The organism is Arcobacter defluvii (genome assembly GCF_013201725.1).
Taxonomy (GTDB): Bacteria; Campylobacterota; Campylobacteria; order Campylobacterales; family Arcobacteraceae; genus Aliarcobacter; species Aliarcobacter defluvii.
Window position 1 is genome coordinate 2,478,336 of sequence record NZ_CP053835.1, and the last position, 57,671, is coordinate 2,536,006.

52 protein-coding genes, 2 tRNA genes and 2 rRNA genes (2 of these 56 cut by a window edge) are annotated in these 57,671 nt (G+C 27.7%); 10 read left to right on the top strand and 46 right to left on the bottom strand.

What is annotated here, in order from left to right; all coding sequences use genetic code 11:
* The 7 genes from ADFLV_RS12365 to ADFLV_RS12395 all read right to left on the bottom strand — a co-directional run.
* Positions 1–1,049: ribosomal RNA gene (locus tag ADFLV_RS12365) — 23S ribosomal RNA — on the bottom strand; it reaches 1,864 nt to the left of the window's first position.
* A 312-nt stretch (positions 1,050–1,361) separates the two neighbouring features.
* Positions 1,362–1,437: transfer RNA gene (locus tag ADFLV_RS12370), tRNA-Ala, on the bottom strand.
* A gap of 30 nt (positions 1,438–1,467) precedes the next feature.
* Positions 1,468–1,544, bottom strand: a tRNA-Ile gene (locus tag ADFLV_RS12375).
* Between the two features lie 96 nt (positions 1,545–1,640).
* Positions 1,641–3,158: ribosomal RNA gene (locus ADFLV_RS12380) — 16S ribosomal RNA — on the bottom strand.
* The 16S and 23S rRNA genes sit together here with 2 tRNA genes alongside, the layout of an rRNA operon.
* Positions 3,159–3,662: 504 nt before the next feature.
* A complete protein-coding gene (locus ADFLV_RS12385; RefSeq protein WP_129011684.1) occupies positions 3,663–4,364 on the bottom strand; it encodes a c-type cytochrome in 702 nt (233 codons plus the stop codon).
* 84 nt (positions 4,365–4,448) lie between these two features.
* Positions 4,449–6,677, bottom strand: coding sequence for an ATP-dependent Clp protease ATP-binding subunit ClpA (clpA, locus tag ADFLV_RS12390; protein WP_129011683.1), 2,229 nt, complete (start codon positions 6,675–6,677; stop codon positions 4,449–4,451).
* A gap of 3 nt (positions 6,678–6,680) precedes the next feature.
* Entirely contained in the window at positions 6,681–6,980 is a 300-nt protein-coding gene (locus ADFLV_RS12395) for an ATP-dependent Clp protease adaptor ClpS (RefSeq protein ID WP_014475060.1), read from the bottom strand.
* A 72-nt stretch (positions 6,981–7,052) separates the two neighbouring features.
* On the opposite strand from ADFLV_RS12395, the gene bioD reads away from it, so the two are divergent.
* From bioD to ADFLV_RS12430, 7 genes are all read left to right on the top strand, one after another.
* Positions 7,053–7,688 (top strand): dethiobiotin synthase, encoded by a 636-nt coding sequence (gene bioD, locus ADFLV_RS12400; protein ID WP_129011682.1) that lies wholly within the window; start codon positions 7,053–7,055, stop codon positions 7,686–7,688.
* A gap of 307 nt (positions 7,689–7,995) precedes the next feature.
* Positions 7,996–9,126, top strand: coding sequence for an HpcH/HpaI aldolase/citrate lyase family protein (locus ADFLV_RS12405; RefSeq protein ID WP_014475062.1), 1,131 nt, complete (start codon positions 7,996–7,998; stop codon positions 9,124–9,126).
* Between the two features lie 21 nt (positions 9,127–9,147).
* On the top strand, positions 9,148–11,667 hold the full coding sequence (locus tag ADFLV_RS12410; RefSeq protein ID WP_129011681.1) for an aldolase/citrate lyase family protein: 2,520 nt from the start codon (positions 9,148–9,150) through the stop codon (positions 11,665–11,667).
* A 10-nt stretch (positions 11,668–11,677) separates the two neighbouring features.
* On the top strand, positions 11,678–12,736 hold the full coding sequence (locus ADFLV_RS12415; protein ID WP_129011680.1) for a MaoC family dehydratase: 1,059 nt from the start codon (positions 11,678–11,680) through the stop codon (positions 12,734–12,736).
* A 29-nt stretch (positions 12,737–12,765) separates the two neighbouring features.
* Positions 12,766–13,749, top strand: coding sequence for an HpcH/HpaI aldolase/citrate lyase family protein (locus ADFLV_RS12420; RefSeq protein ID WP_014475065.1), 984 nt, complete (start codon positions 12,766–12,768; stop codon positions 13,747–13,749).
* 184 nt (positions 13,750–13,933) lie between these two features.
* On the top strand, positions 13,934–15,427 hold the full coding sequence (locus ADFLV_RS12425; protein ID WP_014475066.1) for a fumarate hydratase: 1,494 nt from the start codon (positions 13,934–13,936) through the stop codon (positions 15,425–15,427).
* 135 nt (positions 15,428–15,562) lie between these two features.
* Positions 15,563–16,399, top strand: coding sequence for a DUF5718 family protein (locus tag ADFLV_RS12430; RefSeq protein WP_129011679.1), 837 nt, complete (start codon positions 15,563–15,565; stop codon positions 16,397–16,399).
* Between the two features lie 12 nt (positions 16,400–16,411).
* On the opposite strand, the gene ADFLV_RS12435 is transcribed toward ADFLV_RS12430, so the two are convergent.
* On the bottom strand, positions 16,412–19,327 hold the full coding sequence (locus ADFLV_RS12435) for a methyl-accepting chemotaxis protein (protein ID WP_129011678.1): 2,916 nt from the start codon (positions 19,325–19,327) through the stop codon (positions 16,412–16,414).
* A 195-nt stretch (positions 19,328–19,522) separates the two neighbouring features.
* Between ADFLV_RS12435 and mscL the strand changes: the two genes are divergently transcribed.
* Positions 19,523–19,954 (top strand): large conductance mechanosensitive channel protein MscL, encoded by a 432-nt coding sequence (gene mscL, locus ADFLV_RS12440; protein WP_129011677.1) that lies wholly within the window; start codon positions 19,523–19,525, stop codon positions 19,952–19,954.
* A 33-nt stretch (positions 19,955–19,987) separates the two neighbouring features.
* On the opposite strand, the gene ADFLV_RS12445 is transcribed toward mscL, so the two are convergent.
* The 38 genes from ADFLV_RS12445 to ADFLV_RS12630 all read right to left on the bottom strand — a co-directional run bounded on the left by ADFLV_RS12445 (position 19,988) and on the right by ADFLV_RS12630 (position 56,375).
* Positions 19,988–20,551: a flavin reductase family protein gene (locus tag ADFLV_RS12445; protein ID WP_129011676.1), complete on the bottom strand. Its 564-nt coding sequence runs from the start codon at positions 20,549–20,551 to the stop codon at positions 19,988–19,990.
* A 10-nt stretch (positions 20,552–20,561) separates the two neighbouring features.
* Complete coding sequence (locus tag ADFLV_RS12450; protein ID WP_041654893.1) at positions 20,562–20,786, bottom strand: hypothetical protein; 225 nt, start codon at positions 20,784–20,786, stop codon at positions 20,562–20,564.
* The gene (locus ADFLV_RS12455; RefSeq protein ID WP_041654896.1) at positions 20,777–21,958 is read right to left on the bottom strand and encodes an MFS transporter; all 1,182 of its coding nucleotides are present in this window, start codon (positions 21,956–21,958) and stop codon (positions 20,777–20,779) included. The genes ADFLV_RS12450 and ADFLV_RS12455 overlap by 10 nt, the downstream gene beginning before the upstream one ends.
* Positions 21,945–23,651, bottom strand: coding sequence for a molybdopterin-dependent oxidoreductase (locus ADFLV_RS12460; RefSeq protein ID WP_129011675.1), 1,707 nt, complete (start codon positions 23,649–23,651; stop codon positions 21,945–21,947). The genes ADFLV_RS12455 and ADFLV_RS12460 overlap by 14 nt, the downstream gene beginning before the upstream one ends.
* The gene (locus ADFLV_RS12465) at positions 23,638–24,345 is read right to left on the bottom strand and encodes an efflux RND transporter periplasmic adaptor subunit (RefSeq protein WP_129011674.1); all 708 of its coding nucleotides are present in this window, start codon (positions 24,343–24,345) and stop codon (positions 23,638–23,640) included. The genes ADFLV_RS12460 and ADFLV_RS12465 overlap by 14 nt, the downstream gene beginning before the upstream one ends.
* Before the next feature lie 8 nt (positions 24,346–24,353).
* The gene (locus ADFLV_RS12470; RefSeq protein WP_129011673.1) at positions 24,354–25,808 is read right to left on the bottom strand and encodes a BatD family protein; all 1,455 of its coding nucleotides are present in this window, start codon (positions 25,806–25,808) and stop codon (positions 24,354–24,356) included.
* A gap of 2 nt (positions 25,809–25,810) precedes the next feature.
* Positions 25,811–27,922 carry a flagellar biosynthesis protein FlhA gene (flhA, locus tag ADFLV_RS12475; RefSeq protein ID WP_014475075.1) on the bottom strand — a complete coding sequence of 704 codons (2,112 nt, stop codon included), beginning with the start codon at positions 27,920–27,922 and terminating at the stop codon, positions 25,811–25,813.
* Between the two features lie 19 nt (positions 27,923–27,941).
* On the bottom strand, positions 27,942–29,087 hold the full coding sequence (gene flgL, locus ADFLV_RS12480; RefSeq protein WP_129011672.1) for a flagellar hook-associated protein FlgL: 1,146 nt from the start codon (positions 29,085–29,087) through the stop codon (positions 27,942–27,944).
* A complete protein-coding gene (fliI, locus tag ADFLV_RS12485) occupies positions 29,084–30,388 on the bottom strand; it encodes a flagellar protein export ATPase FliI (RefSeq protein WP_129011671.1) in 1,305 nt (434 codons plus the stop codon). The genes flgL and fliI overlap by 4 nt, the downstream gene beginning before the upstream one ends.
* Positions 30,388–32,382: a tetratricopeptide repeat protein gene (locus ADFLV_RS12490; RefSeq protein ID WP_014475078.1), complete on the bottom strand. Its 1,995-nt coding sequence runs from the start codon at positions 32,380–32,382 to the stop codon at positions 30,388–30,390. The genes fliI and ADFLV_RS12490 overlap by 1 nt, the downstream gene beginning before the upstream one ends.
* Before the next feature lie 3 nt (positions 32,383–32,385).
* A complete protein-coding gene (flhB, locus tag ADFLV_RS12495; protein WP_014475079.1) occupies positions 32,386–33,435 on the bottom strand; it encodes a flagellar biosynthesis protein FlhB in 1,050 nt (349 codons plus the stop codon).
* Positions 33,436–33,453: 18 nt separating this feature from the next.
* Positions 33,454–34,203, bottom strand: coding sequence for a flagellar biosynthetic protein FliR (locus tag ADFLV_RS12500; RefSeq protein WP_014475080.1), 750 nt, complete (start codon positions 34,201–34,203; stop codon positions 33,454–33,456).
* Positions 34,204–36,342: a flagellar hook-length control protein FliK gene (gene fliK, locus ADFLV_RS12505; protein WP_129011670.1), complete on the bottom strand. Its 2,139-nt coding sequence runs from the start codon at positions 36,340–36,342 to the stop codon at positions 34,204–34,206.
* A gap of 8 nt (positions 36,343–36,350) precedes the next feature.
* Complete coding sequence (flgC, locus tag ADFLV_RS12510; protein ID WP_129011669.1) at positions 36,351–36,815, bottom strand: flagellar basal body rod protein FlgC; 465 nt, start codon at positions 36,813–36,815, stop codon at positions 36,351–36,353.
* A 14-nt stretch (positions 36,816–36,829) separates the two neighbouring features.
* Entirely contained in the window at positions 36,830–37,126 is a 297-nt protein-coding gene (fliE, locus tag ADFLV_RS12515) for a flagellar hook-basal body complex protein FliE (protein ID WP_129011668.1), read from the bottom strand.
* A 10-nt stretch (positions 37,127–37,136) separates the two neighbouring features.
* The gene (locus ADFLV_RS12520) at positions 37,137–37,469 is read right to left on the bottom strand and encodes a hypothetical protein (protein WP_014475084.1); all 333 of its coding nucleotides are present in this window, start codon (positions 37,467–37,469) and stop codon (positions 37,137–37,139) included.
* A gap of 64 nt (positions 37,470–37,533) precedes the next feature.
* Entirely contained in the window at positions 37,534–38,352 is an 819-nt protein-coding gene (locus tag ADFLV_RS12525; protein ID WP_014475085.1) for a P-loop NTPase, read from the bottom strand.
* A gap of 2 nt (positions 38,353–38,354) precedes the next feature.
* Complete coding sequence (gene flhF / locus ADFLV_RS12530) at positions 38,355–39,506, bottom strand: flagellar biosynthesis GTPase FlhF (RefSeq protein ID WP_129011667.1); 1,152 nt, start codon at positions 39,504–39,506, stop codon at positions 38,355–38,357.
* Positions 39,503–39,898, bottom strand: a complete 396-nt coding sequence (locus tag ADFLV_RS12535) for a hypothetical protein (RefSeq protein WP_014475087.1) — start codon at positions 39,896–39,898, stop codon at positions 39,503–39,505. The genes flhF and ADFLV_RS12535 overlap by 4 nt, the downstream gene beginning before the upstream one ends.
* Entirely contained in the window at positions 39,882–40,259 is a 378-nt protein-coding gene (locus ADFLV_RS12540) for a hypothetical protein (RefSeq protein WP_014475088.1), read from the bottom strand. Before ADFLV_RS12540 ends, ADFLV_RS12535 begins: the two co-directional genes overlap by 17 nt.
* Positions 40,260–40,269: 10 nt before the next feature.
* Entirely contained in the window at positions 40,270–40,569 is a 300-nt protein-coding gene (locus ADFLV_RS12545) for a rod-binding protein (protein WP_129011666.1), read from the bottom strand.
* Entirely contained in the window at positions 40,569–41,348 is a 780-nt protein-coding gene (locus tag ADFLV_RS12550; protein ID WP_014475090.1) for an OmpA/MotB family protein, read from the bottom strand. The genes ADFLV_RS12545 and ADFLV_RS12550 overlap by 1 nt, the downstream gene beginning before the upstream one ends.
* 9 nt (positions 41,349–41,357) lie before the next feature.
* Entirely contained in the window at positions 41,358–42,113 is a 756-nt protein-coding gene (locus ADFLV_RS12555) for a motility protein A (protein WP_014475091.1), read from the bottom strand.
* Between the two features lie 3 nt (positions 42,114–42,116).
* Positions 42,117–42,998: a FliM/FliN family flagellar motor switch protein gene (locus ADFLV_RS12560; RefSeq protein ID WP_014475092.1), complete on the bottom strand. Its 882-nt coding sequence runs from the start codon at positions 42,996–42,998 to the stop codon at positions 42,117–42,119.
* Between the two features lie 10 nt (positions 42,999–43,008).
* On the bottom strand, positions 43,009–43,323 hold the full coding sequence (locus ADFLV_RS12565) for a hypothetical protein (protein WP_014475093.1): 315 nt from the start codon (positions 43,321–43,323) through the stop codon (positions 43,009–43,011).
* A gap of 77 nt (positions 43,324–43,400) precedes the next feature.
* The gene (locus ADFLV_RS12570) at positions 43,401–45,392 is read right to left on the bottom strand and encodes a tetratricopeptide repeat protein (RefSeq protein WP_129011665.1); all 1,992 of its coding nucleotides are present in this window, start codon (positions 45,390–45,392) and stop codon (positions 43,401–43,403) included.
* A gap of 12 nt (positions 45,393–45,404) precedes the next feature.
* Positions 45,405–45,734 (bottom strand): hypothetical protein, encoded by a 330-nt coding sequence (locus ADFLV_RS12575; protein WP_014475095.1) that lies wholly within the window; start codon positions 45,732–45,734, stop codon positions 45,405–45,407.
* Positions 45,735–45,784: 50 nt separating this feature from the next.
* The gene (locus ADFLV_RS12580; RefSeq protein ID WP_129011664.1) at positions 45,785–47,887 is read right to left on the bottom strand and encodes a flagellar hook-basal body complex protein; all 2,103 of its coding nucleotides are present in this window, start codon (positions 47,885–47,887) and stop codon (positions 45,785–45,787) included.
* Between the two features lie 74 nt (positions 47,888–47,961).
* On the bottom strand, positions 47,962–49,425 hold the full coding sequence (locus ADFLV_RS12585; RefSeq protein WP_129011663.1) for a flagellar hook-basal body complex protein: 1,464 nt from the start codon (positions 49,423–49,425) through the stop codon (positions 47,962–47,964).
* A gap of 9 nt (positions 49,426–49,434) precedes the next feature.
* On the bottom strand, positions 49,435–50,115 hold the full coding sequence (locus tag ADFLV_RS12590) for a flagellar hook assembly protein FlgD (protein WP_129011662.1): 681 nt from the start codon (positions 50,113–50,115) through the stop codon (positions 49,435–49,437).
* Positions 50,116–50,124: 9 nt separating this feature from the next.
* Entirely contained in the window at positions 50,125–50,412 is a 288-nt protein-coding gene (locus ADFLV_RS12595) for a FliM/FliN family flagellar motor switch protein (protein WP_014475099.1), read from the bottom strand.
* A gap of 75 nt (positions 50,413–50,487) precedes the next feature.
* Complete coding sequence (locus tag ADFLV_RS12600; protein WP_014475100.1) at positions 50,488–51,147, bottom strand: FliH/SctL family protein; 660 nt, start codon at positions 51,145–51,147, stop codon at positions 50,488–50,490.
* Complete coding sequence (gene fliG / locus ADFLV_RS12605) at positions 51,147–52,151, bottom strand: flagellar motor switch protein FliG (RefSeq protein WP_014475101.1); 1,005 nt, start codon at positions 52,149–52,151, stop codon at positions 51,147–51,149. The genes ADFLV_RS12600 and fliG overlap by 1 nt, the downstream gene beginning before the upstream one ends.
* 10 nt (positions 52,152–52,161) lie before the next feature.
* Entirely contained in the window at positions 52,162–53,880 is a 1,719-nt protein-coding gene (gene fliF, locus ADFLV_RS12610) for a flagellar basal-body MS-ring/collar protein FliF (protein WP_129011661.1), read from the bottom strand.
* Between the two features lie 16 nt (positions 53,881–53,896).
* Positions 53,897–54,304: a flagellar basal body rod protein FlgB gene (gene flgB / locus ADFLV_RS12615; RefSeq protein ID WP_014475103.1), complete on the bottom strand. Its 408-nt coding sequence runs from the start codon at positions 54,302–54,304 to the stop codon at positions 53,897–53,899.
* A complete protein-coding gene (locus ADFLV_RS12620) occupies positions 54,304–55,023 on the bottom strand; it encodes a flagellar hook-basal body protein (protein WP_014475104.1) in 720 nt (239 codons plus the stop codon). Before ADFLV_RS12620 ends, flgB begins: the two co-directional genes overlap by 1 nt.
* Before the next feature lie 18 nt (positions 55,024–55,041).
* Positions 55,042–55,989, bottom strand: a complete 948-nt coding sequence (locus ADFLV_RS12625; protein ID WP_129011660.1) for a hypothetical protein — start codon at positions 55,987–55,989, stop codon at positions 55,042–55,044.
* A 14-nt stretch (positions 55,990–56,003) separates the two neighbouring features.
* Positions 56,004–56,375, bottom strand: a complete 372-nt coding sequence (locus tag ADFLV_RS12630; RefSeq protein WP_014475106.1) for a response regulator — start codon at positions 56,373–56,375, stop codon at positions 56,004–56,006.
* Between the two features lie 162 nt (positions 56,376–56,537).
* On the opposite strand from ADFLV_RS12630, the gene flgG reads away from it, so the two are divergent.
* Both flgG and ADFLV_RS12640 read left to right on the top strand, forming a co-directional pair.
* A complete protein-coding gene (gene flgG / locus ADFLV_RS12635) occupies positions 56,538–57,326 on the top strand; it encodes a flagellar basal-body rod protein FlgG (RefSeq protein WP_014475107.1) in 789 nt (262 codons plus the stop codon).
* Positions 57,327–57,348: 22 nt separating this feature from the next.
* Positions 57,349–57,671 carry the 5' portion of a hypothetical protein gene (locus ADFLV_RS12640; protein ID WP_129011659.1) on the top strand. Its footprint extends 58 nt past the window's final position, so the window shows 323 of its 381 coding nt (coding positions 1–323); its start codon is at positions 57,349–57,351; its stop codon lies off the right edge, out of view.

Below are 57,671 nucleotides of genomic sequence, written 5' to 3' on the forward strand. Positions count from 1 at the left end.
TTCCACTTAGATGTAACTTAGGGACCTTAGCTGTTAGTCTGGGTTGTTCCCCTCTCGACGATTGATTTTATCACCCACCGCCTGACTCCTGTGATTCCACATATGGTATTCATAGTTTGATAGGGTTTGGTACCGCGGTAAGCAGCCCTAGCCCATTCAGTGCTCTACCCCCATATGCTACAACACAAGGCTATACCTAAATATATTTCGGAGAGAACCAGCTATCACGAAGTTTGATTGGCCTTTCACCCCTATCCACAAGTCATCCGGAGACTTTTCAACGCCTATCGGTTCGGTCCTCCACTGGCTCTTACACCAGCTTCAACCTGCTCATGGATAGATCACTTCGTTTCGGGTCTGCAGCATCTGACTAATTCGCCCTATTAAGACTCGCTTTCGCTACGGCTTCGTACTTGACTTAACCTTGCCAGATACCACAACTCGCAGGCTCATTATGCAAAAGGCAGTCCATCACCCTGATAAATCATAGGGCTCTGAATGATTGTAAGCTAATGGTTTCAGGTTCTATTTCACTCTCCTCGCTGGAGTACTTTTCACCTTTCCCTCACGGTACTTGTTCACTATCGATCTGTAAGTAGTATTTAGGATTGGAGGGTGGTCCCCCCAGTTTCAGTCAAAATATCACGTGTTCCGACCTACTCAGGATACCATTAGAGCTATTGAGAATTTAAATTACAGGAGTTTCACCTTCTATGCTACACTTTTCCAAGTATTTCATCTATCCTCTTTAGTCTCACATTATGGTCCTACAACCCCCAATGCAAGCATTGGGTTTGTCCTAATCCGCTTTCGCTCGCCGCTACTGACGGAATCTCGTTTGATTTCTCTTCCTCTGGCTACTGAGATGTTTCACTTCACCAGGTTAGCTCCCCGTAGGGTAATATATATCTCTATATACTGGGTTGCCCCATTCAGAAATCCCCGGATCAAAGCTCTTTGGCAGCTCCCCGAGGCTTATCGCAGCCTAATACGTCTTTCATCGCCTCTTACAGTCTAGGCATCCACCATTAGCCCTTAATAGCTTATTAATAAATAGAGTTAAACTCTATCGCTTTTTGATAATATTCTTTGGCTACTATCTTATTAAACATATTATTTAAAATATATCCAATAAAATAATGTTGTGTTCTATCTAATTTCTTAGATATGAAATTTTTTTTGTTTTAAATTATTTAACATTTCTGTTATCTAATTCTTACGAAAAAATTAAAGACTTTAACATTATATTTTTAAATATCATTTTGATTCGAAAATCAAATATAAATTCAATATCCTTTGAACTTATATTTAACTTCTTTATCACTCTATAAATTAATTATTACGCATTTACTCTTAATAGGTGGTGGAGAATAGCGGGATCGAACCGCTGACCTCCTGCGTGCAAAGCAGGCGCTCTCCCAGCTGAGCTAATTCCCCAACCTAAATTAATCTTTCTAGATTATTTAATGGTGGGCCTATCAGGACTTGAACCTGAGACCTCACGATTATCAGTCGAGCGCTCTAGCCAGCTGAGCTATAGGCCCCTTTTACTACCTATTTAAATAATCTTTATAAACCGAATATAAAAACTCTTTCTTTTTAGTTTTAAGTTAAGAATCGAATCTTAACTTAATTCTCTGAAAGGAGGTGATCCAACCGCAGGTTCTCCTACGGTTACCTTGTTACGACTTCACCCCAGTCGCTGAATCCACTGTGGAAGGTAGCTACTTTAGCATCCCCGCTTCGAATGAGTTCAACTCCCATGGTGTGACGGGCGGTGAGTACAAGACCCGGGAACGTATTCACCGTAGCATAGCTGATCTACGATTACTAGCGATTCCAACTTCATGTAGTCGAGTTGCAGACTACAATCCGAACTGGGAGATATTTTTGAGATTTGCTCCACATCACTGTATTGCTGCTCTTTGTATACCCCATTGTAGCACGTGTGTAGCCCTGGACGTAAGGGCCATGATGACTTGACGTCGTCCTCACCTTCCTCCTACTTGCGTAGGCAGTCTCATTAGAGTTCTCAGCCGAACTGTTAGCAACTAATGACGAGGGTTGCGCTCGTTGCGGGACTTAACCCAACATCTCACGACACGAGCTGACGACAGCCGTGCAGCACCTGTATATAAGTTTCTGCAAGCAGACACCAATCTATCTCTAGAAAGTTCTTACTATGTCAAGTCCAGGTAAGGTTCTTCGTGTATCGTCGAATTAAACCACATGCTCCACCGCTTGTGCGGGTCCCCGTCTATTCCTTTGAGTTTTAATCTTGCGACCGTACTCCCCAGGCGGTACACTTAATGTGTTAACTGCATTACTGCAAGGTCGAGCCTCACAACAACTAGTGTACATCGTTTAGGGCGTGGACTACCAGGGTATCTAATCCTGTTTGCTCCCCACGCTTTCGCGTCTCAGCGTCAATAATGTTCCAGTAGATCGCCTTCGCAATCGGTATTCCTTCTGATCTCTACGGATTTTACCCCTACACCAGAAATTCCATCTACCTCTCCCACATTCTAGGTATACAGTTTCAAAAGCAGTTCAATAGTTAAGCTATTGGATTTCACTTCTGACTTGTATACCCGCCTACACGCTCTTTACGCCCAGTGATTCCGAGTAACGCTTGCACCCTCCGTATTACCGCGGCTGCTGGCACGGAGTTAGCCGGTGCTTATTCATATAGTACCGTCATTATCTTCCTATATAAAAGGAGTTTACGCACCGAAATGTGTCATCCTCCACGCGGCGTTGCTGCATCAGACTTTCGTCCATTGTGCAATATTCCCCACTGCTGCCTCCCGTAGGAGTCTGGACCGTGTCTCAGTTCCAGTGTGACTGATCATCCTCTCAAACCAGTTAGGCGTCATTGCCTTGGTGAGCCATTACCTCACCAACAAGCTGATACCATACAGACCCATCCTCTAGCACTAAAGCGTTTCCCTTGCATACTTATGTATTAAAGGCATATAGGGCATTAGCAGACGTTTCCATCTGTTATTCCTTTCTAGAGGGCAGGTTATCTATACATTACTCACCCGTGCGCCACTTAGCTGACAATTATAGCAAGCTATAATCCGTTCTCGTTCGACTTGCATGTGTTAAGCACGCCGCCAGCGTTCACTCTGAGCCAGGATCAAACTCTCCATAAATTATAGAGCTTTTGAAACTGACAAATTTTATAACTCTTCAATTACAAAATTATCACTCAAATTTTATAGACAAGCATTTGTTTTACCAAATTTCTTGTTTTTATATTTTTATTTAACATTTATTCTTATTTTTAATCTAAATAAACATAGATTTTTATAAGAGTCTCATATTCGGTTTATAAAGATTACTTTACAAACGTTTATAATTATTTTTAAAGATCATTCCCTCTCGATTGAAGCGTATCTCTTCTCACTTTTCGTTTGAAGCGTTCCAGTCAAATTGGACGGGAATTATAATAGATTTTTATTAGCTTGTCAATACCTTAACGCTGAAATGTAGCTTAAATTTTTAAATTTATCCTCTTTTTATCACTTTTACTTCTTTTTACTATCTTTTTATCGCTTTTTCTTGGGTTTTTGTAAATTTATTGATGAAAAGTGATTTGGAAGTATTATATAAAAGGTAAAAAACCTTTTATATTTACGTTTATTTTAATTTGTAGATTATAAATTAGATATAAATGTAGCTAATGCATCAATTTCTGCATCAGTTTTAGAATCAACTTGCCCTTTCATAATATTTTTCATAATTCCACCATAAGTTCCATCTTTATACCCATGTAATGCATTTATTATTTTTTCTTTATCCCAGCCAGCAATAATTTGAGATTTACCTAAAGCTTCTTTTTCAGCTTTTTGACCATGGCATGAAGCACATGCTTTAAATAATAATTCTCCTTTTGGACCATCATGAACTACTTCTTCATTAGATATTGCTGTTTCTGCATTTGATACAGATTCTTTAATTTCATTTTTTGTATCTGTTATTACATTTTTTACATCATTAACTTTTTCATCAGTTATTGCTACAGTATTATTTAATGTCTCTTTTATCTCTGCTGTTCCAGCTGAAACAATATTTTTTGCAGTTTCAACAGCTTCTGTCGTAGTTTCATTCACTGTATTTGCACTATTTTCTATAACTTTATTAGTAGTTTCTACAACTGTATTTGAAACTTCATTTGCTGCTGTTGAAACTGTTTGTGCTACATCTTTAAGAGCTTCATTTACTACCTCTTTAGTTGGTGCTTCTTGTTTAGTAGTAACTTCAGCTGTAGTAGTTTCTTGAGAAGTACTTTTTTTTTCTTCTCCACATCCTGCTAATAATAGCACAGTTACAGCTGAACCTAATAAAATTTTATTCATTTTAAAATCCTTATCAATATAATTTTCTTTAATCGTTAAAAACAACTTTTTTTATTATAACTAAACTTTTGTATAAAAATTGTGTTACAAACTTTCATATAAAAAAGTAAATTCTTTATCAAAATCAATTTTTACTATTCCACCTTTTTTAAGTTTTCCAAATAATATCTCATCGGTTAAAGGATTTTTTATCTTATCTGAAATAACTCTATTTAATGGTCTTGCGCCCATTGCTTTATCATAACCTAGTGTTGCTAACTCTTTTTTAGCTTTTGCACTAATTTCAATTTTAATTTTTTTATCAACTAATTGTTTTTCTAAATCTTCTATAAATTTACCTGCAACTTTTGCAACGATATCCATACTTAATGAATCAAATGTCACAACTGCATCAAGTCTATTTCTAAACTCTGGTGCAAAGAATTTATTTATTGCTTTATTCTCATTTAGTTTTTCATTTTTTGCAAATCCCATTACATTTGCTTCTGTTGCACCTAGATTTGATGTCATAATTAAAACTACATTTTGAAAATCTGCTTTATTTCCACTATTATCTGTAAGTTCAGCATTATCCATAACTTGAAGTAAAATAGACATCAAATCAGGATGAGCTTTTTCAATCTCATCTAATAATAAAACCGTATGAGGATGTTTTCTAATAGCTTCTGTTAAAAGGCCACCTTGTTCAAATCCAACATAACCAGCTGGTGCGCCAATAAGTCTTGAAACAGTATGAGCTTCCATATATTCACTCATATCAAATCTTTCAAAATGAATACCTAATTGAGTTGATAACTCTTTAGCAACTTCTGTTTTTCCAACTCCAGTTGGTCCACTAAATAAGAAACTTCCAATTGGTTTTTTATCAAGTCCAAGACCTGCTTTATTTCTTTTTATTGATTGAACAATTGTTGTTATTGCTTTATCTTGACCAAAAACTCTTTTTTGCATATTTTTTTCTAAAGATTTTAAAAGAGTTAAATCTGATTTTGTAGCACTTCTTTCAGGTATATGTGCCATTTTTGCTATTGTTGTTTCTACATCTTTTGAAGTAATAGTTATATTAGTTTCAGATTTTGTTTTTAAACTTGTTGATAAACTAATTTTTTTAGAAGCTCCAACCTCATCAATAACATCAATAGCACAATCAGGTAAAAATCTATCTGTAATATATTTTTTACTAAGTTCAACTGCACTTGAAATTGCACTTTTTGAATACTTAACTCCATGATACTCTTCATATTTTGATTTTAAACCTTCTAAAATTAAAATAGAATCTTCAATACTTGGTTCATCAACATCTACTTTTGCAAATCTTCTACTAAGTGCTTTATCTTTTGCAAAATCATTTCTAAATTCACTAAAAGTTGTTGCACCAATACATCTTAATTTTCCATTTGCAAGCATTGGTTTTAAAATATTTGAAGCATCCATAGCACTTCCACCAACACTTCCAGCTCCTACAATTGTATGAATTTCATCTATAAATAAAATTGCATTTTTTATTTTAGATACTTCTTTTAAAAGAGTTTTTAATTTTTTCTCAAAATCTCCTCTATATTTAGTTCCAGCTAACATTGAACCCATATCTAAAGAAAATACTTTTGATTTTAATAAAAACTCTGGAACTTTCTCTTGAGCAATTTGCAAAGCTAATCCTTCTGCAATTGCAGTTTTTCCAACTCCAGGTTCTCCAACTAAAATAGGATTATTTTTCTTTCTTCTACTTAAAATCTCAATTACTCTTGAAACTTCTTTTTCTCTTCCAATAACTGGGTCTATTTCACCTTTTTTTGCTAAGGCAACAAGTTCAGTAGAATTTTTATCTAAAACTTTATTATCATTATCTGTACTATTTTCTGAACTCTCTTCTTCATCATCATTATCTTTATGTGAAATTTCTTCTAGAATATCAACTCTTTGTATTCCTAATTTTTTCAATAAATATGTTGCATAAGAGTTTTCATCTTTTAAAATTGCAACAAACATATCTTCAACATTTGCATTTGTTTTTCCACTACTTTGTGTATGTGAAACCATATATTCAATAGTTGAAGCTAAAGACAATGTTTCCATTGGTTCTTCGTTTATATTTTGTTCAGTTGGAAATCTAGGTGTATTTTCATCAATATATTTTTTTAATTCATCAAAAAGTTTTGATGTATCTACACCTAAATCAATAAAAAGATTTTCTATTGTTTGGTCATGTATTAACATCAAAAAAACGTGTTCAACTGTTAAATATTCATGTTTACTACTTTTTGCATAACCTACAGCTTGTGCAAAAATATTTCTTAATTCTTTACTTATCATTTTTTATTCTTCTTCCATAATAGCTTTTAAAGGAAAGCCTTTTTCTCTAGCCATTGTTTTTACTTGTGCAACTTTTGTTGATGCTATTTCATGAGTATAAGTTCCACATAACTCTTTCCCATTATTGTGAATATTCAACATTATTGTTGAAGCTTCATCTACACTTTTTCTAAATACTTTTACTAATACATCAATTACAAAATCCATTGTAGAAAAATCATCATTTAAAAGATACACATTATATTTTTTTGGCTCTTGTAAATCTAAATCATCATTTAATTCTATTTCTATTTCATTACTCACATCAAACCTTTATTTTGATAAAATTTCTTTTTTATTAAAAAAACGAACTATTATAACAAAAAAGAGAGAATAATGAAAAAAGATGTTAATTATTATTTAAACAAATCTATATTTATAAGTGCTACAAATACTGATGTAGGTAAAACTTATGCCTGTGAAAAATTTTTAAGATTTTTTGCAAATGCTGGTTTAAAAGTTGGTTATTTTAAACCCTGTGAAACAGGAGTAATTGATAAACCACTTGATGGTTCAAAAATGTTTGAACTAACAAAAGAGTTAAATAATGATTTTAAAAATGTTACTTTAAATGATGTTGTTCCATATCAATTCAGACTTCCTGCTGCTCCTTATGTAGCTTCAAAAGATACAATTATTGATATAGAACTTTTAAAAGATAAAAAAAAGTATTTACAATCTTTTTGTGATGTGTTAATAATTGAAGGAGCTGGTGGACTTATGGTTCCAGTAAAAGAAAATATATTTATGATAGATTTAATAAATATATTTCAAAGTGAGGCTTTTTTGATTACTCCTTCAAAATTAGGTTCTATAAATGACACCCTACTTTCAATTGAAGCTTTAAAAAATAGAAATATTGATTTTGAATTTTTTATAAATTTATTTCAAGATATTGATACATTTGATGAAGTTTCAAAACCATTTTTACTTGACTATTTTGGAGAGTTAAATTTTTTACAAAATCTGTAAAAAATAAAAAAATTGGAAAAATTTTCCAATTTTTTTTTAATTTACGATTTTTTTACTCTTAATTTTTACTAGCTTTTTATCAAAATTTGACATTTTTTATACATAAGTTTAAGTTTTCTTTCCCTTATTATAGGCTTTAGAAGCCATTTTTAAATTCTAAACTTAAATTTATTTACTATTTCAAAAGACATAAAAACAATTCATTTTAAATGGTGTATAACTTTCCCGTTGGTTTTATGTATAATAATATTTTTACAAACATGAAACAAAATAGTATAAAAATCAAATAATGAAAGGTAGATAAAAAATGACTTCTGCAATAGATTTATCTAAATTAACAGCAAATGATGATTTAACACCAATTTTAGGTGGATATTGGCCTGGTATTCAAATTTATTACCCACCAATAAAATTTAATCCATTAGATGGAACATATGAAAGTATGGAACAAGCAAAATTAAGATTACAAAAACATGCTTATAAAACAAAAGCTCATACAGTTTTATTTGACTTAGAAGATGGATGTAGACAAAAAGCTATGAGTAGAGAATTATTAATTCAAGAATTACCAAAATTTCCTGAAAGAAACTTTCAAATAGCTGTAAGAATAAATCCTTTTAGAACTGAAGAGTATGAAGAAGATTTAAAAATGTTAAAACAAATTCATAAATATATCGACGTTATTGTTTTAGCAAAAGCAGGAGAAGTTTATGGAAGTGCTGAAATCAGAGATTTATCTTCTTGGTTAATTTCTATTGGAAGTAATTTAACAATTCAACCAATTGTTGAACATCCAAAGTCATTACAAATTGCTGATAGATTAATGGATCATTCTACTGTTAAACATATCGTATTTGGTATTCACGATTTTTCAAAAGCAATGGCTTATAAAATCACACCAAAAGGATGGATTGATGAATTAGAAACTTTCTTTAATATGCTTACAATGGAAGCAAGAATTAAAGGTAAAGGAGTTATTGGTGGAGTTGAAGTTATGCTTACACCACATTCATTACCTGATAATTGTGTTGAGAAAAAAGATATTAGAAGATGGTTAGATTTACATGGTGATGAGGCTTCAAGACATGTTTATTCTCATGCTATTAGAGAAAATGCAATGGGATTAACAGGTAAACAAGTTATTACTCCAAACCATATCAATGTTTGTAAAGTTGCATTTACTCCAAGTCCAAATGAAATTGCAAAAGATGTATCTATCTTAAAAGCTGCAATTGAAGCAGATGCACTTTTAAGTGGTGCTATTAGATATGAAGGTGAAATGTTAGATCCACCAATGTTTGGGAAATCTTTACAAAACATCTTAAGAGCTTATGCGTTAAGAAGTTTATCAAAAGAAGATGAATTATTTGCATTATCTGTATTAAACAAAATGCCAATTCATACATTTAAAGAAAACTGGCCATACGGTCAACTGTAATTTCGTAAGGAGATTTATATTATGAGTAATACAATTAAAATAGAAGTACCAGAATTTTTAAATATTGGGGTAGCTTGTACATCAGCACATATTGGAACAGCAAAAGAAAACAATATTGCGATGATTATTGAAGATGATAAACTAGGAACTGATGAGATAACTTATAAAGAGTTAGCAAAAAAATCTGACCAAGTTTGTAATTTCTTTACAGGAATTGGACTAGAGCCAAGAGATAGAGTATTAGTTTGTTTAAAAAACTCTTTAGCATACCCTATTTCATTTTTTGGAACTATGAAAGCTGGAATTATTGCAGTTCCAACTTCAACACTTTTAAGTGGTAGTGAAGTTAAATATCTTGCTGAAGATTCTCAAGCAAGAGCGATTGTATTAAGTGCTACTATGTATGAAAACTTAGTTCCATATTTAGAAAATTTAGATAATTTAAAAACTATAGTTGTTGCAGGAATTGATAGTGTTGAAAATCTTAAAAAACCAAAAGATATTAATGTTTATTCATTAAATGAAATTTTCAAAAATACAGATGCAACACCAAATCATTATAATTCAAAATCAGGTGAACCTGCGTATTTAGTATATACATCAGGAACAACTGGTTATCCAAAAGGTGTTTTACATTCACATAGATCACTAATTGGAAGAAAACCAGCAACTGATTATTGGTTTGATTTTAAAGAAAATGACAGAATCATGCACTCTGGTAAATTTAACTGGACTTATGTTTTAGGATCAGCGCTTATGGATCCATTATTTAATGGTCATACAGTTATTGCATATGAAGGTGCAAATGATGCTTCAACTTGGATTAATTTAATTAAAAAACACCAATGTACAATTTTTATTGGAGTTCCAACAATTTATAGACAAATTATTCAAAAAACAGATTTTACACTTGATGATTGTCCATCATTAAGATATTGTATGTCTGCGGGTGAGCATTTATCAGATGAAATGTTAGGATTATGGAGAGAAAGATTTAAACAAGATATTTATGAAGCAATTGGAATGTCTGAGTGTTCTTACTATATTTCTCACTCTAAATATAATCCAATTAGACCAGGAAGTGCAGGTTTCCCTCAACCAGGACATATCGTAAAACTTTTAGACCCTGAAACTTTAGAAGAAGTTGGAGTTGAAGAAGAAGGTATGATTTGTATTGGTGAAGATGATCCAGGATTATTCTTAGAATATTGGCAATTAGAAGAAGAGACTGCAAAATCAAGACATGATGGATATTTCTTTACAGGAGATTATGCGAGAAAAGATAAAGATGGATATATCTGGTTTATCGGTAGAAAAGATGATATTATCAATACATTTGGATTTAGAGTATCTCCACATGAAATCGAAAGAGTTGTAAAAACTCATGATGCAGTTGCAGATTGTGTTGCATTTGGACTTGATATTGGAAAAGATAAAACAATAGTTGCAATTGCTGTTATTGGGCATGAAGAATTATCAGCTGAAAAACAAGCAGAAATTTTAGCATTTGCTCAAGCAAATCTTGCAAAATATAAAGCTCCAAAAGAGATTTTTGCAATGCTTGATTATCCAAGAACAAAAAATGGAAAAGTTTTAAGAAAACAACTTGTAAAACAATTACATGAACAATATCATGCAATTGAAACAGGAACAAAAGTTGTTGAATACAAAGCTAGACGTTCTATGTTATTTGTTCCAGCTTACAACAAACACAATGTTGAAAAAGCAAAAACAGTTTTAGCAGATAGTGTAATTTTTGATTTAGAAGCAATTTTACAAGAACAAAGAGAACCAGCTAGACAAACAATAAGAGAAGTTTATAAAGAAAGTGGTGCAAAATTTGGTGAAAGTGAAAGAATTTTAAGAATAAATAATCTTGGAAGTGAAGATGCAACAAAAGATTTAGCATTAGCAAAAGAGATTGAACTTGATGCGTTATTATTTTCAAAAATTCAATCTAAAGAGGATGTTTTAGAAGCAGTAAGATTAATTGAAGAAGTAAACCCTAATTTATCTTTAATGATTATGATTGAAACTCCTTTAGCTGTTTTAAATATACATGAAATTTGTGCAGCAAGCCCTAAAGTTGAAGTTGTTGTTGTTGGTTCAAACAAACTTGCAAATAGACTTCAAATTGATATTAAAAAAGGTTCAAAAGCGATGTTTAATTACTTATCGCAAATTGCACTTGCATCAAAAGCATATGGAAAAACTGTAATTGATGGACCACACTTTGACGTACATGATGAGTTTGCTTGTGAAGATTCAACAAAAGATGCATTTAATCTAGGATTTGATGGTAAATCACTTATTCATCCAGTTCAAATTGAATATATCAATGATATTTTCACTCCAAAACAATCTGAAGTTGAAGATTATGAAGCAATGATTTTAAAATATGAAGAAGCAGCTAAAGAAGGTAAAGAAGTAATTTTACATAATGATAAATTAGTTGATTCTTCAAAAATCAAATGGGCTAAAAAAATGATAACATTGTATGAAACATACAAATCATTAGGTCAAAATTTATTTGGTAAATAAGGAGTTTAATTTGTCTAAAATCAATATGGGTAACTTTTTTGAAGATTTTTCAATTGGTCAAAAAATTGTTCATCCACTTCCAAGAACAATCAGTGAAGGAGATGTATCTTTATACATCGCTTTTACTGGCTCTAGATTTGCACTACACTCTTCTGATTTAGTAGCAAAGGAAATGGGTTATGAAAAAAGACCACTTGATGATATTTTAATGTTTCACTTAACATTTGGGAAATCTGTTCAAGATATTTCTTTAAATGCTATCGCAAATTTAGGATATGCTGAGATGTCTTTTCCGAATCCTGTATATGTTGGAGATACAGTTTCTATGACTTCAACAGTTATTGGATTAAAAGAGAATTCAAATGGTAAAAGTGGAGTTGTTTATGTTCATTCTATTGGTGTAAATCAAAATGGAGATGAAGTATTAAACTTCAAAAGATGGGTTATGGTTCACAAAAAAGACAAAGAAACTTTAAGTGGAATCAATGAAGTACCAACTTTTGCAAAAACAACACCAATTTCGCAAATCAATATTCCAACTATAAAAACTGTTGATACAAATTCAACTGGTGGAAAATATTTCTTTGAAGATTATGAAACAGGTGAAAGATTAGACCATCCAGAGGGAATTACAGTTGATAATAGTGACCATACACTTGCAACTAAGTTATACCAAAACAATGCAAAAGTACATTTCAATGACCATATGATGAAATCAACTCCTATGGGTCAAAGATTAATGTATGGAGGAATCATTATTTCAATGGCAAGAGCTATTTCATTTAATGGTTTACAGAATGCTCAATGGGTATGTGCAATAAACAGTGGAGCTCATGCTAACCCAACGTATGCAGGTGATACTATTTATGCTTATACTGAAATTTTAGAAAAAATTGAAGTAAATAGAGATGATATTGGATTATTAAGAGTTAGAACTATTGGTTTAAAAAATCAAACTCCTAAAGAGACTCCTAATCCAAAAGGTGAAGATGGTAAATATTTACCAAATGTTGTTTTAGATTTAGATTACACTATTGTAATCCCAAAAAAAATTACAGAAAAAAAATAAAAATTTAATTTTAATAAAAAGGAAAAAATATGACACACCCAAGCGAAGCTTTATTTGAAAATGGTAAATCTTTACCAATTATCCCAACTTGTGAACACTTTGCAGGAAGCGAAAAGCTAATCCTAAAAGGTTTTGAAATGCAAAAAAAATTAGGTCCAGTTTTTGATATTACTTGTGACTGCGAAGATGGTGCTGAAACTGGTAAAGAAGTTGAACATGCTCAAATGATCGTTAGAGTTGTTAATTCTGCTGAAAATCCTTATGCAATGGCTGGAACTAGAATTCATGACCATGGTCACCCAGATTGGAGACAAGATATTGATATTTTAGTTCCAGGAGCAGGTGAGAAATTAGCATATATTACATTACCAAAATCAACTTGTTATGAAGATGCAAAAACTCAAATTGAGTATATTCAAAAAGTGGCTCGTGAAGCTGGAATTAGTAGAGAAATTCCAATTCACGTTTTAATTGAAACTCATGGTGCATTACAAGATGTAGAAAAAATTGCTACATTACCTTGGTTACAAGTTTTAGATTTTGGATTAATGGACTTTGTTTCAGGATACCAAGGAGCAATTCCAGCTATTAATATGAGAAGCCCTGGTCAATTTGATCATAGATTAATTGGTGCTGCAAAAGCTAGAGTTGCACAAGCTGCTATTCAAAATAAAGTTATTCCTTGTCATAATGTAACTTTAGATTTAAAAAATCCATACCAAACTTATAAAGATGCTGAAAGAGCAAGAAATGAGTTCGGATTCATGAGAATGTGGTCAATTTACCCAACTCAAGTTCAAGCTATTGTTGATGCTATGAAACCAGATTTTACTGAGTTAGAAGCTGCACAAAATATCTTAATTAAAGCACAAGATGCTGAGTGGGGACCAATTCAATATGATGGTGAATTACACGACAGAGCAACTTATAGATACTTCTGGGAATTAGTTCAAAGAGCTAAATTTTCAGGTGCAAAATTATTTGATGAAACTGAAAAAAGATTCTTCGCTTAATATTTTAAACATTAGCCCTTTTGGGCTTTTGTTTCTTTTTTAAACAAACAATTTCTACATAAATTTTTTACTATGTCAAAACTAAACACTTTTTATAAATATTCGCTTTTTCAATGGATTAAAAAAGAGTATTTTCATAAGTGCATTGGTATAATAATTGAATTTCTAAGCAAAAAGGAAAAAAATGAGCAAAAAAATTACAGAACAAGATATTATCGACTCAGTTGCTTCTGCCTGTCAATACATTTCGTTTTACCATCCAGAAGATTTCGTAAAAGGAATGGTTGAAGCGTATGAAAAAGAACAATCTGAATCAGCTAAAAATGCAATCGGACAAATTTTAATTAACTCTAAAATGTGTGCAATGGGTCATAGACCGCTTTGTCAAGATACAGGAAGTGTTAATATTTTTGTAAGAGTTGGATTAAAAGCCAACTTAGATATTAAAAAAGAATTAGTTGATTTATTAAATGAAGGTGTTGCAAAAGGTTATACAGATCCTGATAACACTTTAAGATATTCAGTTGTTGCAGATCCAGCAGGGAAAAGAACAAATACAAAAAACAATACTCCAGCAGTTATTCATGTTACTGTTGATAATTCTGATGAATTAGATATTACAGTTGCAGCTAAAGGTGGAGGTTCTGAAAACAAATCTAAATTTACTGTATTAAATCCATCTGATTCAGTTTACGACTGGGTTATGGATAATGTTAGACAAATGGGAGCTGGATGGTGTCCTCCAGGAATCTTAGGAATCGGGATTGGTGGAAATCCAGAAAAAGCAATGCTTTTAGCTAAAGAGTCTTTAATGGATCATGTTGATATTCATGAACTTCAAGCAAGAGGTCCTCAAAATGCTTTAGAAGAATTAAGATTAAAACTTTATGAAGATATTAATAAAGTTGGAATTGGTGCACAAGGTTTAGGAGGATTAACAACTGTTTTAGATGTTAAAATCTTAGATTATCCTTGTCATGCTGCTTCATTACCAGTAGCTATGATTCCAAACTGTGCAGCAACAAGACATATTCACTTTAAATTAAAAGGTGATGGACCAGCTGTATTCAAAAAACCTTCATTAGATTTATGGCCAGATATTAAACTTCCAATGGATACTATTAAAAGAGTTAACATTGCTGATTTAACAAAAGAAAAATTATCTCAATTTAAATCAGGTGATACTTTATTATTATCTGGAAAAATTTTAACTGCACGTGATGCTGCTCATAAAAAAATCGTTGAGTACAAAAATGCGGGAAAACCACTTCCAAATGGTGTTGACTTAAAAGACAGATTCATCTATTATGTAGGACCAGTTGATCCAGTTAGAGATGAAGTAGTAGGACCTGCAGGACCAACAACATCTACAAGAATGGATAAATTTACTAAAGATATGATGGAAATCGGTATCATGGGTATGATTGGTAAAGCTGAAAGAAAACAACCAACAATTGATTTAATTAAAGAATACAAATCTATTTATTTAATTGCAACTGGTGGAGCAGCTTACTTAATTTCTCAATCAATCAAAGGTGCAAAAACTTTAGCATTTGAAGAACTTGGTATGGAAGCAATTTATGAATTTGAAGTTGAAGATATGCCAGTTACTGTTGCTGTTGATACAGAAGGAAATTCTATTCATACAACAGGTCCAGCTAAATGGAGAACTATCTAATTTACAAAAGGCTTTGCCTTTTGTAACACTTTCCTAAAATAATCCTTAGGCTACTAAACTATATTTCTTTTTTGACTTTTTCAAGACAATTTTTATGCTATTGTTCCAACCAAAGAAAATATTATAGGAAATAATATGAATTTATTAGAAGATTTAAAAGACTATTTAGGCTTTGCAGTTGCAGGTAACTTTGCAAATCACTTAGGTGAAGCGGGAGAAGCCGATGAATTTTCTGTAATTGAGACTAAAGAAAAAGATGCACCAAAAGGAATATTCCCTTTTTATATCAAAGGACATAATAGCTTTTTAGGGAATTATCCAATTTGTGATGAAATAATTTTAACTCATGGAAGAGAAAATGATAATTTACAAGTTGAAGCAGAAGTAGCTTTAATATGTGATTTTGTATATGGAAATGATAAAGTAATTGACATTATTCCAAAATATTTTAGTGCTTTTAATGACTGTTCAATAAGAATACAAGATGGAAATAAACTAAGCACTAAAAAAAATTGGGGAACAAATACAAAAGGTATTTCTCAAGATATTATAGCAATTGATAATTTTACAGAAAAAGGAATTTTGAGTAAATATCATATCTCTTCATTTATTAAAAGAGATGGAATTGTTTATGATTATGGAACAACAAGTGCTGTTAAATCATATAGTTATTTTTTCACTCAACTAAAAGATTGGATGATTGAAAAACTAAATACACAAGAAGATTGTGGTCCACTTGAAGAATTGACTCAATTTATGAAAAATGCAAAAGAAGCAAAAGGTATGCTAATTGCGGCAGGAGCTACGGCATATACAGAATTTGGAAAACATAATTTTTTAAAAAAAGGTGATGAAATATTTGTTTATGTTTACAATGCACACGCACATAGTTTTAATGATATTATGAATGATATGTGTGGAATGGATACTTATTTAGGTCAATGTTCAAAACTTCATCAAATAGTTCAATAAAAGATAGATTTTCTATCTTTTATTTTTTGATTCCACATACAAAATATCATTTAAACTATCAAAAACTTTTACAGTAACCTCTTCGATTTCACTGGCTGTTTTTCTTAGAAGCTGATTCTGTGTTTTTTTAGCATTTTCATTTACATATTGTTGGATTTTTTTATAAACATCCTCATGATTTTGTTTTAAAGTTTTCCATTCATTTGATTTAATAAATGCTTTATTTTCTACTTCACAAAAACTTATCCATTTTCCCATATTTGAAGTTTTAGGATCAACCACTTCACAATTCTCAAATTTATCTAAAATTTTATAATATCTTTTTTTCAAATTTATATGGTCATTTTTATATTTAGAAAACTCTTTTATCAAAGTTATATTTTCTACCATATCATAATATTTCTCATCAATTTTAGATTGAGATGTAATTTCTAACAATCTACTTGAAAGTTTTGAAACTTCATTTGATAAAATATCTATATTAGATGCTGTTGTAACATTTTTTTGTGTTGCAGTATCTAATCTTGAAATGGTGTCATTTATTTGAATAATACCTCTTTCTTGTTCTTTACTAAATTGTGTAACATTATCTATAATCTCTTTTGTTTGAGAAATTTTTGATGTAAGATTTTCATAACCTTTTATCATATCATCAGCTATAACTTTTCCCTCATTTGATTTTAAACTTGCACTTTCAACTAAGTTTTTTATCTCTCTTGCAGCATCTGCACTTCTGCTTGCTAAGTTTCTTACCTCAGCTGCAACAACAGCAAACCCTTTTCCAGCTTCTCCAGCAGTTGCAGCTTCAACAGCAGCATTTAAAGATAGAATGTTTGTTTGAAATGCTATTTGATCAATAACTGTTATAGCTTCATTTATAGCTTTTACTTTTTCATTTATTTCATCCATTGATAAAGAAGTCTCTTTTGCAGCTTTACTTCCAATACTTGAAGCTTCATTTAATTCATCTGCAATTTGAGACATTTTATTCATATTTTCATTATTGTTTTTTATATTTGCTGTTATTTCTTCAAGTGCTGCAGAACTTTGTTCTAAAGAACTTGCTTGTTCAGTTGATGAGATTGCTAATTCATTTGAAGAATTTGTCAAAATTTTTGTATTTTTTTCTAAATTAATTCCAGCATTTGTAATCATAGCAATAAGTTCAGATGAAGATTGTCCTAAAAGAATAGTTGAAGAGCATAATGTTCCGAAATCACCATACATTCCTTTTGTATGAACTTCATCAAGTCTAAATTTATAATCTCCATTGCTATAACTATTTAATAAAAGATTTAAACTACTAATTTTTAGTTTAGTTCTATCTAACATTTTATTTATTATTTCAACTAAAGACTCCAATTCTTTTGTTGAAGCTTTTGTTTTTATTGAATATTCAAAGAAACCATTATTAACTTTTTCTATAATATCAGTTATTTCAAGAACAACTTTTTTATCATTTTCTATGATTTTTTCAATCTTTTCAATTTGAATATTCATATTTTGAGTCATTAAAGCAAACTCATCTTTTCCTTTTATCTCATTTAAAACAATTTCATCTTTTTCTCTCATTGAATAAGAGAAAAATTCATCTAAATTATCTTGGAATTTATTAATCGATTTTGAGATTTTATTAGTCATAAAAGTAATTACAACAAACAAAATGATAATAATTAGAATTAAAAAAGAGACAAATAAAATCACTTGATTATCCAAATTTGAAACATTTGTATTAATATCATAAATAATATCTTCTACAATTTTATCTTTTATTTTTTCTAAAGATTCTAATCTTTTAGAAGATGCTTCTTCCCATTTTAAACTGTCTGAACCATAAATATTTTTTGATAAAGTCTCTATTGCTTTTAATGTTTTTAAATCTATTTCTTTTGTTTCATTTAATTCATTATTATCATAAGCTTTTGACATATATGTATCAATCGCAGATTGTATAATATTTAGTAAATCACCCTCTTCCTTATTTACTTCTAATCTTTTATAATCTTTTATAGCTCTTAAAATTTTTGTATGACTTTTTTGAATTTTATTTAGATAGTTTTCTTCTTGATTTATCATATAATCTTTATAAAAATGTATTAAACCTCCATAACCAAAGCCTTCTTTTATTGAAGATATTAAAGTTTCTTTCTCTATTTTTAAACTTATAATCTTTCTAAAATTATCAACTTCTTTAAAACTATTTGTTTCTATCTCTTTTTTATAAAATTCACTTTGTTGTCTTGATAAATTTTTTGTAAATACTTCTAAATATGAGTTTTCAGAAGCAACTAAAGATATAAAATCTTTATATTCACTATTTGAGATATAGCTTCTTTCAAAAATATTTTTTACAATATTTTTTTCACTATATGCTTTTTCTATTACATTTATTAAAGAGACATAAGCTTGTGAACTTTTTGATAATTCTTTACTATTTGAATACATCAATAAATCATCGAAAAATGATATTAAATTTGAACAATTTTTATTATAATAAGTTAACAAATCTTTTGTATCAATTTTTAAATCTAAAGCTTTTTTCCTAATCTCATTTATATTTTTTATATCTTTTTTATATAAATCAATTTTTTCTAATAAATTATTATCATCTTTTATAAGTTTAAAATTTTCTATAAAATCATTTAAAATTTTTAAATTTATATCACTATTTTTTATTTGAACTTCTAATTCATTTTTATTAATTTTTCCATAACTATTTAGATATAAAATTGATAATTCTCTCTCCTTTTGAAGATTTGTCAGTAAGGCTGATAACTTCACTGTAAAATTTACATAACTTGAAGTTCTTGTCATACTATTTTCTTTTTCAATTTTTCCAAAAATCAAAATCGAAGATAAAATAAATATTGCAATTAAGGGTAAAACCAATATCAAAAATATCTTATTTTTCAGCTTTAAGTTATTCATTTTTACTCCAGAATAATGTTTTATGTAATATATTCTTTCTTATTTAAATAAGAGTTTATATGATTATTTCTTGTAACCAAGCTGTAATATTCACGTTATTTTGAAATTATTTTTTATAAAAAAATCATATTAATTTTGATTTTATTATTTACAAAGTTCTTTTTTATATAATTCGAAAAAACAAAAAGGAATACCATGCTAAAAGAATTTAGAGATTTTCTTATAAAAGGAAATGTAGTTGATATGGCAGTTGGTTTTATTTTTGGAGCTGCATTTGCTACATTAATAAAATCACTTGTTACAAATGTGATTATGCCTCCAATTGGATTATTATTAGGAAGAGTTGATTTTTCTCAACTATTTATCTCTTTAGATGGAAATTCATATGCGACACTTGCAGATTTAGAAAAAGCTGGAGCTCCTGCAATAAAATTTGGTCTGTTTTTAAATGATACAATTTCTTTTGTTATTTTAGGTTTTGTGATGTTTATGTTTATAAAATCATATAATAAATTAAAAAAAGAAGAAGTAAAACCAGCACCTACGACTAAAGTTTGTAGTGAATGTGCAATGGAAATTCCAGTTGCTGCAAAAAAATGCGGACACTGTGGAAATACAGCAGTATAAAAAACTAGAAATTAAAAGGCAAAAGCCTTTTAATTATAAATCTACTAAAGCCTTAAATGTCACTCCACATCTTCCAATGTTTTCTACATTTATATGATTTCTTTCATTAATTCTATCATCTTCAATGAATTGATATTTTAATTCTAAAACAACAGGTGTAGTATCTCCTGGGATTTTATAAGTATCATAATATTCACAAAACAGTGCACTTTGTGAAGAGGCAATCATTGGAGGAAAATCTTCCATCACATTTTTAACATCAATTTCAAACTCTTTGATTTCGCTTACTTCTTTTCCAAGTGGTGTTGCACATTTTTGAACTTTATCAACATTATCTTTATTTACAAAACAAATAGTTGCTTTTTTTGTTTTTAAAATATTTGCAAGGGAATCTTTTGGAGTTCCATCATCTTTTTTTCCAATTGATACAATCAATAAAGCAGGATTTGAAGAAATAGGAATAAAATATGAAAATGGTGCGGCATTTAATACACCTTCATCTTCTGTAACAATCCAAGCAATAGGTCTTGGAATTACTGTTCCTGACATTATTTTATATCTATTTAAGTCATCAATATTTTTATAATCTAAAATCATTTTTTCCCTTTTATATTTTAAATTCTTGTTCTACATTTTTTGCTATTAACTCACCTTTTAAAGTCAAAAATGAATCACTAACAAACTCTTCAGTTTTTAGTTTTTTCAATAATTTTTTACCCTCTTTTAAAGTGAATAATCCTGTATTTTCTAATTTTAAAACTACATCATTCAAAGATTCATTTGACTCTTTTTTCAAAATTGCTAGTAGTAAAATTTTTTCATTTATATCCATTTTAAAATCCTTGTGTAATAAAAAGCAAAGGCTAAAAAACCAATTCCTAAAAGTATAGTAATTATATCAGTTGAAATTAAACTTGCCATTAATCCAATAAATAAAGTAGTAACTACACATGAAAGCATAAAAAACATATCATTATATGAAATCACACGTCCTATATATTTTTCATCACAATTATTTTGTAATAAAGCATAAGTAAATGACCATAAAGTCGTTGTACTAAGCCCAACAATAAATAAAGAGATTAATGAAATATAAAAACTACTTTGTGTTAAACTCCATAAAATTATCGATAATCCTTGAAAAACTAATAAATAGTGTAAGTTCTCTTTTGTAACATATTTTGAGATAAACATAGGTCCAAACATAAGAGCAACTGCTCTTACTGCATTTGAAAGTCCAATAGCAAGTGGAACAGAAATAATATATTTATACTCATTTTTTGCCAAAATAGTTATTAGTGCATCAAAAGATGTAAGTCCAACACTTGAATGTAAAAATATTAGATGAAGTATCAATTTATGATTTTTTATGTAAATAAATCCATCTTTTATTAGTTGAAATATTTTATCTGTTGTTTGACTAGCTTTTACAACAAAATCAATTCTAATAAAAACAAATAAAGCAATTGCAAAAATTACAGCATCTATAATAAAAGCTGTTTTATGTCCAAAAGAGTTTACAACAAATCCACTAACAGCCATACCAACAGCATAAGTAAATGACCAAATAATAGAGTGAATTTCATTTGCCATTTGAAGTGGTTTTCCATTTAAAAGTTTTGCTAAAAGTGACATTTCAGTTGAAAAAAACATAGAAGCTGCACTCATTCTAATAAATATCAAAATCATCAAAAACCAAATTTGTTCTTTATTATCAATGGTTAAAAATAAAATTGTCATCAATAACTCTGTTGACAATAAAAAAATCATTAAAGGTTTGATTTTTACTCTATCTATAATTGCCCCTGAAAGTGGAGCAATTAATATTGCAGGAATAAAATGCATAGCTGTTACAACTGAAATTGCCATTTCAGTTGAACCAAAATCAACAAGCATTGTATAAATTGCTACATTTGAAAACCAAGCACCAAAATATGCTATAAATTGAACTAAAGATAAATCTCTTATTATCTTATGTTCACGAAATAATTTACGATAATTCAATTTCTACTAAGACCTCTTGATACATTGCAGAAAATGAACTTTCATCTTCATTTGCAGGTGTTAAATAGTTTGCATTTTTATTTCCTGCAAAAAAGAATGCACAATTTTCTTTTATATCATCATCTATTTTTACTTCAAATTTTGCATTTCCATATTTTGAAGAGATATTTACAATATCACCATTTTTAAACTTTGTAGAAGAATTTAAATAAACAAAATCATCTTTAGCAAATTGAGAATTTAATGAATTTTTATTTTTTGCAGTTATAAAATAAAAGTTATTTTGCGTCTTTTCTTTATAAAGTGGTTCAATATCTAATTCGTCTAAAAATTCAAATGTTTCAAACTCTTCTAATTTTGGTTTATGATTTTCAAAATAAGAGATTATTTCATCTTCACTTTGAAGTTTTTCAAAATTAAATTTTTCTAATAAAAAGTTTGTTAGTTCATATTCACTCAAACTATCTTGAGTTTTCTCTTTTACGATTTGGGAAATTGATTTTAATTCATGACCATAAGATAATCTAACATCTCTTTTGCTTAAAAATGAAGTTGAAGGAATAATCAAATTTGCATATTCACAAGTATCATTTAAAGTTGTTCCAAAATATACTACAAAACTGTTCTTTAAACCCTCTATCACTTTTTTTGTATTAGGATGAGAAACAACTGGATTTGCTCCTTGAATAAATACTAAATCAAAAGAGCTAAAATCGACTTTAGGAATTGAAACTTTTTTATTGTTTCCTTTCATTTCAAAAGGTTTTTTATATCCAAAAGCAGAATCACTCAAATACCAAACTCCACCTGCTTCTTTTTTATGATATCCCATATAAGCAGCAAAAGAATCAATACATCTTGTGATTTGAGCTCCTTCAAAATATTTTTGAACACCAAGTCCTAACATTATTGCTACACTTTTATTTTCTATTAAATCAAAAAAATCATTCACTTGTGAAAGAGGAACTCCTGTTGTTGCTTCATAAGATACAACTGGTCTTCCCCTTGAAATATCAAAAAATTCATCAGCATTATTTGTAAATTCTTCAATAAACTCTTTATCTTCCAAATCTTGCATATATGCAAATCTAGTTAAGAGTAATGCTAATTCATAGTCTGTTTTTGGGTTTATTTGCATATGAATTTTAGATTTTTTTGCAATTTCTGTACAAACTGGGTCAATGGTTACAAAAATTTTATCTTTAACTAAATTATACATATGAGATGAAGTAACACTAAAATTTCTTCCCCAAACAACTATTACATCAGCATTAATAAGTTTTTCTAAAGGAGGATTTATAACATTTGTACGCCCTGCTTCAATTCCAGCACCACCTCCACCATCACATAAACTTCCTTTTGTTAAAGTTGAGCCATATAAAGTAAAAAAATTTTTAGTTACACTTTGCATAACTCCAATATTTCCACTTCCTTTGTAAAATAGTGTTTTAGCTGGAGTTGTTTGTTTTAATTTATCAACTAAAATATTTAAAGACTCTTCCAAAGAAATTTCACTATTTTCATAAATAGCTTTTTCTAAAGTTTTTTCTTTTAACAAATTTGCAAAATTAACACAGAGTTTTCCATTTGTAGTTTTATGTTCTTTTGAACCTTTTATTTTATCTTCAATTATTTGTCCTTGACATGCATCATAACAATCTAAAGGACAAGCTACTTTATTATTTGAATTCAATTTTTACCAACCTTGAAAAATTTTGAACATTTGATACAACCAACTCAACTTTATAAGCTGAAATATTTGTACTATCTGCCACATCATAAATTTTTGATATTTTTATATCACTTTTTATTCCATCTAAATATATATCTTTATTTTTTAAATCTTCAATTTCTAAAATAGGAACAAAAATTTCTAATTTACCTTTTGATAAATCTTTTGATTCATAAAGCAGTGTTCCTAAAGTTACATAATCTCCCTCTTTTACTGCTACATTGAAAATATAATTTGATTTCTCAACCAATTTTTTATTTGAAATAGTATCTTTCAAACTCTCTATTTTAATAATCATATCAGCTTTTGATGTTTCAAGATTTATTACTTTTAACTTTTGAGTATCTTTTTCAAAAGCTGATTTTGAACTAACTTGATTCAATCTATCATAATTATTTTGTTCTATTTTTATCATTTCATTAATAAATTTCAATTTATTTTTTGATTGTTCTAACTCTACTTTATCAACATTTGAATCTAACTCTATAATTGTTGTATTATTTGCTTGTAAGCCTTCTATCTTAGAATTTGAGAATATCACTTTTCCAGATGTAGCAGCTTTTACTTGATAACTCTCTATTGGTTCAATTTTTGCATAATATTCATTCGCGAAAGTTGATGTAATCATAATAACTACAAATAAAAATACTCTCATCTTTTTCCTTATAATTTTAATTCTTTTAAGATTTTTAGAATATGTTTTTTTATTATATTAACATCTTCTACTTTTTCAAGTTGATAAATTAACTCATCTAATCTTGAATCTATTTTCATATAAACTGCCAAAATTTTAATTAATTCAGTTTTTGTTTTTGTTTCTTTTACTTTTTTACTTAAAGGTTTAAGTTCTTCTTTTTTTATATTTTTATATCTATTTATATAAAAATATATAGAAAAAACTAAAACTGTAAAAAGCACTCCAAAAATAAAAAACATTACCCTATCTTTAAAAGATATTTTTTCAACAATTATCTCTTTAGACTCTAAAACTTTATTTTCATCTTTTGCTTTTTCTAAAACAACTTCTTCCCTTTTTTCAGCATCTTCAACTTCTATATCATAACTTTTTGTTGTTTTAGAGATAACTTTTTGTTGTTCTTTATCAAAAAATTCAAAATTTATACTAGGTATTGTAAATGATTTATTTGGAATAATTGAATAAACTTTTTCATAAGTTCCTTCATATTTATCATTTGATATATATGTTTTTATTTCAGGTTTATTTTCATAAATTGTTACATCTTTTATTGGAAGTTTTATATCAGGAATATCATCAATATTTCCAGTTCCTTTAATTTTAAGTTTATAAGATATTGCTTCACCATGTTTTACTTTTTGTTTATCTATAGTTGTTTCAATTTCAAAATCACCAACAAGTTTTATATTTGAAGGTAAAGCTTTTACATCAAAATTCAATTCATTTGAATAAATATTTACATCTTTTGTTGTTGAAAAAAAGCTTCTAAAACTATCATCCATAACCTGAGCTTGTAGTAACATAGGATTTATAGTTAAATTACCCTCTTTTAAAGGTGTCATTAAAAACTTTAATTCTATAACACTAAAATCATTCTCTTCATATCTTTTTGTATCATCTATTTGTTTATACCAAAAATTCTCAAAATTTGGTTTTCCTAATGCTAATCCAACTATTTGTAAATCTTTTTTATGTTTGAAAACTATTTTAAGTATAAAATTTTCTCCTACATAAAACTCTTTTTTATCAGTTTTTATACTTAAATCAAAAATATCAGATTTTGTTTTTGAAGCTTTTTCAAGAATAATATTTTTTTCATCTGTATGATATTTTTTTCCATCTATTTCAAACTCTAATGAAGGAAAAATAAAATCTTTTGTTGGAATAAAAGAATAACTCTTTTTTATAACTTTTGTAATTTCAGAATTTATTACATTTGTTGAAATAGAACTTGAAATTTCTTGAACACTATTTCCTTCAATCAATGACAAATCAGGAAATTTTATTTCATTTCCAGAAATTTCAAGAGTAAAAACTAAAGGCTCACCTTTTACTACTTTATCTTTAATATATAAATTTACATCTGCAAAAAGAGTTATGATAAAAAATTGAAAGAAAATAAAAATTTTAACTAATTTCATTTTTAAAACTCTAAAGTTCCCTCTATTGCAAAATTTGCTTTAGAGTCTAGTTCAGCATGAGATAAAACTGAAACTTGAAGGCCAAATTTTTCATAAATTTCAGAAATTCTTTTTCTTAATACTGGATCCACAACCATACAAATTTTTGAGAAACCTTTTGCTTCTACATTATCTAAAAGTTGTTTTGTTTTTGTAACTAAATTATTAATTTCAGCAATTGAAAGCATTAATTGTGAAACTCCATGATGTTCTTGAAGTTTTCCAATAAACTGTTGTTCAAGTTCTGGTTTAATAGTAATAATATGTAAAATATTATCCGTATCTTTAAATTTCTGAGTGATTAATCTATAAAGTTTAGCACGTACATGCTCAAGTAATATTTCAGGCGCTTTGGTAAACTCTGCTATATCTGCAATTGCTTCGATTATTGTAAGCATATCAACGATTGGTATTTTCTCATGTAATAAATCTTTACAAACTTTCAATAATGCTCCATAAGAAGTAACTTTCATCGCTTCATCAATAACTATTGGGAAATCTTTTTTCAATCTATCTACAATATCAACAATATCTTGTCTTGTTATAATATCTTCAGCATGTCTTTTAATAATCTCAGAAATATGCGTTGAAATGATTGTTGGAGCATCAACAACTGTAAAACCTTTCATCAATGCTTCTTCTTTTAAATCAGGATTTATCCACGTTGCATCAAGATTAAATACAGGTTCTTTCACATGTAAACCACTTAATTTTTCATTACTTAAACCACCCATAGCAAGATATTTATCTACTTCTATTCTTCCTTTTGCTAATGGGATTCTTTTTAAGTACAATTGATATTCATTTGGTCCAAGATTTGCATCATCAGAAATTCTTATTTGAGGGATAACAAAACCTAATTCACTAGCAATTGTTTTTCTAATAGCTTTTATTTTATCTAATAATTCAGAATTTCCTTGAACTAATTGCAAAAGTCTAATTCCAAGTTTTAACTCTAAAACTTCAAGTTTCATAATGTTTTCAATTGTTTGATTTTCATCAGGAACTGCCATACTTTTTTTCTTTTCTTTTAAAGAAGATACATTTTCATCAATTTTAGGTTTAAGAGGTTGTGTTTTAAAGAATCTTGTTATTGCATTATCTTGTTCTTTTTCAATCATGCTTATTACATATCCTATAAACATCATTAATAATCCCATTACCATTAAAATACCAGTTGGGAAACCAGGAACAAAACCAAATAAAACCATTCCAGCACCAACCAAAATTAATGATTTACTATCTTTAATTAATTGATTAACTGACTGACTAGCAAATTTATCTTCATCCATATTTGAACGAGTAATAATAATAGCAGTTGCAGTTGATAAAATAAGTGCTGGAATTTGAGCTACTAATCCATCACCAATTGTCAAAATTGTATAAATTTCTCCTGATTGTGCAACTGTCATATCATGTTGAAAAAGTCCTATTAAAAGACCTCCAACTAGATTTACCATAGTTATTATAATACCTGCAACAGCATCACCTTTTACGAACTTTGAAGATCCATCCATTGCTCCATAAAAATTTGCTTCTGATATTAGAGATTTTCTTCGTTCTTGTGCTTGTTTATCATCAATAAATCCAGCATTTAAATCAGCATCAATTGCCATTTGTTTACCAGGCATTGAGTCAAGCGTAAATCTTGCTGTTACTTCTGCAACTCTTGTTGCACCTTTTGTTACAACCATAAAATTAATTAATACAAGAATAATAAAAACTATTACTCCAATAACCATATTTCCGCCAACAACAAACTCGCCAAAAGCAGATATTATTGAACTTACAGCATCTGGTCCATTATGACCTTCACTTAAAATGGATCTTGTTGTTGCAATATTTAATGATAATCTAAATAATGCTAAAACTAAAATAAGCGTTGGGAATGTTGTTAAATCTGATGGTTTTTGAATATACAAAGAAATTAATAAAATCAATAAAGATAAGGATAAAGATATTACCAAAAAGAAGTCTAAGACTGCTTTTGGTAATGGAACAATTATAATTGCAAGTATAGAGACAAAAAGCGCAACTACAATTAAATCTTTCGAAAATAAATTTTTTATATTCATATACTAATTTATATTTTTATTAGTTATTCAAAAAATTAACTAATGACAGTTGATTTGTTTTATTTATTGTTGAATAAAGTGCTGTATAAGTCAACTCTAAAGCTTTTGCTTTTAATGCAATTTCCGTATAATCAGAAGCACTTAATTCTTGTGACAAAACATTATATTGAGTTATTTTAGATGTTAAATTTTCTAAAGAAACTTCAAATATTTTATTCTTACTTCCAAGGTCTGCATGAGCAATATTTACTCCATCATAAGCTTTCATTATCTCTTCAGCACCTTTTGAAATTAAATCTTTTGCTTCTGAGATTGAAATTGGATTACCACTAGAATCTACTTTATTTAAACTATTAACAACATTATCAATTAGAGTAAAAATAGAAGTTTTTGCTTCAAATTTTGTACCATTAGCTGTAAAGATAGGTGTTTCATAAGTATTTGTAGTTGGATCAAAAGTTACTGGCATCGTATCAGTTGTTTGATTTCCATCTACATCATATTTAACCAAAATAGGATTTACAGGATCAGTTGTATTATCTAAAACCCATTCATTTCCATCTTGATCAAGAACTCTATCACTTTCATTAAAAGTTAAAGATTCATTTTTATATGCCGTTGCTGAAGAATACATCATAACATCAAAACCGTTGATTCCTCTTTCTCGATATGAACCTTCTTCAACTGTAACTCTTCTTAATTTATTATCTCCATTATAAGAGATTGAACCATCTGCATTTACTTCAAATGGTTTAATAGAAGAATCAGAACCTGCAAATACATATTCTCCTTCAACTTGAGTATTAGCTAAATCAAGAAGATTTTCTTTCATACCAGAAAGATTCGTAGCAATTGCTTTTAAACCATCTTCACTTGTTGTATCTGTGTTTGCTTTAATCAATTCAGCATTAATAGATTCTAAGATTTTTTTAATTGCAGCCATACTTGAATCTGATGTTTTATTTTGTACTGTTGTTCTTTCTACTTGAGTTTTTATTCCCTCATAAACTCTAACTTTATCATCAACTGAAATTATTCTAGAATATAAAACTGAATCATCACTTCCATATTCAAGTTTTTTACCTGCATATTGATAATTTAATTTTTGTTGTAAGGTATCTAGATTATTTAATCTATACATCATTTGGTCTGTTTGATTAATCATTGTAAAACCTTTCTAAAAATTGCAACTGTTTCATCAAAATTAAAATTTTTTTGAGTATCTTGAGTCAAGAACTCTCTTATTTTTTCTTTTTTTGCCATTGCATTATCAAGTTCCGGATCCATACCTGTTTTGTATGCACCAACTCTTACTAAAACTTCATTCTCTTTTATCAAAGATAATACTCTTTTTAACTTTAAAAAATCATTATAATGTTCTTTTGTAACTACTTTATCCATTACTCTTGAAGCTGATTTTAGAAGATTAATTGGTGGATAAAATCCCTGTTCAGTTAACTCTCTTGTTAATACAATATGTCCATCAAGAATTGATCTACTTTGATCAGCAATTGGATCATTCATATCATCTCCATCAACTAAAACCGTAAAAAATGCTGTAATTGAACCTTTTTGATTATTTCCTGCTCTTTCCATTAATTGAGGTAAAAGAGCAAAAACAGAAGGTGGATAACCACGACTTACAGGTGGTTCTCCCGTACTTAATCCAATTTCTCTTTGAGCCATTGCAAATCTTGTAACAGAATCCATCATCAATAAAACATCATGACCTTTATCTCTAAAAAATTCTGCAATGCTCATTGCTGTAAAAGCACCATATTTTCGCATTAATGCTGATTCATCAGATGTTGCGGCTATTATTACTGTATTATCCAAATTATTATCTAAATTATAATGGATAAATTCAGGTATTTCTCTACCTCTTTCTCCAATTAATGCTACAACTTTTATTTGGGCTTCACAACCTTTTACAATCATTCCCATTAGAGTTGATTTTCCAACTCCTGAACCTGCAAAGATACCAACTTTTTGTCCTTTTCCACAAGTAAGCATTGAATCAATTGCTTTTACACCCGTTGAAAACTTTTTATCAATAATTCCTCTTTCAAGCGCAGGCATAGAAATCTTATTTATTGAAGCATTTTCTTCTAAATTAACAATCTTTCCTTTACTATCTATTGGATCACCCAATGCATTTATAACTCTTCCTAATAAACCATAACCACATTTTACACTTAATCCATCTTTTTGTAAAAAAACTTTATCATGTATTCTAAAACCATCAATAAAAGAAAAAGGAACTATTGTAAAAGAAATATCATTTATTGAAGCTACCATTCCCAAAACAGAAGAGTGATGATGAACTGATTCAATTTTTACAATATCTCCTACAGCAACTTCAAGACCTGTTGCTGTTAAAGTTGTTGTTGAAATGTTTGTAATTCTTCCAAAGGCAATAGATAAATTTGTTGGGTCAATTTTATTTAATAAATCTTCTATATTCATTACATTTCATCACACATTTTTTTATAAAGACTATCTGTCGTATCTTTTACTTCTTTACATTTCAAAATATATTCAGCTTTTTTATCTTTATTTCCTAAATTATCATATAAATTTAAAATATCATAATATATTTTAACTTCATCATTAGGTTTAATTTTTCTTGTATTTGGTATTGATTCAAGTAAATAATCAACAGCTTGCTGATAATTATCTTTCTCTTTTTCTAATCTTGATAATTCAGTTTCAACAAATGGAGAATAAATAAATGCTTTTAAATCTTTTTGTTTATTATAAAGTTTCACTAATATATCATCAGCTTGTTTTTTTTCTTCATTTTTTATTAAATATAGATAATAATCATGGTAAAAATCTATTATTACAGGATTTGATTCATTTAATTTAATATATTCTGGGTTTTCAGAAGCATATATAAAAAACTTTTCCATCGCTGTTGCATCATCTTTTGTTTTATTTATTTGGTATCTATAAATAAACTCTTTTGCTAAAACATTTTTATCATCAACCATTTCAACTTTAGATGAAAAATCTAATGCTTCATTTATCAAACCTAAGGAAAAAGCCATTCTTTCAAGGTATAAGTATATATTTGCATCTCTTGTTTTATTAAAAGTTTCTTTGATTTGAAGATAAGCTCTTTCATATGGAACTTCAACTAAACATTCAAAAAAATTAAATTTTACAGTTTCATCTTGAATCAATTTCTCCAAAGTTTCACTTCTTGAAGTTTTTAAAATATCATTCAACTCAAAACATTTTCCTTGAGCTAAATAATCTTTAATCAAATCCATATTAACTTCATCAAAAATTTCATCGATATTGTTATATCCAAATCGTTTTACAATCTCATTTGAAACTTTTCTATAAACTCTTTCAGCTTTTAGTATCATTTCAAATTTTTTATCATTTTTATCATTCATAAGCTCTTGTAAAAGTGCTTTTTGTTGCATTGCTTCTACATCTGGATACTTTGCTGCAACTGAACTTGGGGTTAAAAATCCTTGTCGCATCAAGATTTCATCAATAAACATTTTTGCATTTTTTGCATGAATACCTTGTGGATAATCATTTATTATATCTTTATATAAATCTTTTGCTTTTTCTAAATAATAATTTGTTTTATCATACATTAACATATATGTATTTGCTAATTTATATTTAAAATCTTCAATTGACTCATCTTTTGTTGTTCTTTTTAATAATTCTCTTAAAATTTCTGCAGCGTGTTCTGGCATTCCTGCTTTTATTAAACGATTAATTTTTTTATTTGCTAAATATGAATCATTTGCATAAAACTCTATATTTGTTTTTAATACTTGAGTTATCAATTCATTTGCTTTATCAAGTTTTCCATCTAAAACATATACATCAAATAATTCATCTGCAACTAATGTAGCTACATTTTTATCTTTTGTTACTGTTAAAATTTCATAAAGATATTTAATAGCTTTTGTATAATCTTTTTGATATTTATAAACTTTTGCCATTGAAATTTTTCCGTAAGTTTTTGTTAATTCATCATCAAAATTATCAATTATAACTTGCGAAAAATATTTTGCATCTTCTATTTTATTTATTTCTAATTTTAATTCAACTAACAGCATATAAGCTTTTGATAAATCATTTTGATTAATAAGGGATGAATTTATTGCACTTTCAAGTTCTGTTGAAGCTTCTAAAATTAATCTCTTTGTCTGTTTTTTTAGTGCTAATTCAGCATATAAAATCATAATATCTGAAGTTAAAACTTTTATTTTATTTTTTTCTTTAAAATCTTTCACTAAAGAGTATGCTTCATCTATTTTATCATCTCGAGCTAAATTTCTTGCATTTTGTAAAATATCGAAACCATCAGTAATTGATTGTTTTCTTTGCTCTGAAATTTGTTCTCCTGAAGAATCTATAAAACTATAATAAAAATCCTTTTTAGCATTTAAAATATTTACTAATAAAAACAGAGTTAATATTAATTTCAAAGTTTACCTTTTTCTTTTTAATTCATAAACATAAGAGAAAATTTCTGCCATTGCTTTATAAAATTCACTTGGTATTTCTTTGTCAATATCAATTTGATCATACAAAGACCTAGCTAAAGCTGGATTTTCAATTATTGGTATTTTATTTTCTCTTGCAATATCTTTGATTTTTAATGCAAGGAAATCAACACCTTTTCCAACAACTATCGGAGCAGAATTAACTTTATTATCATATTTTAAAGCAATTGCATAATGTGTTGGATTTGTAATAACAACATCTGCATTTGGTACATTACTCATCATTCTTTTTTGTGCCATTTGCATTTGAATTCTTCTAATTCTACCTTTTACTTGAGGATCTCCCTCCATATTTTTAAATTCATCTTTAATCTCTTGTTTACTCATTCTTAAAGATTTCATATAATAGTGTCTAGAAAAATAAAAATCTATTATAGCAAAAATAATGATAATAAGAAGAATTGCTAAAATAAAATAGACTGATAGCTGAAACATTGTAGATATTGTGGATGATGTTTCTTGACTCATCATCATTAAAAACTCTTTATTTGTTAACAAAAAAAGAATACACATAACAACCATAATAATGATTAATTTTAAAGTTAATTTGAAAGCTTCTATCAATTTTTTTAAACCAAAAATATTTTTCATTCCTTTAATTGGATCTAATTTTTGCAAATCAAATTTTAAAGGGATTGTAACAAATCCAAATTGCATCCAATTTGTTGCTAATGCCAAAATTATAATCAATAAGAATAAAGGAGCTAATGCTTTTAATAAAGTAATTACAACGCTATACGTAATAGCAAAAAAAATAGTACTATCAAGTTCTTGACCGATAAATCCATAAGAAAACATCATAAGTTTTTTTATTTCCAATAAAGAAAAAGATGAAAAAAACAGTAAGTACATAGAACCAAAAAATAAAATCGTGGCGCCTGTTACTTCCATTGATTTATTTACATTTCCCTCTTTTTTTGCATCTTCGATTTTTTTGGATGTGGGTTCTTCGGTTTTTTCTTCTTCATCAGCCATTTTATATTAACCTTTGATTTATTGAAATTTATCTATAAAATATTGAGTAAATGCTTCTGAGAAAATTTCCATTCCTAATATTAAGAATACAAATATTAAAGCAAATTTCAATTGAAACGTTATTACAAACGGTGAAAAAGATGGCATTGATTTAGTTCCATATCCATAATAAATATCCAGTATAAAACCTATAAAAAATAAAGGAAGTGCAAATGCAAATGCAAACGCAAACATTCTTTTTATTTCATCTATTGCCAGTTGAATTCCGTTATATGAGAATATATCAAAGCTTCCTAAATGTATCATAGAAAAACTTTTAACTAAAATTACTAAAGTCATCTCATACATTCCTGTTTGAAAAAAAAGCATTAATGCAATCCAATAAAGTAACTTTGCAATTAACCCTTCTTGAGAACCTGTTGTAGGATCAAACATAGCAGCCATTGATAAAGCTGTCGAATATTCAACAAATTCTCCAATAATTTTTACAGCAGAAAAAATTATATTTATAAGCATCGAAGCAACTAGTCCTAAAGTCAACTCAGATATTAAACTTACAATAAAGTTATCTTGATTTACATTTGTTGCTACATTCACTAAAGGAAAAATAAAAACACTTATATAAAATGCAAAAGCAATTCTAATAGTTGGACTAATTGCAGCATGACCAAAAACTGGCATAAAAGCAACGAAAGCAACTATTCTAGCAAATAAAAGAAGGAATTGAAATAAAACTTCTTCATTTAATAAAGATAAAAAAGCTTCCATTTACATATAATCTAATTTTTCTTCTCTATCTTTATTCTCTTCTGTTAATTGTAAAACAGATTGTGTATCCATCTGTTTTTCAAATCTTCGTTCTTGATATTGACTATTTTGATTGTTTTGATTGTTTGAAGATTGATTATTATTTTGATTTGAAGAGCTAAAATCAAGATTGAATTTTGTATTTTCATCAAATGTTTTATTTAATGAATTTCTTAACACATTTTGATTATCGACTAATGCATCTAAAGTTGTGTTATTTGATACATTCATACTAATTGTTAAAGCATTATTTTTATCATTTTTCATCATAATTGCAATACTTCCCAATTCTAATGGATTTAGATTTATTCTAAAAACTGTAACTGGGGGCTTATAATTTTCATACATTTGTCTTGCAATATCTGACATCATTGTCGCCATTTGCTGTTTTGCACCAATAATTTTTGAGTGAATATTATATGCTATTGGAGAATTAACATTTACAACAGTATCATCACTTACATTTAAACTATTATCAAGTAAAGCACTACTTGCTTCAACTGATTTTGTAATTAAATTTTTGATATCATCACTTCTAATATTTTTTTCATTTAATAAACTATCTAAAATATTTTTTTTATTCGATAAATCAAAATCTTGTCTTTTAACAATTCCTAAATTTTCAAGTTCAACATTTTGTTCAATATCAATATTATCTAAGCCTAATTCTAATATATTTGCACTTTTTTCTATATCTTTTAGAGATGCTCCATCTTTCAATAAACTTAATGCTTCATTTTTATTAAATAAAAACTGATTATTAAGCAAATTTTTTTGCTCACTTAAATACATATTTGATATAAAATCTTTTGATACAAGTTCATTTTTAACTAAATTATCACCTTCATTTAAAACTTTTAAACCTGCATTTTGCATATTTTTTTCAATCAAAAGATCCATTAATGTTTTCTTTTTTTGAGGTGTTTTTTCAGCCTCAATTAAAGTTTTTATATCCACTTCTTCTGATAAATTTGTAGATGATAAATTTTCTGGATTTTTATCTGCAATATTCGCTAATAAATTTTCTGTTGCTGATTCTGTATTATTTTCTTCTAAATTAATAGTTAAATTATTATTTATATCTTCTTTCGTAACTTTAACATCAGTTGATTCAATAATTGATTTATCACTTGTTTTTATTTCTATTGTTGATTTCTCTATTATTAAATTTTCATTATTTGTTTTTAAAACTTTACTTTCTTTTTTTGATTCTTTTTTATCAATTACTTGCTCATCAATGGCATTATTAATTGTCTTAGCATTATTCTTATTATCTGAAATTAATTCATCCTCAATTGATTTTTCTTTTTTAATATCTGTTTTATTGTTCTGATTACTTAATAATTCTTCTTTTATTGAAGTGTCAACTACTACTTCTTTTATATTTTTATCTTTTGATTCTGTTGTTAAAGAAGTATCTTTTTTTTCACTATTTAATAATTCTTCTTTTATTGAAGTATCAACTACTACTTCTTTTATATTTTTATCTTTTGATTCTGTTGTTAAAGAAGTATCTTTTTTATCACTATTTAATAATTCTTCTTTTATTGAAGTATCAACTACTACTTCTTTTATATTTTTATCTTTTGATTCTGTTGTTAAAGTAATATCTTTTTTATCATCTAAATTATCTGAAACTATTACAGATTCTTTTTTTGTCGATTCATTTATAGGTTTATTTTCTTGTATTAATTCGTCTAAAGAAATTTTTGTTTGAGTATTTTGTGAAGTTATTTCTTTAGTAGGTAAAGAAGAAATATTTTTTGTTTCAACATTTTCTTTAACTTCATTTTTAGCTTCGAAAATCAATCTATCTATCAATGAAGTTGTATTCTTTGCTTCAGCTTTTTCTTCATTATTATCAGCATTATCAGCAACTTTTTTAACATTAAGTTTTTCATTTTTATTTAATTCTTTCTCTTTTTTATCAACAACTTTTGGTTCTACTTTTTCTTCGCTTTTTTTTTCACTTTCAACATTATTTTGAAGTAAAGAATCAAATAAAGAAGGTTTTTCTTTTATACTCTCTTTATCAGATTTTGTTGAAATTTCCGTAGAAGTAGTTTTAGCTTGAGGAAGAATATCTATTATATTTGCCATAATTTTTCTTACATATTTAATATATCTAAAGTTTTAGAATCAATATTTTTATGAGTATTAAATGAAGTAACATTTGCTTCATAAGATCTCATAGCTTCTATTAAATCTACCATTTCAACTACAGGATTAATATCTGGATAAGCAACATATCCATCTTCATTTGCATCTGGATGAGACGGTTCATATCTCATTACTGGTTTTGCATCAGATTGAACAATTGATTTTACACCAACTCCTCTTAATGCTATATCTGAATTTACATTATTTGTTGTTTCTATATCATTAGAATTAGTTTTTTTATTTGTATTAGCAAGCAAAACATCTTCAAAAACAACTTCTTGTTTTTTATAAGGTCCACCTTCTGCTGTGTGAGTTGTTTTTGCATTTGCAATATTTGCACTTACAACATTAATTCGAGTTCTTTGTGCACTCATTCCTGAAGTTGCAACATTATATCCATCAAAAAAACCCATAACGAATCCTTATTCTATATTTGCATTCTCATTATTTCTTTATATGCACTAACTGCTTTATTTTTAACTTCTAAAGCTAATTTCATTGATAATTCAGCTTCTTCTATTCTTTGAACAGCTTCTTGTAAGTTTGTAACTTTTCCTGTTGCTATTCCTTCCATTGAATCATAACCTTTTATCTGTTGGTCATTAACATCTGAAATTGCATCATTCAACATATTTTGGAATGATTTATCAGCACTAATATCTGCTGTTTTATCATTATTTATTCCTAAAGTATTTAGAGAATTTGTTATAGATGATATATTCAAAATCTACTCCTTAGTTAGCTTTTTTCAAATTTTTATTAGTCTCAATTACATCTTGCACAGCCAATTCATTAAGCATAACTTGTATTTTTTCTTCATTATATTTAAAATCAAATTCATTTCTTTTATTATCAAGACTAAATAAACTAATTATTAAAGAGAGCATCATATTACTTATGCCTTTTAAAATTATCGTTACTAAAATTATACCTAATATCATCTCTGTTGGAGTAAATAAATCAGCATTAATTGTAAAAAATATTAAAGTTGCAAAAAAACCTATAGCTATATATAGTTTAAATATGCCACTATTTATTACTGTTTGTGAGAATCGTTCTATTATCATATTATTTCTTTAACAATAAAAATAAAAATAATTGAACCTAAATTTAGCACTTTAGAACAAACCTTTAATGTATATTTATTAATATTTTATCGATAATAATCTGCAATTGTTTCGTTATTTCATCTGTAGAAAATTCGTTAGTAAACAACTTTCTCAAACGTCCAGTAGTTGAAATATTTGCAGAAGTTGAAATGTTTCCTATATATTCTACCATAAAATCTTCTTTTAGCCTATTTTTTTTTCCTAAATTTACTAAAGAATTCGCGATCGTCTCTCCAATTTGATGATTTCTTGTATGATTAAAACATAACATTAATTTATTTTTATCTAAAGATAACATTTTCATTAAAGAATATACATCCGTCAAGGCGCTTGGATCTGTAGTAGTAACTGCTAAGATATTATCAGAAACTGATAAAAATTCTCTTACATAATCATTTAGTCCTGCACCCGTATCAATAAGCAAAATATCATACTTATTTAAAGAAATAATATCTTTTACAATTCGAGAGAATATAAAACTATTTTTATTTGAAGTATATTGATACCCACTTTTCCCCGCTATTAAAGAGATATTATCATAAGAAGTTTTTGTGATAACTTCATCTAAAGTTTTAATTCCATTTATATATTCGAAAAGTGTATTTTGCGGTTTAATATCAAACAAAACTTGCATATTTGCAAGTCCAATATCAGCATCTAATACAGCTACATTAAATCCTCTACGAGCAAGTAAAAATGCCATGTTCGCTGTAATTGTTGATTTACCAACTCCACCTTTTCCAGAAGTAATTGTTAAAAGTTTTGTTTTAGAGTAGTTTTTTTTTACTCCGCTTGTAAGTTTTACTAATTTACTAGCCTGAGAAGAGATAGTATCAAACACTGTTATCTCCTAACACACTGATTATTCATAAAACAATCAATCAAAAAAGAAGAATCTGAAACTATTAAATCATCTGGAACATTTTGACCTATTGAAAAATATGTAATAGATTTTTTTGTTTTATGTGCAAAAGATATTAAATTTCCAAAACTTTTCGTTTCATCTAACTTTGTAAATGTTAAATAATCTATTGATAATCTTGAATAGTTTTTATATATCTCCAATAAATCACTATGTTTTACATTTGCAGGTAATACTAAAATCTTTTCAATTGGTAATTCTTCAACTCTTTTTTGATACTCATTTATTAGTTCAATTTTATCAATATCATATTGACTTGAACCTGCTGTATCTATAAAAATATAATTACAATCTTTTAATCTTAAAAGTGCTTCAGACAAGCCTTCAGGTTTTTTTACTATTTCTAAGGGTAATCTCATAATATTTGTATATGCTTGTAGTTGCTCAATTGCTCCAACTCTAAAAGAATCTAAAGTTACAATCCCTACTTTATAATTTTGTCCTAATTTATAAGCATATCTTGCAGCAAGTTTTGAAATAGTCGTTGTTTTTCCAACACCTGTTGGTCCTACCATCATAATAATTTTTCTTTGATGTTTTCTTAATGGAACTTCATGTTTAATTGGTATTACTCTTCGCAAAATCAATTTAAAAAAATCATTCACTTTTTTTGGATTTGACTTTAAAGCAATTGGTAATTGTTTTATAGTTTTTTTCATAATTGTATAAGTCATTTCTTGATCAAATTCATTTTGTTCAAAAATATTATACATTGAAGCAAATTCAGGAGGAATAGTCAAATCATAAAGCTGACTTTTTGGATTCCAAATAGATTTCTGAACTTGTTCTAAAACTCCTTGCATTTTTAGAATTTCTTCTCTAAAATCATATACATGTGTTTTTATAGGTGTTGAATTTTCACTTACTTTACTAATAGCTGATTTTGTATAAATTAAATTCTTTTTTTTATCCTCATCTTCAACAGCCACAACTACTTCATACATATCTTTTGTTGTGCCTTTTGCATTAGATATTTTTTTTGTTGAAATTACTATTGCTTCTTCACCACACTCTTCTTGGGCTAATCTTAATGCTATAGTAGGTGTTTCCCCTAAAAAAGAGAGCATATTCATTTAATTCTTCCATCTTTATATATTTGTTCTATTGAACCATCTAAATTTTTAATTCTAATAAAATCACTATTTTCATAAATAATTTTACCTCTTTTCTCTATTTTAACGCCGCCAAAATTGAATATTACAGTTTCATTTTCATACTTTTTTACATCTTTTATACAAATAATTGTATTTTTATTTATATAATGAGTTGATATATATTCTTCATTTTGTAATTGAGATAATTTTAAAGGAATACAAGACTTTCCTATTTCAGATACATTTTTTATTTGCACTTTTTTACTATCAATTTTTTCTTCAAAATTAATAGCTTCTTTTGCAACCAATACACTTATTGCAAATAAATTAATACTTAATACTAAAGATAAAAAACTAAGCTTTAATATCAAAAATTCTTCCTCCATTAGCTGTACTTATTTCAGAAACTAAGTCTTTATACATCTGTTGAACAGGTAAAACAATTGATGCTAACTTTCTATTTAATTCATATAATTCTTTTAATTGAATTTCAAGTAAATCTACACTATTTCTATAGATATTTACATCAACTCCTTCTTGAATTTTTTTTATTAATTCTTGATTTAACTGAGCTTTTAAATTTGTAATTTCATCAATCATAATATGCTTTTTATCATTTCTTTTTAAAAGTTCTTCATGTTTTGCTAGTTTTATATCTTTTATATCTTGAGTTATTGATTCTTTTAAATCATTAACTAAAGAAGACATTTCTTTTATAATATTCTCTATCATGATTAAGCCTTTATTTATTATTCTTACTTAAAAAGTCAAATAGCATATCACTTATGCCTAAAGAGCCACTTGAACTATCTGCAATAGACTGAATATACATACTTTTAATTATATCAGAACCTGCACCTTCTCCTGCTATATTTGTAGAACGCAATGAAATATCCATTATTTGATTTAAAAAAAATGATTCAAAATCATTACTAACTTTTCTAAGTTCTTCTGTATCTTTTATATCTTCAGGTTTAACATTATCAAGTTTTTTTGTTTGTAAAATATCTGTATTAATTAAATTGTTACTATTTATTTCCATTATTCCAACCTATCAAAGAAATTTTCTTCATTTAAAATATCTTGCTGATTATCTTGAGAATAAAATCTCATTTCAACTCTTCTATTATCAGCTGCAACATCACTTTTAGGATGATATGAACCAAATGCTGAAACCTTTAAAATTCCTGGGTCAATTTTATTTTTTATTAATTCTTTTACAACTGAGATTGATCTTAATGCTGAAATATCCCAAGCATCTCTTGGTATTTTATCACTAATTACTCTATTTGTATCTGTATGTCCAATAATTTCTATATTAAATGTCTGTGGCATAGTTCTTATAACTCTTGCTATTTTAGAAATAAAAATTTTTGCACTTTGATTTGTTAATTCATACTGACCATCTTCAAACATTATAGTAGATGGAATATCTAAAGTAAATTCATTTTTACCTTTTTCTATACTAATTTCTTGGCTCTCTATATTTTGATTTGAATTTAATTCTTGTACAATTTGAGAAACTTCTTGTGCTGTATTATCAAATGAACTCTCTGTAGAGGAGTCACTACTATCTTGTGAATCCGAACTACTATCTTTTGTAGAATATGCATCTGTTTGAGTTTCAACATCAGTTGAAGCATCAATGAAGCCCATTGCCTTTTTCATAATATCAAAATATTCTTCTACTTTCTTTTTATCCATTACTGCCATTGATAATAAAAGAATAAAAAAAGTAAGTAACAAAGACATTAAATCTCCAAATTGCACTAACCAACCGGGTAAACACTTTGGACATTCAGGACATTTATTTTTAGCCATCTTAATTCTTTATTCTACAACTTCAACTAAAATCGAATTTAATTGCATTTTTATATTACCGATTGATTCTTCCGCTGCAATCATTGTTGCTCCATGAATAATAACTTCGCAAGCTGTTACTTCAACATTATGTTTTTGAGAAAGTTTACTTTCAACTAAACCTGCAAAAAGAGTTCCTAATAATGCACCATACATTGTAGTAAGTAAAGCAACTGCCATTGCAGGACCAACAGATGCAGGATCAGATAAATTTGCAAGCATTGCAACTAATCCAACTAAAGTTCCGATCATTCCCATTGAACCAGCTGTTCCACCAATATTTCCAAAAATACTAATCATTGTTGAATGTCTTTTTTCAATATGCTCTAATTTTAACTCCATTAAAGGTTGTAAAACATCTGGCTTAGTTCCATCAACTAACAATTGGAAAGCTTCTCTAAAAAAAGGATTAGTCTCCTGCAAAACTTTTTGTTCAATTTGCATAACACCATGTTTTTTGATTTCTGTGGCATAAAAAATTATTTTTTCTACCAATTCGGGTAAAGGTTCCGATTTTACTTCATTCATTGCAACTTTAAATGCTGGCATAATTCTTTTTAAATCTTTTCCTTCAAATTGTCCTGCAGTAACAGCCATCGTACCACCAAATACTATTACAACAGAAGGAATATCAATATATGGACCAAAACCTACTCCACCTAAAATAATAGCAAGAGCAACAAGTGCCCAACCTGCGCCTAATCCTCCTACGGTACTCTTATCCATGAATTATAATCCTACTAATTGATTTAATCTTAAATCTTCATTTCCAATTTTTTTTATTTTTAATCCAAATTTTCCTTCAACTATCACTGCTTCGCCTTCACCTATTCTCACACCATTTACTAAAATTTCTAAAGGTTCATTAACCATCTGCTCAAGTTCAATAATTTCACCAACATCCCATCTTAATATATCTTTTAATAAAACTACTTTTGTTCCTAATCTAACGCTCAATTTCAATTTCACATTATATAAAAGTTCAAGATTTTTTGATGTATGTACTGAAGATGAAGAAGTTGTATTTACATTAGTTGGTATACTTACAGAAGGGATGATTTTATCTTTAACTTCAGTTTCATCTGAAGCTATTACTCCTGTAATTGAAGAAAAAAAGGGTAAAATTAATTCATCAAAACTAATAATTATTGGTAATTTTTCATTTCCTAATGAAATAATAAATTCATACGCATTCTTTTTTGAAGACAAACTTGAACCTTCGACTATAGAAGAACTTTTTATCTCCGATTTAATTGCTCCAATATCTGGAAGTCCTTGTGCATTTACAGAAGTACAAAAACTTCCACAAATATTTGAAATAATTTCATTTACTGCATCTGTAATTTCATCATCAATATGTTCCTTTAAATCTCCCATTCCACCTAACATTAAATATTCAAATTTAGTTGCACTAAGAGTTGGAATGTAAAAATTTACTTCAGAAGATACACCTTTAAGATCAAACCTTGCACTACACTCTACTAATTGTGTAGAATCAAAATTTTCACTTACCAATTTTGTAACAGCATCTATTTGTGAATTTTTAGATAATAACTGTTCTAGTGTATTTGAAAGTTCATCTTTAAATATATTTGATAAATCTGATGCCAATTAAATTACCTTATGCTTTATTATTTTGTTCTAATTCTTGTAAAATGTAAGCTTTTACTTTCATCATATCCTCTGTTGGATACTTATATTCAGCATCACCTCTTGTAACTTTTACAAAAAAATCTTTTGAATTTTTGTTATAGCCAAATTTTACATTATCTAAGATTACTTCATTTTTTTCAGAAGATGAAATATTACCTAAACTTTTTTTATATTCATCTTCTTGTATTACTTCTTTTTTTTCATCAACATTACTCACTTTTTGAGCTTTTTCAATGTTATTAATTTTTGAATTATCAATTTCAGCAACTCTTCCAATTTCCATAGTGTCCTCCTGAAAAATAACAAATATAGATTATTATAGCAGAAAAAAATTAAATTATTTAAGATTTTATGGATAAACTATAGAGATTCTAGATACTCATCAAAACCAACAAGTTTAAAATCAATTAAAGAATCCCAATAAGGTTGATTTAAAAATTGTTTTGCACTTGATATTTTTAGCTCTTGAATAAGCTGAATTGCAGTTAAAAAATCTGCATCTGGATCATTTAAGATTGCTTTGATTAAAGATATTTGAATAGAAGCATCATTATATCTTCCAGCTTCAAGTAAAGCTGCAACCATTAAATACATTGTATATTTATCTTCTAATTTATATTCACTTTGTAAATATTCTAAAGTTTTAATTGTTTCATCGGGTAAATTAAAATGTAAATCTCTTAATGCTTTTGTTCTAAGATAAGATGGTGTATTTTTACCTGTAATTTTTAAATCAGCTTTATAAAAAATCCCTAAAGCTTTTAAAATATCAATATAATAACGTGTAATAATAAGTGGACCTTCTAAAAAATTGTTATTCAATGTTAAAGGTATAGAATCTTGTAATCTTGCATAATATGCATAATCATTTTCATTATCTCTTCTTTGAACCAATCTAATTAAAAATGTAAGTGGATCTTTAATATATTCATCTAATAACATATGATTTAGCAGTGGTTTATTTTCATTCATTGTTTTTAAAAAATCTAATGCTTTATAAAAAATTGTATTTTGATAAGTCAAAGGTTGATCAGCTGATGTAAACTGAGGATTTAAAAAAAGTTTATAAATCTCTTTTCCAAAATAATTATACAATCCATTACTTGTTTTTATAGTTGTTTCAATGTATTCTTTATCTTTTATTTTTACATTTATTCTATTTGCTGTTATCAAAAACATTGTTGAATAAAGTTTATTTCCAGGATTTAATTTATAAGCTTTTTCAAAATATTTAAATGCATTATGAAAGTCATTTATTTGTGCACATGAAAGTGCTAGATTATAATAAATATATGATTTAGTATCTTTAGTTAACATTTTTTTCAATTCTGTAACTCTAATAATTGGATCTTCTTTTACAATTTTAAGAAATTTTGAATTGTAATCTACCATCTCTTCTAAATTTAATATATTTTCTTTTTGATTATAAATAAAACCTTTTACAGTATCATAAATTATTTCTTGAGAATCCGAAAATATAAAAGGAGCAAAGTAAAAAATAAAATCGATTTTTCTTGATTCATCAAATTTTAAAACAGAATCCAAATATTGTTTTGAAGTATATTTATTTTGATTAAAATATATTTCAAGAGGAAGCTCAAGATTTGCTTTAAAAGTGTTTCTTCTTTCATTTATTAAATCTAATGTTTCTTTTAGTTGATCCAATTTATTTGATTTCAAATCTGTAAAACTTAATATCCATAATATTTTATCTAATGTATTTGGATTTACATTTTGTTCTTTTGCTTTTCTAAGTAACAAAGCAGCTTTTTCATAATCTTTTAATTTTATATAAATAAGAGCTTTTTTCAAATCCATAGTATAATCCATAGAGTTTAAAACTTCCAAAGCATTTTCGTACTCTTTTAGAATAATATAAGTATCAGCTAACATTCTTTTTGTATGCTCAGAAAGATTTTTATATTTTTTAGAAACTTTTACAATAGTATCAAGATATTTATTGTCTTTTGAAATCTGATATAAATAAAAACAAGCAGACATATAAGAGAAAGTATTATTCTTTATATTTGAATCTTTTTCATAAATCTTATTTAAATATACAATTGCATTATCAATTGAACCCAATTTATAATAAGCAATTCCCATATTTAAATAAGATGGCACTTCAAGTACTGATGATGTTTTTTTAAAAAGTTCTATAGCTTCTTCGTATTCATTTTTACTTAAATGTAAAACAGCTTTATTAAAATCTATTTGTAATGCTAAATTTTCTTGAGATTTTTGAAGTTTTTCAAATTGAAAAATTATCTCGGGTTGAGATTCAATCAAATCATTTGCATAAGTAACAGATAATATAGAAATAAAAAAAAATACTTTATTTAAAATTTTCATACAAATTTATGCCTAAACCATTGCGTTAACTTGAGCATATAACTCTTCATTTCTTTTTTCTAAATCATCAACTCTACTTTTTAAATTCATATTTTCAAGTCTTAATTCTTGTAAATCATCTCTTGCAACTTGTAAATTTCCTTGATTTGTTTTTAACGTATTTGAGCTAATTTTTACTTGTTTTTCATATCTGTCTATTAGACTTTCTAATTTCGCCATATCTTCTTGTATAAGATTTTTTTCTTCATTAACTTTTTTATACAAAGATTTATAAACATTTGCACTAGAAAAGAAATAAAGTACTAATACTCCAAGTACTGCTATTAATAAAAAATTTTCCAAATTTACCCTACTAAAAATAAATAGAGTAAAAAATTACTCTATTTATGAAATTATCTTTTTAAATTGATTAAAGTATTTAATAACTCATCAGATGTTGTTATTGATTTTGCATTTGCCTCAAATGCTCTTTGAAATACCATCAAATTTACTAAGCTTTCACTTAAATCTGCTTTACTTAATTCTAATGTTTTTCCTCTTACTTCTGCCATCTTATTATTATTTAAATTATACTCTGGATCCCCTGATTCATTTGTTTTTGCTAATAGGTTATTCCCTACTGATTCTAATCCTTGATTATTATTAAATCTTGCTATTGCAATTTGTCCTATTGCAAACTCTACACCATCTTGTTTCATTGTTATTAATCCTGTACTATCTACAGAAAATGAACCAAATGCTGAATCAGTTAATCCCAATGTGTCAAGTCTTAATTGTAAACTTCCCTTTGATGCTGTCTGGTCTACTTTATTTATAATTTCTATAAACTCTGCTCCAGCTCCTTCTCTTCCAGAATAATTTGCATTTACATCTATTGGTGTTAAAGTACCTGCATTATCATATTTCATTATACTTGTAAATTCAACATCATAATTAGAATCAAGCGTTTGTATTACTAAATTTCCATTTACATTTCTTGCTTCTACATATTTTGATAAATTTGGATCAGAATTTATTCCAGTAATAATATCATCAATAGTAGCTACACCTGTAAAGTTTATTGGAAGAGATTGAGGAGGAGTTGCACCATCATTAGGAATAGGTATATTTTGCCCTATTTCTTTATCATAAATAGTTATTCCATATGTAAAATCTGTTGCTGTTCCTATTTTCAAATCTTGAGGAGTATAAACATCTTGTTGTTTTCCTGTTATCAATCTTGATAATGCATCTTTTGATGTTTCTAATCCTGCTATACCTGAACCTTTTTTTGCTAATCCTGTTGATTGAAAATTACCTTGTATAGTTGTCTCTCCTGATTGTTCTCCTATTTCTGTTATTTTAAATTCTTCTCCAGGTATCAACGATTTTATTTGAATTATCCCTTTTAACATATCTGCTAAATTTGTAGAATCAGTATATGTCTCTGTCGTATTAAACACATCAGCATGTCCAGAATCTATTGCCATTGTTGCTACTAATCCTGGCTCTTTATTCGAAATTTCATCTGCTAATGCTTTATATGTTGCTATTTTCCCTGCTGCTTTATCATATGCTGCTATTGCTGCTTCATATGCTGGTGTTGTTGGAGATGGTGCAGGAATTAATGTTGTGGGATCAGTTAATCCTTCTGCTGTTCTATCTGCTGCACTCATTGAATTCCATAAATCTTCTCTAAATGCTTGTGTTGAATTTGTTTGTATAAAATTTTGTGACCATTTATTACCATTTATTACTACATATACTTGGTCACTCTCTTTTCCAATTATAGAATCTGTTCCTGATTTAAAGTTTACCTGTGAAACTTGTGCTGTAGATGCAGAAGAAAAAGCATCTGGTTCTTCTTTTAATTTTTGTAACCAACTTGTATAATCTTTTATTGCTGCTTCAATATCTGATAATTTTGATGATTTTGTTTTTGCTCCATCTCCACTAAATACTGTTGTTGAGTCTGATTTTGCTGTCAAATCATAATCTGTTGATTTTGCAGTTATTGTCTCTATATACGTTCCATGTCTTATGATTTTTGTTCCCAATAATTTTGTATAATCATTTGTGAATAAACTAACATTTGGATTTGTGCTTGTTACATCATTTTGGCTATCTATTGGACTCATCATCCAACCTTGTACTTCATATCCACCAGAATCTTGTAAGGTTCCATTATCCCCCATTCTAAAGTTTCCTGCTCTTGTGTAGAAGGTTTCTGCTGTTCCTAGCGTATTTTTATTTATTACTGTAAAAAATCCATCACCTTCTAACATCATATCATAGTCTACGCCTGTTGTTTTTGTCCCACCTTGCACATACAATTTTTCTGCATCTAGTACGATTGATCCCTTACCTATCTTATTTTGATACATTTGATCTGCAAATGATATTCTTGAGGCTTTATATCCTATTGTATTTACATTTGCTATGTTATTTGCTTCATTATCTAGTGCTTGTTGGTGTGACGATAATCCTGAGATTCCTGTCCATAATGCGCCTATCATATCTTATCCTTTTTTAAGGTTTAATGAACTTATGTTCATATATTAATACTAGTAATAGTACTAATATAAAAACACTACTTTATCATATCAATAGCAGTTTTTATAAAATCATCAGAAGTTGTTATTGATTTAGAATTAGCTTCAAATGCTTTTTGATAGATTAACAAAGTACTTAATGTATTACCAAAATTAACATTTGCATTTTCTAAAGAATTAGGTATAACTTTATTTAAATCATTTGCATTAAAAGCAACTCCTGATTCTTTTGTCACACTATAATTATTACCGCCAGCAGCACTAAGTCCTTGAACATTTTTGAAACCAGCTGTATCTATTTTCCCTACTAAAAAATCATTATTATTATTCGATACATAGACAAATCCGTCATCAGAAATTGAAATATCTCCTTTTACATCTTGAACTAATCCTAATGCATTTAATCTAAGATTAATTTCATTACTACCTATTACAGAATTATCTCCATAAGCTAAAATATTAGAAATTTCTAAAAATTTTGCTCCTGCATTTTCAATTGCCGTTTTTAATGCATTTCTTGAACTTTCAACCATTGATAATCCAGATCCTAAAATTGCATTTTGAACTTTTGTTACATTGACAAATTCATTATTAACTGTTGCATCTACTAAATTAAATTCTTTACCTGGAACTATTCCTTGTATATTTAAAACTCCTGAATTAAAATCAACATTTGAAGTTAATCCCTGTATATTAGATATTTTATCTGATAACTTTTTTAATGTTGTTTCAATATCAGTATCAAAATTTTGTCTTATTAGACTATTATTTATTGTTACAGATAAATAATCATTTTCATCTACTAATTGAGTTAATTGTGAAGAAAAATTTACTTGTGAAGATTGTGTAGTTGAAGATAAAGACTGAGCATCTGGATTAGATTGAAAAAGTTTTAATTTTTCTACATAATCACTTATCATCATTTCAACATCATTTATTTTTGAACTTGCTGTTTTATAATTATTACCATTTTCAGTATCATCAACTGCTGAAGTATAATAATCTGTTGCACGAGCATTTATATTATAAACTGTTTTATTTGAATTAACATCAATTGATGCTAAATTTTTTGAAAATTCATTAGAAAATATATTATCAGCTACATCAGAAGAAATTACTGTTCTATTTTGTGGAGTTAATCCTAAAACTTTCATATGATCTTGAGTTTCAAGTAAACCATCTTCCGCTTGTTGGAAATCTCCAGCTCTTGTATAAAAGATATCTCCATTTGTTCTTTGCGAAACTACAAAAAAACCATCTCCTTCTATAGCAACATCTAAGTTAACATTAGTTGGTTTAATATTCCCTTGTGTAAATTGCTTATCAATACTTTGAGTTCCAACACCTTTTCCATATCCTGATTTATATAACATATCTTCAAATGTTATATTGTCTAATTTATGACCTACAGTATTAACATTAGATACATTATTTGATTCAACAGATATTGCTTTGTCATAAGTTGAAATACCTGACATACCATTCCATAATGCACCTATCATTTAAAATCCTTAAAATATTTTTGTTATTGATGAAAAAGGTAAACTTGTTAATTCATCCGAATAAACTGCTGTAGAAACTCCAGCTAATGCATAGTTATGTTCAGCTATTATTTCATTATTTTCATCAAGTAGTGTTAATTTTCCATCACTAACTAAAGGTGTTCCGGGAGCAGTTAAAACTATTTTATTCCCTGTTTTTGCTCCATTTTCATCTAATATTTCACCATTTATATTATAATTTACTACTTCATTTTTTGAAGAATCAGCTGGATCTTGTAAAATAACTTTATCTTCTAGATATAAAATTTGTTGAGCTTTTACTTGTATTTCCCCATCTACATTTTCAATTGATCTTACAGTATATGCTTTAGTTACACCGTCTTCTCCGATATTGCCATCTTCTATATTTTTACCTATAATTCCTGTAGCATTTGATAATGCAGTTTGAGAATATGCAGTTTGCATCTCTTGCATTGCTTTTATCATTTCTTGATTCGTATTCAATGTTGACATTTGCATTTGAGTAGATAACATCTGTGATGAATCCATAGGTTTTGTAGGATCTTGTAATTTTAATTCTTGTATCATTAATTTTAAAAAATCATTACTTGTCAACTGATCATTACTAACTGAAGTTGTATAAGAATTACCATCAACTCCAACTGCCGAACTAACTGAAACTTCTGCCATTTTATTCTCCTATATCATATGTTCTTCAAAGAAATATCTAACAACATTATCTGAATCCATAGAATCTTGAACTCTAACAGCTAATTTATCATCAATTACTATTATATCACCTGTACCTATGATTCTTGAATTTACATATATTTCTCCACCAGAACCTGCTGGTTTATGCAAAGAAATTATATCTCCATCAGTCAATTTAAGAAATTCTGAAATAGTTATATTCGTATTGCCTAACATCACATCGACAACTATCTCAGTATCTACTAATAAATCATAATCTCTTTCACTAATTTCCATTTAAATACTTTACCAAATTATTTTACTAAATTATATCATAAAGTTGTACTATTTTTATTAATCAAACAATTTTAATTATATAACTAAATCTAAGGACTCTAACATTGAAGCGACTTTTGATTCAATATTCCCATCAAAATTTCCTAAATCACTTGCAATTACTACTCCACCTGCTATAACATTTGGATCTTGATGTAGCTCAATAAAAGGTTCTAAATTTAATTGTGATTTTAATATTTCATAATCTTTTGGGTTTAGATGTATTTGTACTTTTGATGCAGTTTTTATTTTATCAAGTAAATGATTTATTGTTTGTTTTGCAATTTTTGCTGAATTTTCTCCAACTTCTATGTTTATAATTTTTTGTGCAATAGAAATAGAAGTTTTCAATAATTTAGTTTCCATTTGAAAAGTTGCTTGTTCGAAAAATGCAGCATAATTTTTTAGATCTTTTATTGCTTGAACAACTTGTGCATCAATATCTTTGCCCTTAATTCCATCATTTTCTATATTTGTAACTTTTGCTGATATTTCATTTAATTTTGCACTTAAATTTCTAACTTCAATTAATAAAGGATCCACTTTACCATTTATTTCTCTATCATCCAAAATTGCATTAGAATTACCTACTGTATTAGTTTCAATATTATTGTTAATAAAATTTCCCAATTCATATTTTTGAACATCATCATTTTTACTTATTATTCTTGCACTTGAGTATACATTATCAGCCATTAGTTATTCTCTCTATCAATTAATCCGTCTTCAATCATTTTTTGAGCAACATCTAACATTTTTCTTTGTGCGGCTTCAATATCTTTGATTTTAACTTTATTTGACATTTCAAACTCTTCTTTAAATCTATCTCTAGCCCGTTGAGACATAGAATTTGTAACTTTTTCCATTTCATCTTCAGTTGCATTCTTCATTGCAATTACAACATCTGCTGTTTCTACATTTTGTAAAATTTTCATAATATATTCTGTATCTAAATTTAATAAGTCTTCAAATACAAACATGTTTTCTTTAATTTTTGTTGCAAGTGAAGTATCTATACCATTTATATTTTTAAGTATATCCTGAGCTTTTGGTCCCAATTTATTTAACATATCAGCCACAACTTTTACTCCACCTACATCAATAATTGATGATAATAAAGATTCAAGTTTTTTCTCTAAGACTAAAGAAATTGTTCTTACAACATCAGGAGATACATCTTTTATAGTTGCAATCTGGATAGTTACTTTTACTCTTATTTCTTCATCAAGTTGCATTAGAACTTCAGCTGATTTTGAAGGTTCCATATGTGATAAAATTACTGCTATTGTATGAGGAGATTCATCTTTAATGAAATCACTTAATTGTTTTGGATTTATACCATCAAGATATGAAAATGCTTGTGAAGCTAGCTTCATTCTTGAAAGTTTTGCTAAAACTTCATCTGCTTCAGCTTTCCCTAAAGATTTATATAAAATATCTCTTGCAAAATCATAACCACCTGAACTTATAAAACTTTTAGTTCTTGCATATAAATGAAATTCCTCTAATATTGCTAAAGAAATATCTTTATTTATTGATGATATTTGAGTAATTGATGTAGAAATATTTTCTACCATTTCTTTTGGTAAATGTTGAAAAATTTTAACAGTTGAATCTTCACCAATTAAGACAAAGAATCTTGCAACTTTTTCTATCATAGACATTCCTCTTAGAATATCATTTTCTTTTGTCTCTGCCATTCTTTAGCCTTTATTTAAAATTACTATTACCCTCATTCAACAATAACTCAATCATTCTTGCAACTTCTGCAGGATTATTATTTATCTCTTTATCTAATTCTTCAATAAATACTTCATATCTTGCAGCTGATTCTTCATCTAAACCTTCAATATTATTTAATATTTGGCTTTTTACTTTTGATTTTAATCGTCCTTGTGCAGTACTTGAATCAAATTCATTTTCATAATCAGTTAACATATCTTTAACTAAATTTTCATCATCACCATCAACTTTTTGTCTTGTTCCATCACCTAAAATTACAATATCATTTGAAGCAATAAATTTCTTATAAAATATAAATAATAATATTGCAGCAATTAAATATTGTATATATTCACTAAAATCTTTCAGAATAGACTTTATCATAGAAATTGTATCTACTGATTCATTATCAATTACCACTGCATTACCATTTGCATCTACTGTTTGAGCAACTTGATCCAATGGTTTAACACCAATAAATTTAAAGTTTTTAACAGTAATTTTGTCTCCTCTTACTTTATCATAACCTATCGTATCTTGAACAACAGATTCTAAAGAAGTTATAAATTCATCTTTATTTGGAATATCTTTTAAAACTGATGAATCAAATGTAACAGCTGCAGTTATTCTTTTTATATTTGTATAGTTATTATCTTTTTGACTAATAACTTTTTTAGAGATTTCATAATTAGTAACAGTATTTGTTCCTTCGTTATTTGAAGCTATATTTGTGTTACCAGTACCAGTTGTAGGTGTTTGAATATTATTATCTACACCTGCAACACCTCCAGTATTTGATGGCATTCCTTGAGAATTAGATGTATTTTCTATCACTTGTTGTGAACGAATACTTCCCTCTGGATTATATATCTCTTCTTCAACATCTTTTTTTACAAAATCTAAGGATACAGTAACTTTAGCTACAACTCTACCAACTCCTACAAATGGTTCTAAAAGAGCAACTATTTTCTTTGCATAATCTTCTTCTAAATTCTCTTTGTATTTATTTTGTGTAGTAGATTTTTGATTATTTATATCATCAGCTGACATTTCAAGTAAACTTCCATCTTGATCAATTAATTGAATATTTTCATGTTTCAAATCTGGAACAGCTGATGCAATGAAATTTTTAATTCCATCTATTTGCTTTTGAGTTAAAAAAACGCCAGGTTTTAATGATAACATAGCTGAAGCTGTCGTGTCACCTTTTTTTTCAGTAAAAATTGTATCTTTTGGAATAGCTATTTTTACACTAGCTCGTAAAACACCTGTTAACGATTCTAAAGAACGAGACAATTCACCTTCAAGTGCTCTTAGATACTTTACTTTATTCTCAAAATTTGTTGTACCTAAAGATGATTTTTCAAATATTTCCCAACCAACATGTTTACTTGTTGCCGCTTCACTTGTAACTAATTTAATTTTTGCAATATTTATAAACTCTTTTGAAGTTTTTAACGTTAGATTATTTCCTGATCCAACAACAGCAAATTGAATTCCTGAAGCTTCAAGTTCATCGCTAGCAAGCATAACCTGCGATTTTGTTAAGTTTGATGCAATCGTGTAATTTAATTTCTTATCTTCTGCTTTTACACTAGAATAAATTAATAATCCAACCAATAAAATAAATAATAGAGAAAACCCTCCTATTATTACAGCTCTTTGTGCTGCATTTAAATTATTTATAAACTTTAAAAGTTGATCCATTAAATACTTATCCTAATTAATTTTTTGCAGAAGATTCAACCACTGATCTAAATAATCTTGAATCTCTTTTTATTGATGATTGAATTGCATCGAATATAATTTTATTTTTGGCTTGTTCACTCATTTGGCTATCTAAATTTACATTATTTCCATCATTTTGTTCTTCTAATCCCTGAACATTTACCAATTTAGGATTTGTATTATTTGATAAAGGATCTACTGTTGACAAATGTTTTGAGTTTGTTTGTTTTAACTGTAAACTATTATTAAATAAAGCATTATTTAATTCATCTTGAAATACTAAATCTTTAGTTTTATAATTTGGAGTATTTATATTAGCAATATTACTTGAAATAACTTTCTGTCTTTCTCCTCTAAAATTTAACTGATTAAAAAGTGTGCTAGATATACTACTTGCTTCCATTATTTAGTATTGCTCCCAATTTTTTCTATTAAGCCTGCATTTAATTCATCAATTGATTTTATTGCTTTTTGAGATTGTTCAAATCTTCTATGTGCATCAATTAATTCTACCATTGCACTAACTGAATTTACATTTGATTGTTCTATTGCACCTTGAACAACCATATTATCATTATTTTCAAAGACTTCCATATCATTTTGATCTTTTATCTTATAAGTATTATCTCCTAATTTTTCTAAATTAGTATATGGGATTTTTACAACTCCAACTTGTGATTCAAAGCCATTTTCAATAACAATAGGTTCATTATCTGCATTTAACACATTATTTCCATTTGAATCAACTAAAAAGTTATCCAAATTCTTAAATGCACCATCTCTTGTATAAACTATATCTCCATTTGAATTTTGAATTTTGAAAAATGTATCAGATGCATTTAAAGCAAAATCTAAAGTATTCCCAGTCATAACAATAGGCCCCATTTCTGAATTAATATATTTTGAATCAATTTTAGGAATGTTATTTGTTACTTCATTTATTTTAGTAGGTGCTTTATTTTCAGCTTGCATTCTTTCTAAATAATAATTAAAAGTTGTCTCTGTTGTACCTTCTTGTTTAAATCCATAAGTATTTACATTTGCTAAATTATTACTAATTTGATCTAAACGATTAATTTGATTAATCATCGATGCAGCAAGAGGATAAACACCTTGATTCATACTATATTCTCCCTTTTATTATTTATTGTTTGAAAATTCAGCTATCAATTTATCTAAATCATCACCTATTAAATCATCTGTGTCATCTCCATGAATATGTTTGGCAACAGCAATATCCTTAGAGTTACCATCATCTTCAAATAAATTGTTTAGATATAAAGATAATTTTCTAATAACAGACATTACTCTTTCGATTTTTTGTCTATTTATATCATTAAATTGCATTAATTCCATTGCTTGAAAAATTTTATTATCTTCTTCATTTAATAAATTTTTTAAGTTAACTAATGAACTGTTCATTATATTTGCATTATGTAAATACCCATCAAAAACTTTTATGTTTGGAAATTTATTATTTAAAGAAGTTAATAAATTTATTTGAGAATTTATAAAATTTTCATATTCTTTAAAACTTTTTCTAATTTCATTATTGTTATCTAAAGTTAAACTTAAAACATCAAATATCTGAGAAACTTTTTCTTCAGAATCATTAGCAACTTGGGTAAGCTGATTAACAACTTTTGTATCTTTCTCAGCAGGCAAAGGAAAAACTCCTTCATTTATTTTTGTTGAAGTCCAATCTTTCACAATATCATCTTCTGATCTTTCAATTTTTTTTGTTTCTAAAGGTTCAGTTTTTACTTCATCTTCAATAGGTAATATCTCTTCAACTGCTTCTTCTTTCGAAGGGCTTGATTCAATATCATTTAGTAAATCTTCTAACTCACTATTTTTTATAAAACTATCAATTTCATTTTCATTAGTATTATTTTCATCAATTTTTGAAACAGATATTTCTTCTTCTGTATTTATATCTTCTTTTAAATCTTCCGTTTGAGATAATAATTCTTCAATTTCTTTAGTATTCACTTTTGCTGTTTCAGTTACATCTTCAGATTCACTATTATCATCTGCAATGTCCAAACCATTCATTAAAGCTTCTATCTCTTCTTGACTCATACTCATGATAAGACCTTATATTATTTTTTCAATACTCCATCAAGTTTTTCTTTCAAAACTTCTGCATTAAATGGCTTAACGATATAATTATTAACTCCTGCTTTTAAAGCAGCAATAACCTCACCTTTTCCACCTTCTGTTGTAATCATTATTATTGGCGTTTTCTGATGTGTTCCCTCAGATCTAACTTTTTTTACTAATTCTAAACCGTTCATATTTGGCATATTCCAGTCTGTTAGTATAACATCATAATGAGCTTCACTAAGTAATTTCCAAGCTTTTAATCCATCTTCAGCTTCTTCGAAATTTTCTCTAGCGAATCCTAATTGCATAACTACATTTCCAATGATTCTTCTCATTGTAGAGCTATCATCAACTATTAGAATCTTCATCAACTATCCCTTATAATTAAATAAATCTTTTCAGTAAATATGCATTATATATAATTTGTTTTAAATTTACACTTAATATTTATAAAAATAATTTATACAATTTATCTAAATTTAATTATTCTTAAAATATAATTAAAGATAAGTAAAACTAAAGGATTTTCTATGATTAGAGGACTTTATACAGCAGCTACAGGAATGAATTCAATGCAACATCAAATTGATGTTACATCTAACAATATTGCAAATGTTAATACTACTGGATTTAAGCAAGATAGAGCCGAATTTCAAGATTTAATGTATGAAACATTAAATTATACCGCTGGACAAACAACTCAAACAACAATAAATCCTACAGGTATTGATGTTGGACTTGGAGTTAGAATCTCTAACATACAAAAAAACTTTACAGAAGGTGATTTAAAACCTACAGCAGGTGATCTTGATTTAGCTATACAGGGAAAAGGTTTCTTCCAAATAACATTACCTAGTGGAGAAACTGCCTATACAAGAAATGGTAATTTTAAATTAAATGAAGAGGGTTCAATAGTAAATGGAAATGGCTATTTACTATCTCCTGAAATTGTAATTCCTGATAATGTTACTGATGTAACAATTGCTAAGGATGGAACAGTTACAGCAAAAGATGCACAAACAAATGATACTGTTGATTTAGGACAAATAACTCTTGCTGATTTTATAAATCCAGCCGGATTAGTTCCTCTTGGTGAATCTTTATATATGCAAAGTGCCGCATCAGGAGATGTGCTTGAAGGTAATCCAACAACTGATCAATTTGGAAGTGTACAACAAGGTATGATTGAAACTTCTAATGTAAAATTAGTAAATGAAATGGTTGATTTAATTACAGCACAACGTGCTTATGAAGCAAATTCTAAAGCAATTACTACAGCAGATAGTATGCTTGATACGGTAAATAGATTAAAAAATTAATTTAGTTAGTTTGTATTAATATATGACCTTAGAAGAATTAAAAAAACTTAGAAAAGAAAATTTTTTAGCTCATAAAAAGAAAAAAAAAGCGTATTACTTAAAAAGTAAAATTGCTAAAAAAGAGATAGATTATGAAGCTGAACTTAATAATTTAAATTTTTTTTCTAAAATAAAAGAAATTGCCCATGAGCAAAAAAAATATATTGATGATAGAAAAGAATCAATAATATCTAAATTAAAAGAATATAAAAATTTAAAAAAAGAATATTATGAGCAAAATAAAGAAAAAATACTTGAATACAATAAAGAATATAGAGAAAGAAAAAAAGAAGAACTAAAAGCTTA

What these genes read in the sequence shown, in the direction of transcription:
- ADFLV_RS12385 (WP_129011684.1), bottom strand. Translation starts at nt 4,364, where the DNA reads ATGAATAAAATTTTATTAGGTTCAGCTGTAACTGTGCTATTATTAGCA.
- clpA (WP_129011683.1), bottom strand. Translation starts at nt 6,677, where the DNA reads ATGATAAGTAAAGAATTAAGAAATATTTTTGCACAAGCTGTAGGTTAT.
- bioD (WP_129011682.1), top strand. Translation starts at nt 7,053, where the DNA reads ATGAAAAAAGATGTTAATTATTATTTAAACAAATCTATATTTATAAGT.
- ADFLV_RS12405 (WP_014475062.1), top strand. Translation starts at nt 7,996, where the DNA reads ATGACTTCTGCAATAGATTTATCTAAATTAACAGCAAATGATGATTTA.
- ADFLV_RS12410 (WP_129011681.1), top strand. Translation starts at nt 9,148, where the DNA reads ATGAGTAATACAATTAAAATAGAAGTACCAGAATTTTTAAATATTGGG.
- ADFLV_RS12420 (WP_014475065.1), top strand. Translation starts at nt 12,766, where the DNA reads ATGACACACCCAAGCGAAGCTTTATTTGAAAATGGTAAATCTTTACCA.
- ADFLV_RS12425 (WP_014475066.1), top strand. Translation starts at nt 13,934, where the DNA reads ATGAGCAAAAAAATTACAGAACAAGATATTATCGACTCAGTTGCTTCT.
- ADFLV_RS12430 (WP_129011679.1), top strand. Translation starts at nt 15,563, where the DNA reads ATGAATTTATTAGAAGATTTAAAAGACTATTTAGGCTTTGCAGTTGCA.
- ADFLV_RS12435 (WP_129011678.1), bottom strand. Translation starts at nt 19,327, where the DNA reads ATGAATAACTTAAAGCTGAAAAATAAGATATTTTTGATATTGGTTTTA.
- mscL (WP_129011677.1), top strand. Translation starts at nt 19,523, where the DNA reads ATGCTAAAAGAATTTAGAGATTTTCTTATAAAAGGAAATGTAGTTGAT.
- ADFLV_RS12445 (WP_129011676.1), bottom strand. Translation starts at nt 20,551, where the DNA reads ATGATTTTAGATTATAAAAATATTGATGACTTAAATAGATATAAAATA.
- ADFLV_RS12450 (WP_041654893.1), bottom strand. Translation starts at nt 20,786, where the DNA reads ATGGATATAAATGAAAAAATTTTACTACTAGCAATTTTGAAAAAAGAG.
- ADFLV_RS12465 (WP_129011674.1), bottom strand. Translation starts at nt 24,345, where the DNA reads ATGAGAGTATTTTTATTTGTAGTTATTATGATTACATCAACTTTCGCG.
- ADFLV_RS12470 (WP_129011673.1), bottom strand. Translation starts at nt 25,808, where the DNA reads ATGAAATTAGTTAAAATTTTTATTTTCTTTCAATTTTTTATCATAACT.
- flhA (WP_014475075.1), bottom strand. Translation starts at nt 27,922, where the DNA reads ATGAATATAAAAAATTTATTTTCGAAAGATTTAATTGTAGTTGCGCTT.
- flgL (WP_129011672.1), bottom strand. Translation starts at nt 29,087, where the DNA reads ATGATTAATCAAACAGACCAAATGATGTATAGATTAAATAATCTAGAT.
- fliI (WP_129011671.1), bottom strand. Translation starts at nt 30,388, where the DNA reads ATGAATATAGAAGATTTATTAAATAAAATTGACCCAACAAATTTATCT.
- flhB (WP_014475079.1), bottom strand. Translation starts at nt 33,435, where the DNA reads ATGGCTGATGAAGAAGAAAAAACCGAAGAACCCACATCCAAAAAAATC.
- ADFLV_RS12500 (WP_014475080.1), bottom strand. Translation starts at nt 34,203, where the DNA reads ATGGAAGCTTTTTTATCTTTATTAAATGAAGAAGTTTTATTTCAATTC.
- fliK (WP_129011670.1), bottom strand. Translation starts at nt 36,342, where the DNA reads ATGGCAAATATAATAGATATTCTTCCTCAAGCTAAAACTACTTCTACG.
- flgC (WP_129011669.1), bottom strand. Translation starts at nt 36,815, where the DNA reads ATGGGTTTTTTTGATGGATATAATGTTGCAACTTCAGGAATGAGTGCA.
- ADFLV_RS12520 (WP_014475084.1), bottom strand. Translation starts at nt 37,469, where the DNA reads ATGATAATAGAACGATTCTCACAAACAGTAATAAATAGTGGCATATTT.
- flhF (WP_129011667.1), bottom strand. Translation starts at nt 39,506, where the DNA reads ATGAATATGCTCTCTTTTTTAGGGGAAACACCTACTATAGCATTAAGA.
- ADFLV_RS12540 (WP_014475088.1), bottom strand. Translation starts at nt 40,259, where the DNA reads ATGATAGAGAATATTATAAAAGAAATGTCTTCTTTAGTTAATGATTTA.
- ADFLV_RS12545 (WP_129011666.1), bottom strand. Translation starts at nt 40,569, where the DNA reads ATGGAAATAAATAGTAACAATTTAATTAATACAGATATTTTACAAACA.
- ADFLV_RS12550 (WP_014475090.1), bottom strand. Translation starts at nt 41,348, where the DNA reads ATGGCTAAAAATAAATGTCCTGAATGTCCAAAGTGTTTACCCGGTTGG.
- ADFLV_RS12555 (WP_014475091.1), bottom strand. Translation starts at nt 42,113, where the DNA reads ATGGATAAGAGTACCGTAGGAGGATTAGGCGCAGGTTGGGCACTTGTT.
- ADFLV_RS12565 (WP_014475093.1), bottom strand. Translation starts at nt 43,323, where the DNA reads ATGGAAATTGGAAGAGTTGCTGAAATTGATAATTCAAAAATTAATAAC.
- ADFLV_RS12570 (WP_129011665.1), bottom strand. Translation starts at nt 45,392, where the DNA reads ATGAAAATTTTAAATAAAGTATTTTTTTTTATTTCTATATTATCTGTT.
- ADFLV_RS12580 (WP_129011664.1), bottom strand. Translation starts at nt 47,887, where the DNA reads ATGATAGGCGCATTATGGACAGGAATCTCAGGATTATCGTCACACCAA.
- ADFLV_RS12585 (WP_129011663.1), bottom strand. Translation starts at nt 49,425, where the DNA reads ATGATAGGTGCATTATGGAATGGTATGTCAGGTATTTCAACTTATGAC.
- ADFLV_RS12590 (WP_129011662.1), bottom strand. Translation starts at nt 50,115, where the DNA reads ATGGCAGAAGTTTCAGTTAGTTCGGCAGTTGGAGTTGATGGTAATTCT.
- ADFLV_RS12595 (WP_014475099.1), bottom strand. Translation starts at nt 50,412, where the DNA reads ATGGAAATTAGTGAAAGAGATTATGATTTATTAGTAGATACTGAGATA.
- ADFLV_RS12600 (WP_014475100.1), bottom strand. Translation starts at nt 51,147, where the DNA reads ATGGCTGATAATGTATACTCAAGTGCAAGAATAATAAGTAAAAATGAT.
- fliG (WP_014475101.1), bottom strand. Translation starts at nt 52,151, where the DNA reads ATGGCAGAGACAAAAGAAAATGATATTCTAAGAGGAATGTCTATGATA.
- fliF (WP_129011661.1), bottom strand. Translation starts at nt 53,880, where the DNA reads ATGGATCAACTTTTAAAGTTTATAAATAATTTAAATGCAGCACAAAGA.
- flgB (WP_014475103.1), bottom strand. Translation starts at nt 54,304, where the DNA reads ATGGAAGCAAGTAGTATATCTAGCACACTTTTTAATCAGTTAAATTTT.
- ADFLV_RS12620 (WP_014475104.1), bottom strand. Translation starts at nt 55,023, where the DNA reads ATGAATCAAGGTGTTTATCCTCTTGCTGCATCGATGATTAATCAAATT.
- ADFLV_RS12625 (WP_129011660.1), bottom strand. Translation starts at nt 55,989, where the DNA reads ATGAGTATGAGTCAAGAAGAGATAGAAGCTTTAATGAATGGTTTGGAC.
- ADFLV_RS12630 (WP_014475106.1), bottom strand. Translation starts at nt 56,375, where the DNA reads ATGAAGATTCTAATAGTTGATGATAGCTCTACAATGAGAAGAATCATT.
- flgG (WP_014475107.1), top strand. Translation starts at nt 56,538, where the DNA reads ATGATTAGAGGACTTTATACAGCAGCTACAGGAATGAATTCAATGCAA.